Annotated in this window: 50 protein-coding genes (1 of these 50 running past the window's edge); 28 read left to right on the top strand and 22 right to left on the bottom strand. The window is 73.1% G+C overall.

Annotated elements, in window-relative coordinates; genetic code table 11:
- Window positions 1-524 carry the 3' portion of a DMT family transporter gene (locus AC5L3Z_RS19375; protein ID WP_494843905.1) on the top strand. Its footprint begins 136 nt before the window's first position, so the window shows 524 of its 660 coding nt (coding positions 137-660); the start codon falls outside the window, past its left edge; the stop codon is at window positions 522-524.
- Here the strand turns inward: AC5L3Z_RS19375 and AC5L3Z_RS19370 are convergent.
- From AC5L3Z_RS19370 to AC5L3Z_RS19360, 3 genes are read right to left on the bottom strand one after another with little or no spacing between them, the layout of a single operon-like run.
- Window positions 473-1,372, bottom strand: a complete 900-nt coding sequence (locus AC5L3Z_RS19370; protein ID WP_494843903.1) for an SDR family oxidoreductase — start codon at window positions 1,370-1,372, stop codon at window positions 473-475. The two genes, AC5L3Z_RS19375 and AC5L3Z_RS19370, sit on opposite strands and share 52 nt — an antisense overlap.
- Before the next feature lie 40 nt (window positions 1,373-1,412).
- A complete protein-coding gene (locus tag AC5L3Z_RS19365; protein WP_494843902.1) occupies window positions 1,413-1,991 on the bottom strand; it encodes a hemerythrin domain-containing protein in 579 nt (192 codons plus the stop codon).
- A complete protein-coding gene (locus AC5L3Z_RS19360) occupies window positions 1,984-3,198 on the bottom strand; it encodes a hypothetical protein (protein WP_494843900.1) in 1,215 nt (404 codons plus the stop codon). Before AC5L3Z_RS19360 ends, AC5L3Z_RS19365 begins: the two co-directional genes overlap by 8 nt.
- Before the next feature lie 510 nt (window positions 3,199-3,708).
- Here AC5L3Z_RS19360 and hflX point away from each other — a divergent pair.
- The 3 genes from hflX (at window position 3,709) to AC5L3Z_RS19345 (ending at window position 6,435) form a co-directional block, all read left to right on the top strand.
- Window positions 3,709-4,860, top strand: a complete 1,152-nt coding sequence (hflX, locus tag AC5L3Z_RS19355) for a GTPase HflX (protein ID WP_494843898.1) — start codon at window positions 3,709-3,711, stop codon at window positions 4,858-4,860.
- 67 nt (window positions 4,861-4,927) lie between these two features.
- Window positions 4,928-5,383: a DUF4383 domain-containing protein gene (locus tag AC5L3Z_RS19350; RefSeq protein WP_494843896.1), complete on the top strand. Its 456-nt coding sequence runs from the start codon at window positions 4,928-4,930 to the stop codon at window positions 5,381-5,383.
- A 170-nt stretch (window positions 5,384-5,553) separates the two neighbouring features.
- The gene (locus AC5L3Z_RS19345; protein ID WP_494843894.1) at window positions 5,554-6,435 is read left to right on the top strand and encodes a bile acid:sodium symporter family protein; all 882 of its coding nucleotides are present in this window, start codon (window positions 5,554-5,556) and stop codon (window positions 6,433-6,435) included.
- 18 nt (window positions 6,436-6,453) lie between these two features.
- Here the strand turns inward: AC5L3Z_RS19345 and AC5L3Z_RS19340 are convergent, their stop codons facing one another.
- Complete coding sequence (locus AC5L3Z_RS19340) at window positions 6,454-7,416, bottom strand: AraC family transcriptional regulator (protein ID WP_494843893.1); 963 nt, start codon at window positions 7,414-7,416, stop codon at window positions 6,454-6,456.
- 330 nt (window positions 7,417-7,746) lie between these two features.
- On the opposite strand from AC5L3Z_RS19340, the gene AC5L3Z_RS19335 reads away from it, so the two are divergent.
- The 3 genes from AC5L3Z_RS19335 (at window position 7,747) to AC5L3Z_RS19325 (ending at window position 10,688) form a co-directional block, all read left to right on the top strand.
- Window positions 7,747-9,270, top strand: coding sequence for a flavin-containing monooxygenase (locus AC5L3Z_RS19335; RefSeq protein WP_494843891.1), 1,524 nt, complete (start codon window positions 7,747-7,749; stop codon window positions 9,268-9,270).
- Between the two features lie 225 nt (window positions 9,271-9,495).
- Complete coding sequence (locus tag AC5L3Z_RS19330) at window positions 9,496-10,029, top strand: RNA polymerase sigma factor (RefSeq protein WP_494843889.1); 534 nt, start codon at window positions 9,496-9,498, stop codon at window positions 10,027-10,029.
- Complete coding sequence (locus AC5L3Z_RS19325) at window positions 10,026-10,688, top strand: hypothetical protein (RefSeq protein WP_494843888.1); 663 nt, start codon at window positions 10,026-10,028, stop codon at window positions 10,686-10,688. The genes AC5L3Z_RS19330 and AC5L3Z_RS19325 overlap by 4 nt, the downstream gene beginning before the upstream one ends.
- 25 nt (window positions 10,689-10,713) lie before the next feature.
- Here the strand turns inward: AC5L3Z_RS19325 and AC5L3Z_RS19320 are convergent, their stop codons facing one another.
- Window positions 10,714-11,553 (bottom strand): endonuclease/exonuclease/phosphatase family protein, encoded by an 840-nt coding sequence (locus tag AC5L3Z_RS19320; RefSeq protein ID WP_494843886.1) that lies wholly within the window; start codon window positions 11,551-11,553, stop codon window positions 10,714-10,716.
- A 198-nt stretch (window positions 11,554-11,751) separates the two neighbouring features.
- Here AC5L3Z_RS19320 and AC5L3Z_RS19315 point away from each other — a divergent pair, with 198 nt between their 5' ends.
- Complete coding sequence (locus tag AC5L3Z_RS19315; RefSeq protein WP_494843884.1) at window positions 11,752-13,050, top strand: polysaccharide pyruvyl transferase family protein; 1,299 nt, start codon at window positions 11,752-11,754, stop codon at window positions 13,048-13,050.
- Window positions 13,051-13,073: 23 nt separating this feature from the next.
- Here AC5L3Z_RS19315 and AC5L3Z_RS19310 read toward each other — a convergent pair whose 3' ends face one another.
- On the bottom strand, window positions 13,074-13,898 hold the full coding sequence (locus AC5L3Z_RS19310; RefSeq protein WP_494843883.1) for a helix-turn-helix domain-containing protein: 825 nt from the start codon (window positions 13,896-13,898) through the stop codon (window positions 13,074-13,076).
- 516 nt (window positions 13,899-14,414) lie between these two features.
- Between AC5L3Z_RS19310 and AC5L3Z_RS19305 the strand changes: the two genes are divergently transcribed.
- The 5 genes from AC5L3Z_RS19305 to AC5L3Z_RS19285 all read left to right on the top strand — a co-directional run bounded on the left by AC5L3Z_RS19305 (window position 14,415) and on the right by AC5L3Z_RS19285 (window position 21,268).
- Entirely contained in the window at window positions 14,415-15,749 is a 1,335-nt protein-coding gene (locus tag AC5L3Z_RS19305; RefSeq protein WP_494843882.1) for a right-handed parallel beta-helix repeat-containing protein, read from the top strand.
- Between the two features lie 160 nt (window positions 15,750-15,909).
- The gene (locus tag AC5L3Z_RS19300) at window positions 15,910-17,187 is read left to right on the top strand and encodes an ABC transporter substrate-binding protein (protein WP_494843881.1); all 1,278 of its coding nucleotides are present in this window, start codon (window positions 15,910-15,912) and stop codon (window positions 17,185-17,187) included.
- Window positions 17,188-17,233: 46 nt separating this feature from the next.
- On the top strand, window positions 17,234-18,229 hold the full coding sequence (locus AC5L3Z_RS19295; protein WP_494843879.1) for a carbohydrate ABC transporter permease: 996 nt from the start codon (window positions 17,234-17,236) through the stop codon (window positions 18,227-18,229).
- Entirely contained in the window at window positions 18,226-19,104 is an 879-nt protein-coding gene (locus AC5L3Z_RS19290) for a carbohydrate ABC transporter permease (RefSeq protein WP_494843878.1), read from the top strand. Before AC5L3Z_RS19295 ends, AC5L3Z_RS19290 begins: the two co-directional genes overlap by 4 nt.
- Window positions 19,105-19,135: 31 nt before the next feature.
- Window positions 19,136-21,268, top strand: coding sequence for an alpha-galactosidase (locus AC5L3Z_RS19285; RefSeq protein WP_494843877.1), 2,133 nt, complete (start codon window positions 19,136-19,138; stop codon window positions 21,266-21,268).
- 77 nt (window positions 21,269-21,345) lie between these two features.
- Here AC5L3Z_RS19285 and AC5L3Z_RS19280 read toward each other — a convergent pair whose 3' ends face one another.
- From AC5L3Z_RS19280 to AC5L3Z_RS19270, 3 genes are all read right to left on the bottom strand, one after another.
- On the bottom strand, window positions 21,346-21,978 hold the full coding sequence (locus tag AC5L3Z_RS19280; RefSeq protein ID WP_494844166.1) for a hypothetical protein: 633 nt from the start codon (window positions 21,976-21,978) through the stop codon (window positions 21,346-21,348).
- A gap of 144 nt (window positions 21,979-22,122) precedes the next feature.
- Window positions 22,123-22,602: an SRPBCC family protein gene (locus AC5L3Z_RS19275; protein ID WP_494843876.1), complete on the bottom strand. Its 480-nt coding sequence runs from the start codon at window positions 22,600-22,602 to the stop codon at window positions 22,123-22,125.
- Complete coding sequence (locus tag AC5L3Z_RS19270) at window positions 22,599-22,961, bottom strand: metalloregulator ArsR/SmtB family transcription factor (protein WP_494843875.1); 363 nt, start codon at window positions 22,959-22,961, stop codon at window positions 22,599-22,601. The genes AC5L3Z_RS19275 and AC5L3Z_RS19270 overlap by 4 nt, the downstream gene beginning before the upstream one ends.
- Window positions 22,962-23,128: 167 nt before the next feature.
- Between AC5L3Z_RS19270 and AC5L3Z_RS19265 the strand changes: the two genes are divergently transcribed.
- The 3 genes from AC5L3Z_RS19265 (at window position 23,129) to AC5L3Z_RS19255 (ending at window position 29,079) form a co-directional block, all read left to right on the top strand.
- Window positions 23,129-24,415, top strand: coding sequence for an ROK family transcriptional regulator (locus AC5L3Z_RS19265; protein WP_494843873.1), 1,287 nt, complete (start codon window positions 23,129-23,131; stop codon window positions 24,413-24,415).
- A 148-nt stretch (window positions 24,416-24,563) separates the two neighbouring features.
- A complete protein-coding gene (locus AC5L3Z_RS19260; RefSeq protein WP_494843872.1) occupies window positions 24,564-27,368 on the top strand; it encodes a carbohydrate-binding protein in 2,805 nt (934 codons plus the stop codon).
- 10 nt (window positions 27,369-27,378) lie between these two features.
- Window positions 27,379-29,079 carry a ThuA domain-containing protein gene (locus AC5L3Z_RS19255; protein WP_494843870.1) on the top strand — a complete coding sequence of 567 codons (1,701 nt, stop codon included), beginning with the start codon at window positions 27,379-27,381 and terminating at the stop codon, window positions 29,077-29,079.
- Window positions 29,080-29,117: 38 nt separating this feature from the next.
- On the opposite strand, the gene AC5L3Z_RS19250 is transcribed toward AC5L3Z_RS19255, so the two are convergent.
- Window positions 29,118-29,744, bottom strand: a complete 627-nt coding sequence (locus tag AC5L3Z_RS19250; RefSeq protein ID WP_494843869.1) for a hypothetical protein — start codon at window positions 29,742-29,744, stop codon at window positions 29,118-29,120.
- Between the two features lie 261 nt (window positions 29,745-30,005).
- Between AC5L3Z_RS19250 and AC5L3Z_RS19245 the strand changes: the two genes are divergently transcribed.
- Together AC5L3Z_RS19245 and AC5L3Z_RS19240 are read left to right on the top strand one after the other, a co-directional pair.
- Window positions 30,006-30,761 (top strand): YqjF family protein, encoded by a 756-nt coding sequence (locus tag AC5L3Z_RS19245; protein WP_494843867.1) that lies wholly within the window; start codon window positions 30,006-30,008, stop codon window positions 30,759-30,761.
- A 58-nt stretch (window positions 30,762-30,819) separates the two neighbouring features.
- The gene (locus tag AC5L3Z_RS19240) at window positions 30,820-31,506 is read left to right on the top strand and encodes a M23 family metallopeptidase (RefSeq protein ID WP_494843865.1); all 687 of its coding nucleotides are present in this window, start codon (window positions 30,820-30,822) and stop codon (window positions 31,504-31,506) included.
- A gap of 370 nt (window positions 31,507-31,876) precedes the next feature.
- Here AC5L3Z_RS19240 and AC5L3Z_RS19235 read toward each other — a convergent pair whose 3' ends face one another.
- Genes AC5L3Z_RS19235 through AC5L3Z_RS19220 form a run of 4 tightly spaced genes read right to left on the bottom strand, consistent with a single transcriptional unit; the run spans window position 31,877 to window position 35,143 of the window.
- Window positions 31,877-32,503, bottom strand: a complete 627-nt coding sequence (locus AC5L3Z_RS19235) for a response regulator transcription factor (RefSeq protein ID WP_494843863.1) — start codon at window positions 32,501-32,503, stop codon at window positions 31,877-31,879.
- The gene (locus AC5L3Z_RS19230; RefSeq protein ID WP_494843861.1) at window positions 32,500-33,756 is read right to left on the bottom strand and encodes a sensor histidine kinase; all 1,257 of its coding nucleotides are present in this window, start codon (window positions 33,754-33,756) and stop codon (window positions 32,500-32,502) included. Before AC5L3Z_RS19230 ends, AC5L3Z_RS19235 begins: the two co-directional genes overlap by 4 nt.
- Before the next feature lie 5 nt (window positions 33,757-33,761).
- Complete coding sequence (locus AC5L3Z_RS19225) at window positions 33,762-34,217, bottom strand: ABA4-like family protein (RefSeq protein WP_494843859.1); 456 nt, start codon at window positions 34,215-34,217, stop codon at window positions 33,762-33,764.
- Entirely contained in the window at window positions 34,214-35,143 is a 930-nt protein-coding gene (locus tag AC5L3Z_RS19220; protein ID WP_494843857.1) for a hypothetical protein, read from the bottom strand. Before AC5L3Z_RS19220 ends, AC5L3Z_RS19225 begins: the two co-directional genes overlap by 4 nt.
- A 264-nt stretch (window positions 35,144-35,407) precedes the next feature.
- On the opposite strand from AC5L3Z_RS19220, the gene AC5L3Z_RS19215 reads away from it, so the two are divergent.
- The 5 genes from AC5L3Z_RS19215 (at window position 35,408) to AC5L3Z_RS19195 (ending at window position 42,834) form a co-directional block, all read left to right on the top strand.
- Window positions 35,408-36,979 carry a pyridoxal phosphate-dependent decarboxylase family protein gene (locus AC5L3Z_RS19215; RefSeq protein ID WP_494844164.1) on the top strand — a complete coding sequence of 524 codons (1,572 nt, stop codon included), beginning with the start codon at window positions 35,408-35,410 and terminating at the stop codon, window positions 36,977-36,979.
- Between the two features lie 22 nt (window positions 36,980-37,001).
- Window positions 37,002-38,294 (top strand): lysine N(6)-hydroxylase/L-ornithine N(5)-oxygenase family protein, encoded by a 1,293-nt coding sequence (locus tag AC5L3Z_RS19210; RefSeq protein WP_494843855.1) that lies wholly within the window; start codon window positions 37,002-37,004, stop codon window positions 38,292-38,294.
- Window positions 38,291-38,866, top strand: coding sequence for a GNAT family N-acetyltransferase (locus AC5L3Z_RS19205; protein WP_494843854.1), 576 nt, complete (start codon window positions 38,291-38,293; stop codon window positions 38,864-38,866). Before AC5L3Z_RS19210 ends, AC5L3Z_RS19205 begins: the two co-directional genes overlap by 4 nt.
- Window positions 38,863-40,677: an IucA/IucC family protein gene (locus AC5L3Z_RS19200; RefSeq protein WP_494843853.1), complete on the top strand. Its 1,815-nt coding sequence runs from the start codon at window positions 38,863-38,865 to the stop codon at window positions 40,675-40,677. The genes AC5L3Z_RS19205 and AC5L3Z_RS19200 overlap by 4 nt, the downstream gene beginning before the upstream one ends.
- Before the next feature lie 126 nt (window positions 40,678-40,803).
- Window positions 40,804-42,834: a heavy metal translocating P-type ATPase gene (locus AC5L3Z_RS19195; protein ID WP_494843852.1), complete on the top strand. Its 2,031-nt coding sequence runs from the start codon at window positions 40,804-40,806 to the stop codon at window positions 42,832-42,834.
- An 11-nt stretch (window positions 42,835-42,845) separates the two neighbouring features.
- Here AC5L3Z_RS19195 and AC5L3Z_RS19190 read toward each other — a convergent pair whose 3' ends face one another.
- Window positions 42,846-43,526 (bottom strand): response regulator, encoded by a 681-nt coding sequence (locus AC5L3Z_RS19190; protein ID WP_494843850.1) that lies wholly within the window; start codon window positions 43,524-43,526, stop codon window positions 42,846-42,848.
- A complete protein-coding gene (locus tag AC5L3Z_RS19185) occupies window positions 43,523-45,112 on the bottom strand; it encodes an ATP-binding protein (RefSeq protein ID WP_494843849.1) in 1,590 nt (529 codons plus the stop codon). The genes AC5L3Z_RS19190 and AC5L3Z_RS19185 overlap by 4 nt, the downstream gene beginning before the upstream one ends.
- A gap of 100 nt (window positions 45,113-45,212) precedes the next feature.
- On the opposite strand from AC5L3Z_RS19185, the gene AC5L3Z_RS19180 reads away from it, so the two are divergent.
- Window positions 45,213-46,613, top strand: coding sequence for a cation:dicarboxylate symporter family transporter (locus tag AC5L3Z_RS19180; protein WP_494843848.1), 1,401 nt, complete (start codon window positions 45,213-45,215; stop codon window positions 46,611-46,613).
- A gap of 84 nt (window positions 46,614-46,697) precedes the next feature.
- Here the strand turns inward: AC5L3Z_RS19180 and AC5L3Z_RS19175 are convergent, their stop codons facing one another.
- A complete protein-coding gene (locus tag AC5L3Z_RS19175) occupies window positions 46,698-47,189 on the bottom strand; it encodes a hypothetical protein (RefSeq protein WP_494843847.1) in 492 nt (163 codons plus the stop codon).
- Entirely contained in the window at window positions 47,182-48,516 is a 1,335-nt protein-coding gene (locus AC5L3Z_RS19170) for a molybdopterin-dependent oxidoreductase (RefSeq protein ID WP_494843845.1), read from the bottom strand. Before AC5L3Z_RS19170 ends, AC5L3Z_RS19175 begins: the two co-directional genes overlap by 8 nt.
- A 206-nt stretch (window positions 48,517-48,722) precedes the next feature.
- Here AC5L3Z_RS19170 and AC5L3Z_RS19165 point away from each other — a divergent pair, with 206 nt between their 5' ends.
- Window positions 48,723-49,784, top strand: coding sequence for an NAD-dependent epimerase/dehydratase family protein (locus tag AC5L3Z_RS19165; RefSeq protein ID WP_494843844.1), 1,062 nt, complete (start codon window positions 48,723-48,725; stop codon window positions 49,782-49,784).
- Window positions 49,785-50,190: 406 nt separating this feature from the next.
- Here AC5L3Z_RS19165 and AC5L3Z_RS19160 read toward each other — a convergent pair whose 3' ends face one another.
- Entirely contained in the window at window positions 50,191-51,615 is a 1,425-nt protein-coding gene (locus AC5L3Z_RS19160; RefSeq protein ID WP_494843842.1) for a hypothetical protein, read from the bottom strand.
- Between the two features lie 145 nt (window positions 51,616-51,760).
- Between AC5L3Z_RS19160 and AC5L3Z_RS19155 the strand changes: the two genes are divergently transcribed.
- Genes AC5L3Z_RS19155 through AC5L3Z_RS19145 form a run of 3 tightly spaced genes read left to right on the top strand, consistent with a single transcriptional unit; the run spans window position 51,761 to window position 53,738 of the window.
- Entirely contained in the window at window positions 51,761-52,435 is a 675-nt protein-coding gene (locus tag AC5L3Z_RS19155; RefSeq protein WP_494843841.1) for a glycosyltransferase family 2 protein, read from the top strand.
- Window positions 52,432-53,112: a TIGR04282 family arsenosugar biosynthesis glycosyltransferase gene (locus AC5L3Z_RS19150; protein WP_494843839.1), complete on the top strand. Its 681-nt coding sequence runs from the start codon at window positions 52,432-52,434 to the stop codon at window positions 53,110-53,112. Before AC5L3Z_RS19155 ends, AC5L3Z_RS19150 begins: the two co-directional genes overlap by 4 nt.
- Window positions 53,109-53,738, top strand: coding sequence for a methyltransferase domain-containing protein (locus tag AC5L3Z_RS19145; protein ID WP_494843837.1), 630 nt, complete (start codon window positions 53,109-53,111; stop codon window positions 53,736-53,738). Before AC5L3Z_RS19150 ends, AC5L3Z_RS19145 begins: the two co-directional genes overlap by 4 nt.
- Here AC5L3Z_RS19145 and AC5L3Z_RS19140 read toward each other — a convergent pair.
- The 3 genes from AC5L3Z_RS19140 to AC5L3Z_RS19130 all read right to left on the bottom strand — a co-directional run bounded on the left by AC5L3Z_RS19140 (window position 53,728) and on the right by AC5L3Z_RS19130 (window position 56,124).
- Window positions 53,728-54,780, bottom strand: a complete 1,053-nt coding sequence (locus AC5L3Z_RS19140; protein ID WP_494843835.1) for a sensor histidine kinase — start codon at window positions 54,778-54,780, stop codon at window positions 53,728-53,730. The two genes, AC5L3Z_RS19145 and AC5L3Z_RS19140, sit on opposite strands and share 11 nt — an antisense overlap.
- Window positions 54,773-55,468, bottom strand: a complete 696-nt coding sequence (locus AC5L3Z_RS19135) for a response regulator transcription factor (protein ID WP_494843833.1) — start codon at window positions 55,466-55,468, stop codon at window positions 54,773-54,775. Before AC5L3Z_RS19135 ends, AC5L3Z_RS19140 begins: the two co-directional genes overlap by 8 nt.
- A 113-nt stretch (window positions 55,469-55,581) precedes the next feature.
- A complete protein-coding gene (locus tag AC5L3Z_RS19130) occupies window positions 55,582-56,124 on the bottom strand; it encodes a sigma-70 family RNA polymerase sigma factor (RefSeq protein ID WP_494844163.1) in 543 nt (180 codons plus the stop codon).
- Between the last annotated feature and the right edge of the window lie 19 nt (window positions 56,125-56,143).

The raw sequence follows: 56,143 nt of genomic DNA, 5'->3' as shown, positions 1-56,143 counted from the left end.
ACCTCTTCCTGCTCGCGGCGGTCGTGCTCTGCGGCCTGGGGTACGCCGAGGGCGGCGCGCTCGCCCGCGAGCTGGGCGGCGCCCGCACCATCTGCTGGGCGCTGCTGCTCTCGCTGCCGGTGACCCTGCCCACCACGGTCGTCGCCGCCGCGGCCGACCCGCCGCGCGCCGACGCCGCCGCCTGGTCGGCGTTCGGCTACCTCACCGTGGTCTCCATGTTCCTGGGCTTCTTCGCCTGGTACGCGGGCCTGGCCCGGGGCGGCATCGCGCGGATCGGTCAGGTCCAGCTCGCACAGCCGGTGCTCACCCTCGGCTGGGCGGCGCTGCTGCTCGGCGAGACCGTCACCCCCGCCTCGGTCGCGGCGGCGCTGGTGGTGCTGGGTTGCGTCGTACTGATCCAACGCACCCGCAACGGCCCGACGGGTCGCCCACGGCACCGCGTGGGCGACCCGTCGGATCCGGCGGACGAGGGTCAGGCCAGCGGCTTGCCGCCGGTGACGCCGAGCACCTCCCCGGTGATGTAGCTGGACTCCTGCGAGGCGAAGAAGACGAACGCCGGCGCGACCTCGGCCGGCTGCCCGGCGCGACCCAGCGGCACGTCCTTGCCGAACGACTCGACCTTCTCCTCCGCCATGGTGGCCGGGATCAGCGGGGTCCAGATCGGTCCGGGGGCGACGGCGTTGACCCGGATGCCCTGGGCGGCCAGGCCCTCGCCGAGGCCCTTGGTGAAGGCGATGATGCCGGCCTTCGTGGTGGCGTAGTCGAGCAGGTCGGGGGAGGGCTGGTAACCCTGGATCGACGCGGTGTTGATGATCGTGGAGCCCGGCTCCATGTGCGGCACGGCCGCCTTGGAGAGCCAGAACATGGCGTACAGGTTGGTCTTGAGCACCCGGTCGAACTGCTCGGTGGTGATGTCGGTGATCCCACCCGGCTGCGACATCTGGTACGCCGCGTTGTTGACCAGGATGTCCAGACCGCCGAGTTCGCTCACCGCCCGCGAGATGATCTCGCCGCAGTGCGCCTCGTCGCGGATGTCGCCGGGGACGGTGACGGCCTTGCGGCCGGCCTTCTCGACCAGCTGCGCGGTCTGCCGCGCGTCGTCCTCCTCCTCCGGCAGGTAGGCGATGAGCACGTCGGCGCCCTCGCGGGCGAAGGCGATCGCGACCGCCCGACCGATGCCGGAGTCGCCGCCGGTGATCACCGCCCGCTTGCCGGTCAACCGACCGGTGCCCTGGTAGCTCTCCTCACCGTGGTCGGGCTCGTCGGGCATCTCGCGGGTGGTGCCGGGCGCCGACTGCTGGCCCCCGGTCTGCTCGTCCGGTCCGCGGTACTGCTCCTTGGGGTCCTGTTCCTGGTACTGGTTGCCCTTCAACGGTCTGTCCTTTCTCGGTTCTTCCGGGCGGTGGTCGGCGTCAGCCGGCGGACGGTTTGCGGACCGCGTCCCGAACGCGGTCGATGACCGCGAGGGCGGGACCGGCCGCCAGGTTGCCCTTGGCCGACTGGGCGCCCGGGTGTGGCCGGGTCGGTGCGGTCGCCTCGGCGGCACGGACGGTGGCCGCCAGGGCCCGCAGCCGGCCGGCCGGCACGTGCTGGCGCAGCTGGGGGAACTCGTAGCGCTCCTCGTAGCGGGCGTGGGTGAGCACCGCGTCGCGGAGCAGGATGATGCCGGTGTCGAAGCCGTCGGCGTCCACCCCGCCGGCGATCAGGGTCCGCAGCGTCTCCTTGGCCTGCCGCTCCTCCTCGAGCCGGTCGTCGACCAGCGCGTCGTTGCCGCCGGGCAGGGTGCGGGTGAGCGGGTGGATCACCTCCTCCTCGGCGGTCTCGTGCGCGGCGAGCAGCTTGACCAGGTCGTCGAAGGCCTCCCGGCGGGTGTCGCCGGTGCTGCCGATGACCAGCAGGAACAGCTGCTCGACCTGCGCGTGCTGGGCGAGCAGCAGGTCGACCACGTCCTCCTCGGGGCCCGGGGTGGCCGGCGCGTCGGTGTCAGGCATGACTGCCGCCCCGCGCGCGCAGCCGCTCCACCGGGTGCGGCCCCTCGGTCTCGATGCGGTACTCGTCGCCGAAGCGCTCCCGGTGCAGGTCGATGACCTGCTCGCTCGGTGGCTGCTGGCCGTCGTGCAGTTGCCGTTGCATCCACTCGAAGCGCTCGTGCGCCTCGGTGACGTAGCCCTCGCCGAGCTTCGTCACGTCGACCGTGGTGGCCAGCAGGTGGCGCAGGTAGTCCTTGTTGGGCTCGAAGGTCAGCGGCTCGGGCAGGCCGGCGCTGCCGACGACCTGCTCGGGCTCCCGACCGTCGTGGCGGCGCAGGAGGTCGGCCGCCTGCTGGAGGTGGGCCAGCTCCATCTGCAGGTGCAGCTCCCAGACCGCCTTGACCTTCGGGTCGGTCTCCTGCTGCAGGAAGGAGTAGTAGAGCCAGCACTCGTTGTACTCGTGGGTCAGCAGCCGCTCCCACCAGTTCTCGTTCGGGTCCAGCAGCGACTCGTAGTGGGTGACGTGCTCCTGCTCGATCAGGCTGATCTCCTGGTAGAGCTGGCGCGCGATCGGTTCCATGTACTGCGGACCGACGTTCATGTAGTAGAACATCACCTGCTGCTCGGCGGAGAGGATCGTCAGCGCGTTCAGCTTGGAGCGCGGGTCGACCGAGTCGCGGTCGTACGGGGTGCGGACCTCGTCGAACGGGTGCCGGTGCTCCTGCACGGTGGGCCGGCCCGGCATGACCTCGGTCAGCCCGTCGACGATCTTCTCGGCCTTGCGCCGTTCCACCATCTCGTAGAGGTTGGCGTAGCGGTACAGGTGGTCGAAGTCCTCCAGCACGCCGAACTCGTACGCCTGCTTCAGGTACGGGTCGGGCTCGTGCCGGGCCACCCAGGCGGTGAGGTCGACGGCGACCTGCTCGTAGCCCAGCGTCGTCTCCAGCACGCTCGCCACGCCGGGCAGCAGCCAGTTCACCACCCGCTGCTGCTGGCTCTCCACGTACCGCACGTACGCCAGCTGCCGGCGGACCTCCTGGTCGGGGCAGTTGCGGGCGAACTGGTGCTGGAAGTTGATCGCCTCGACCTCGATACCGTTCATCGTGATGATCCGGCACCGGGTGTACGGGTCGACCGCCTCCGGGTCGATCGGTTCGACGTTCAGCTCGCGCCAGTTGCGGATCTGGCTCTCCAGGGGGATTCCCTTGTGATCCAGTGGATTGAACATCGTCTCTCCATTCGCGTCGGGGGTGCGCAGGGGGGTTCCTACCCGCAGATCCGGCGAGGAACCGCCCAAATGGGCTGTCTTGGTGAAAAACCGCGGAGGTCGGCCGGACCTCGCCGGGCGGGACGGTCCGCCGCGTCGGAGGTGCGCGGGCGGGCGTCGGCGATCACCTCGCGGGGCGGCCGAGCGGCAACGACGCGACGGGCGCGCCGAGCCGGCCGCTCCGTCCGGGCGCGGACCGACCCGGTTGGTCGTGGGGGACCGGGAACTGTCGACATGGCGCCTTCCGCCGCGCACCGGGGGATCACCCGTCCGTCCACGCGGAAACCGCGCGGCGGGGGCTGAAGGGCGCAGTTCTCGACCCGCGGGTCTCCCTACCCCCGAAAGCCCGCCCTACACCCCGGCCGGCCCCGCCCGCGTCGCCGTCCCCTGCCCCGGGACGGCCGTCGACCGCCGGCATGGTCGGCCGGGGCAAGGGTAGGCGGACACCACCGAGACGAGGTGAGGTGGACGATGGCGGGATCGTGGTTGCTGGGCCCGGACGCCGGCACGCCGGGGGAGCGGCCGACGGCGGTGCTGGTGGCGGTACGCGGGCAGGAAGGCGGTACCGACAGCGGACCGGGCTCGGAGACCTCCCTGACGGAGCTGCGCCGGCTCGCCGACACCGACGGCCTGACCGTCGCCGACGAGCTGGTGCAGAACCGGCCCACGCCCGACCCGGCCACCTACGTCGGCTCCGGCAAGGTCGACGAGCTGGCCGCCCTCGCCGAGCGGTCGCACGCCGACCTGGTGATCGCCGACGGCGAACTGACCCCCGGCCAGGTGCACAACCTGGAGCAGCGGGTCGGTGTGCGGGTCGTCGACCGCACCGCGCTGATCCTGGACATCTTCGCCGAGCACGCCCGCACCAGCGAGGGGCGGGTGCAGGTGGAACTGGCGCAGGTCGCGTACCAACTGCCCCGGCTGCGGGGCGACGGCCGTTCGATGTCGCGGGTGGGTGGCGGCCGGATGGCCGGCGGAGCGGGAATGGGTGTCCGTGGTCCCGGTGAGATGCGCCTCGAGAGCCAGCGGCGCACGTTGCGGCAGCGGGCCACCCGACTGCGCCGCAACGCCTCGGAGCTGGCCCGGCGACGGGAGCGCACCCGCAGCCGGCGGGCCCGCAACCAGGTGCCGTCGGTCTCCATCACCGGCTACACCAACGCCGGCAAGTCCGCCCTGCTCAACCGCCTCACCGGCGCCGACGCGCAGGTGCGGGACGTCCTGTTCGCCACCCTCGACCCCACCGTGCGACGGATCAGCACCGGCGAGCTCAGCTACACCGTCACCGACACGGTGGGCTTCGTCCGGCACCTGCCGCACCAGCTCGTGGACGCGTTCCGGTCGACGCTGGAGGAGGTCACCCGCAGCGACCTGACCCTGCACGTGGTCGACGCCGCCGCGCCCGACGCCCTGGACCAGATCACCACCGTGCACGGCGTGCTGCACGAGATCGGCGCGCGGGACGTCCCCGAGCTGCTGGTCCTCAACAAGATCGACGTAGCCCCGTCGGAGTGGGTGGACGCGCTGTGCCGGGTCCACCCCGAGGCCGTCCCGGTCTCCGCGCGGACCGGCGCGGGCATCGACCACCTCCGGGTCGAACTCGCCCGGCGGCTGCGGCAGCGGTGACCGACCGTCCGGTTTCGGCCTGACTCTCCGGGGGACATCAAGCGCACGTTCTTCGATGGAGGTAGCGATGGTCAACAGGTCCCGCTCGGGCGGCACTACCACGGGCAAGCACCCCGTCCGCACCGCCGCCCAGGTGGTCGGTGCGGTCTTCGTGCTGTTCGGCGTGCTCGGGTTCATCCCCGGCATCACCACCAACTTCGACACGATGCAGTTCGCCGGGCACGAGTCCGAGGCGAAGCTGCTCGGGTTGTTCCAGGTGTCGATCCTGCACAACCTGGTCCACCTGGCGTTCGGGGTCGCCGGCCTCGCGTTGGCCCGCACGATCTCCACCGCGCGGACGTACCTGATCGGTGGCGGCGCCATCTACCTGGTGCTCTGGCTCTACGGGCTGGTCGTCGACCACGACAGCGGGGCCAACTTCGTCCCGCTCAACAACGCCGACGACTGGCTGCACCTGTTCCTCGGCCTCGGCATGATCGCCCTCGGGATCGTGCTGACCCGGCGGCCCGCCGACCGTCGCTGACCGGCCCCGGCTGCGCCGCCCGTCGCGTACGGCCGCGGGCGGCGTCGCCGGGCGAACTGCTCTGCCGGCGGCGGCCGAGCGGGCGCCACTGGCGGGCGGGACGGGTAAGGCATCTGAATCTGCCGATCAAGTGGATGTCGCCCGGTGCCCGCACCGACCAGAATCCGCGCATGGATTCCTGGCTGACCACCGTGGGACTGCCCGTCGCCCTGGCGATCGTCATGCTCGGCCTCGGGCTCGGGCTGACGACTGCCGACTTCCGACGCGTCGCCACGTACCCCCTGCTCATGCTCGTCGCCCTCGGTTGCCAGGTCGTCGTCCTGCCCGCGATCTGCTTCGGGCTGGTCCTCGCCTTCGACCTCCGGCCGGAGCTGGCCGTCGGGATGATGCTGCTCGCCGCGTCGCCGGGGGGTACCACGGCCAACCTCTACAGTCATCTCTTCGGTGGCCACGTCGCAGTCAACGTGACGCTGACCGCCGTCAACTCGGTCCTGGCGGTGGTCACCCTGCCGCTGGTCGTCAACCTGTCGACCGACTACTTCCTGCCCGACAGCGAGTCCGTCGGCCTCCAGTTCGACAAGGTGCTCCAGGTCTTCGCGATCGTCCTCGTCCCGGTCGCGGTCGGTATGGCCGTGCGGGCGCGCTTCCCCGGCCTCGCCGACCGGCTCGCGAAGCCGGTCAAGGTCCTGTCGGTGGTCGTGCTGGTCGCGGTCATCGTCGGCGCCGTCCTCAAGGAGCGCGCCAACCTCGCCGACTACTTCATCGCCGTCGGCGCCGTCGTCCTGGTCTTCAACGTCATCAGCCTGGCCATCGGGTACGGCGTGCCGAGGCTGACCGGAGTGGGACGGCCCGAGTCCATCGCGTCGGGGATGGAGATCGGCATCCACAACAGCACCCTCGCCATCGCCGTGGCGATCAGCCCGTCGCTGCTGGACAACACCCGGATCGCCATCCCGGCCGCCGTCTACGGCATCGTCATGTTCTTCACCGCGGCGGCGTTCGGTCACCTCGTCACCCGCCGGAGGGAGCCCGCCGCCGCGGTCTCGCCCTGATCGACGATCGGGCGATCGTCAGCGACGCAGGGTCGCCGACGGCGATTCGCCGAAGCGGGCCCGGTACTCGCCGGCGAAGCGGCCGAGGTGGGCGAAGCCGTGCCGCAGGGCGACGGCCGTCACCGACGCCCCCGGACCTGCGGCGCGCAGCGCCTGGTGGACCGCGTCGAGCCGGCACGCCCGCAGGTACGCCGTCGGCGTGGTCCGCAGTTCGCGGCGGAAGCAGTCCTGCAGCGTCCGTACGCTCACCCCGAGCGCCTCCGCGACGTCGCCGACGGTCAGCGCCTCGCCGTGGTGGTCCCTGATCAGCGCGCAGGCCCGCCGGACGACGCGCCCCGGACTCGGGTGGCGTGCCGGCTCGGCGAGCAGCTCGGTGTGGGTGTGGTGGTGGGCCAGCAGCAGCTTGCCGATGAGCGCCTGCTCGAAGCGGCCGGCGACCTGTGCGTGGTCGAGCAGGGACGCGGTCGCCGGCTGGGCCAGTTCGTCGGCGAGGAAGTGCAGGCCCCGCGCCCACGCCCGCGCCGCCGGGGTGCCCATGGCCATGCCGACGTCGAAGCGGACCGGTCCGTCCACCGGGCGGCCCAGCAGCCGGGTGAGCTCCCGGTGGACGGCGCGCCGGTCGGCGTAGAAGATCCGGTGCGGCGACCCCTCGGACCAGTGCATGTCCGAGACCTCGTAGGGCGACAGGACCGAGGCGACGCCGGGCGTCGAGGTCACGGTGTGGCCGGCATGCCGGACCACCGTGCCGCCGTCGAGGGGAATCTGCACCAGGTAGAAGTCCTCCAGTGCGGCGGGTTGGATCCGCACCGCCCGCCCGTAGTCGAGGTCGATGACGCCCACGCCGCCGACCCGGCGGGCCTCCATCCGCAGTCGGACGTCGCGGACGCCCGACTGGGGAGTGAGCCGGTGGGGACAGAAGACCCGACCCACCTCCGCGCGAGCGTGTTCGACGTCGTCGGTCCTGACCGTCGCGGCGTCCATCCGGCACCTCCGACCGGGCTGAGGTGGCTGCGCACCAGCGGGGACGTTCGTCGGACGACGGTCTGCCCCGGGAAGGCCCGGCGGCCGGGCGTCCTGACGCGCCAACCCTAGGACGTGGCCGGCCTCGACAGGGTGGTAGAGCCGCGGACCCGACAGGAGGCGGATGCGGTGGTCGGGCACCGGACCGCCGGCGCCGACCGGTCGCGCGGAGCGGACACCGCCCGCGTACGACGGATAGCGACCTCCGCGGGCCGCTGGTTAGCGTGCGAACGCCGCCGGCATTCCCCCGCCGCGGCCCCGTCAGCGGGTCACACTCCCTGGGAGGCTGCCATGAGGATCGCCATCGTCGGTGCCGGATTCGCCGGACTGAGCGCCGCCAAGGTGCTGCGGCAGAGTGGCTTCGACGTCACCGTGTTCGACAAGACGCCCGACGTCGGCGGGGTGTGGAGCCGTACCCGGCGGTACCCCGGCCTGCGTACGCAGAACAACAAGGGCACCTACCACCTCTCCGACCTGCCCATGCCGGCGCACTACCCCGAGTGGCCGACCGGTGAGCAGGTCCAGCGTTACCTTGAGAGCTACGTGGACACGTTCGGGCTCGACGCCGTCCTGCGCCTGTCCACCGAGGTGCTCTCCGCCGAACTCGTGGACGGCGAGACCGAGTGGTTGATCGCGTCGCGGCCGACGGGCAGTCAGGACCCGCCGACCCGCAAGCGGTACGACCACCTCGTCGTGGCCAACGGCATCTTCAGCGATCCCGTCGTCCCGCCCTTCCCCGGTCGCGCCGAATTCACCGCCGCCGGGGGTCGCGTCCTGGCCTCCGGGGAGTTCCACGACCTCGAGACGGCCCGGGGCAGGAACGTCGTCGTCGTCGGCTACGGCAAGTCGTCCTGTGACGTGGCGATCCCGCTGAGCGACGTCGCCGCCCAGACCCACCTCGTGGCGCGGGAGCTGCTCTGGAAGATGCCCAAGAAGCTCGCCGGTGCCGTCAACTACAAGTACCTGCTGCTCACCCGGATGGGCGAGGCGCTGTTCCGGTACCTCAGCCCGAAGGGCTTCGAGCGGTTCCTGCACGGTCCCGGAAACGGCCTCCGTCGCCGCATGCTCGACAGCGTCGGGTCCGTCGCGACCCGGCAGTTGAAGCTGCGCGAGCTGGGCCTCGTGCCGAACGGGACCTTCGAGGACATCGCCCGGAGCACCGTCAGCCTCGCGACGGACGGCTTCTTCGAGCGGGTCGCCGAGGGCCGGATCGTCGTCCACCGGGACCGGGTGATCAGCGAACTCCTGGTCGACGACGGACGACCGGCCGCCCGCCTCGCCGACGGCACGGTGCTCCCCGCGGACCTGGTGATCTGTGGCACCGGTTTCCGGCAGCACGTGCCGTTCTTCGACGCGGCGCTGCACGCCCGTCTGGAGGACGGCTCGGGCAACTTCATGCTCTACCGCCAGATCCTGCCGGTCGACGTCCCGCGCCTCACCTTCGCCGGCTACAACTCCTCGTTCTTCAGCCCGCTCGGCGCGGAGATGGCCGCGGTCTGGACAGCCGCCCACCTGCGGGGCGGGATCACGCTGCCGTCCCGGGAGCGGATGCGCGAGGAGGTGCGCGCGCGCCTGGAGTGGATGACGGCGCGGACCAAGGGACACCACGCCCGGGGCACGAACATCATCCCGTTCTCGATGCACAACATCGACGAGGTGCTCGACGAACTCGGGCTCAACCTCGGCCGCCTGGCCCGTGCCCGACAGTGGCTGGCGCCGGTCGACCCGCGCTCCTACCGGAGGGTGACCTCCCGCATGATCCAGCGCACGACAGCGGCGACCGGGGACCGGTCGTCGGTGCGGGAAGGCGTCTGAGCTCCTGGCCGCCCGATCAGCAGGTCGGGGTGGTGGCCCTTGCACCGGGCGCTCCCTCTGAACGTCGACCCACCGGTCCGGCTCCGGGTGTTCCGGAGCCGGACCGGACCCGGCGCGGTGGCTGTGCCGACGGACCCGTTGGGCGGACCGTGACGGTGTGCCGTGAACCTCCACGCCGCCGGGCGCGACTGTCCTGGTGTGGCAGACCGGCGGACGGGAGACGGTGTGGAGCGGACCAGGCGCGACGCCCTGCTGGTCGTACGCGCGCAACTCGGTGACCGGCGGTCGCTGGCCGAGTTGGTCGGGCACTGGCACGAGCCGCTGTGGTGGTACGTCCGCCGGATGCTCGACGGGCCGGCGACCGCCGACGACGTGAGCCAGGAGGCGTGGGCGGCGGCACTTCGGGCGCTGCCCGACCTGCGGCAGCCGGAGCGGTTCGCGCCGTGGCTGTTCACCATCGCCCGTCGCGCGGTGATGAACCAGCTCCGGGACCGGTATCGGCAGGCCGACCTGGTGGCGGGGGACGAGGCCGTCGAGGACGACGTCGCCGGGGTGCTGGACCGCCGGCAGGTCGTCGACGGGCTGACCACGCTGGCGCCCCGGGACCGGGACGCGCTGGTCCTCTTCTACCTGCACGACTTCACCCTGCAGGAGTGCGCGCAGGTGTTGCAGGTCCCGCCCGGAACGGTCAAGTCCCGGCTGCACCGCGCCCGCCGGCTGTTGCACGACCACCTTGTCGAGAAGGGCTACCGCGCATGACCGACGGACCGGGCTACCCGCCCCAGCACCTCGTGCGTGACCTGTCGCTGCCCCGGCGCGTGGGCCACCTGGTGGCCGGTTTCGGCGGCCTCGCCATGGCCGTGCTCATCGCCGTGCTGTGGGCGACCGAACCGGGCACTCCGCCGGCCCGGACCCGGCTCGCCTTCGCCGCGATGATCGTCGTCGGCCTGGCCGGGGCCGGCCTCGCCGGCTGGGCGCTGGCCCGCCGTCCGCTGTTCGCCGCCGACCGGGTCATCGCCGCCGGTCTCGCCCTGACCGCCAGCACCGTGGTCACCGTCGTCACCGTGGTGATCACCGTGGCCCAGGGCAGCACCCGGGGGCTGCTGGCCGCCGTCGCCCTGGGGTTGGCTCTCATCGGCGCCGCGGGCGTGGCACTGGCCCGCGCCCGCGCCCACCGCGGCGAGTTGCTGGCCCGCCGGCGCGAACTCGAACACCGGCCGGACCCGGCGTTGCGCCCTCGCGCGGAGGGCCGGGAGGCGCACCCGACGCCAGGGAAGGCGGCGGGCGGCCGTCGCCCGCTGCCGGTCGGCCCGTTGGCGCTCGCCCTGCGTCACCTCTCCGCAGGGGGGCGGGTCTCGGTCCTCGCCACGGTCCTCGCGGCGGGCCTGATCGCCGGCGCTGTCCTGCTGCTGCGCTGAGCCGGACCGTCCGCGGCCCGAGGTGTCAGGCGGTCGGCGGATGGGCGATCGTCAAGGTGACCAGGAAACTCGGGTGGTCGGTCGTCCCGCCCATGCCGATCGACCGGCGGGACCGGACGACGACGTCGGCCGTCGCCACCACCTGCTGCACGGCGCCGTCGTCGACCCGCAGAAAGCCCGACGGTACGCAGGACCGCACGTCGGGTGAGCCGCCGTGTCGCAGGTTGAGGTCGCCGCCCAGCACGGTGGGCTGCCGGGGGGCGTTCAGCCGCAGGGCCGGGACGACCGTACCGAGCAGGTGGACGCACTGGGCGAGCGCGACGGCCGGGCTGGTGTTCGCCAGGTGCGTGGTGCAGGCGCGGACGACCGTGGCGTCGACGCAGAGCCAGGCCCGCTCCTCGGGGTCGGCCAGGTCCTGCGTGGGGTGGATGCCGCCGTGCACCGCGTGCCCACGGTAGGGCGCCGGGATGTGCACCACCAGTCCGACACCGAACGGCTGGCCGTTGCGGCACCGGAGGGCGCCGCCGGTGCGGCGGTCGCCGACAGCCTCGAAGGCCCCGACGACGGTCCCGTCACGGTGGACGTCCGCCATCGTCCGCTCCAGCGTGGACACGTCGTCCCGGCAGACCTCGTTGAGGGTGACCAGGTCCGGCGCCTCGGCCCGGATCACGCGGGCCGCCTCGGGCACCGAGCGGCCCGTGTAGCAGCCGGCCAGGCCGCTGTTGCACAGGTTCATCTGGAGCACCCGCAACGGCGTGGACCCGGTCGTCCCGGCGACCGAGGACCCGGCCGGCACCGCGGCGACGCAGACCAGGCAGAGCACGGCCGCCAGGCGTCGGAGATCGCGGTACCAAGGACCAGCCATGCACCCGCCCCGGAGATCGGCTGGTGGAAAGTGTAGGCGGAGGTCGATGGAAAAGTCACGTCGCGGCCATGCCTCTCACGCATTCCTCGTGCTGTTCGTGGCGCCCCGATCGGCCTTCGCATTCATATCGAAAAGAACATGGCAAAACCCGATGCGGCATTATTGACGCCCCACGGAGTGGCGACAGTTAATGGGTGCATGTTGAGCAGACGCGCCTTTCTGGAAGCGGCAACGGCGACCGGACTCGTGACCCAACTGGGCTCGGGTACGGCCGGCGGCGACGGCGCCACCTCCGCCGGGCCGGCCGGGGCCGGGGATCGGGGGCCGCGCATCCTGCTCCGGTCCTCCTGGCAGACGGTCAACATCGGCGACGTGGCACATACCCCGGGCGTCCTGGCCCTGATCGAGAAGCACATCCCCGACGCCGAGGTGCAGCTGTGGCCCAGCAGCCTCGCCGACGGGGTGGCGGCGATGCTGCGCGAACGGTTCCCGAAGGTCACGGTGATCGACAGGTCCGCCGCCGGGATCGAGGCGGCGTTCGCCCACAATGACTTCCTCCTGCACGGATCCGGGCCCTACCTGGTGGCGGCCGACGACGTGGCGAGGTGGCGCGCGCGGACGGGAAAGCCCTACGGCGTCTACGGGATCACGCTCAGCGACCCGGACCGGAGGACCCTGGATCTCCTCAACGGCGCGAAGTTCGTCTTCTTCCGTGACACGGTGTCGATGGAGAACGCGCTCGCCGGGGGTCTGACGCAGCCGGAGCCGGTCGTGCGGTTCGGCCCGGACGGCGCGTTCGCCACCGACCTCGCCGATGACGCCGCGGCTGACGCCTTCCTGCGGGCGAACGGCCTGGAGGTGGGCAGGTTCCTCTGCTGCATCCCGCGCTACCGGGTCACCCCGTACTGGGAGATCTACGACCGGGTGCCGACGGAGGTCGAGAAGGCGAGCGACGCCTACAACCAGCGGATGAAGGAGCACGACCACGCCCCGCTCCGGGCCGCGATCACCGCCGTCGTGCGGCAGACGGACCAGAAGGTCCTCATCTGCCCGGAGGACCGCAGTCAGGTGCGGCTGGGCCGGGAGATGCTGTTCGACAAGCTGCCGGAGGACGTCCGACGGCGGGTGGTCTGGCGGGACACCTTCTGGTCGCTCGACGAGGCGCGCAGCACCTACCTGCGTTCGGCCGGGGTGTTCGGCCACGAGATGCATTCGCCGATCATGTGCGTCGGCGGCGGGATCCCGGCGGTGGTGTGCCGCTGGAGGCAGCAGACGACCAAGGGCTTCATGTGGCGCGACATCGGCCTGGGGGAGTGGCTGTTCGACATGGACGACGAGGCGTCGATCGCCGGCATCGTCCCGGCCGTTCTCGCCATCGCGACCGATCCCGGCGCCGCGAGGGCGAAGACCGCCGCCGCCCTCGACCGGGTGCGGCAGCGGCAGCGCGCCACCATGGCGAAGGTGGCCAGGGAGGCCCGGCGCGGGGTGGGTACCTGACACGCGGCGGGGGATCGGCCCGGTCAGCCGGGCGGGAGGCGGTAGGTGCGACGGTAGGCCGCCGGCGACTGCCCGCACGCGGCGGTGAAGCTGGCGTAGAGGCGGCTGACCGAGCCGAAGCCCGCCGCGTGGGCCACCTCCGTGACGGTCGCGTCGGTGGTGAGCAGCAGTCGCTCGGCCTCGGCCACCCGACACTGCTCCAGGTAGCGGCCGATGGTCAGGCCGGTCACCCGGCGGAAGATGGTCATCGCGTAGCGCGGGTGGAGATGGACCGTGTCGGCGACGTCGGCCACGCTGATCCGCTCGGCGAAATGCCGGGCGGCGTAGCGGGCCATCGTGGTGACCTGGCCGACCGCGCCGTCCTCCTGCCGTTGGGTGACCGGCGGCGGATCGGTCTCCCGGGCGTGCAGGAGTCGGCGGACGTACGCCTGGGTCTCCAGCAGGGCGATGGCGCGCAACTCGGCGTCCCCGCCGGCCAGCTCGGTCGACCACTGTCGGAACCGCCCGGTCGAGGAATCCTGCGGCACCACCACCGGCCAGCCGCGGAGCGAGCGGTCGAGCCCCGCCCGGTCCAGGCCCCAGGAGAGCACGGTGTCCATCGGCAGGTTGAGCCACCAGACGTGCGCATCGGGTGTCGCGGTGAGGACCTGGTGCGGAATGGCCGCCCAGAACAGCGCCGTCGTACCCGCCCGCAGTTCGACGTAGCGCCCGCCGAACAGGTACGCCAGACCGCCCTCCTCGACGATGTTGATCTCGATGTCCTGGTGCCGGTGGGCCCGGCTCATGACCCCCGGCGTGCCCTGCCAGCAGGAGAGGCCGAGGTCGTGCTCCAACAGCGAAGTGGTCATCTGAGCATCCGGGAAAGAGTGATGATCTGCGGCGAAGGTTTACCTGCCGTCTCAGCATACGCTCCCGATACGAAACAAGATTGAGTCATGGACGATGGAGGGTCGATGTCGAAAATTCAGACCGACGGCGATGTCCGACGCCTCGACGAAACGGGTCGCACGGCCCGGTCCGACAGAATTTCCGCGCGGCCCGCGCCGGCCGGGGAGGTCGCCGTGTACTGGTCCGGATAGTGGATGACGCACCCCGGAGATGATGACGCCGGCATCGCTGCGACGATTCTTCACGACGGTCGCCGGTCGATCTGTCGCGCCATTCGGCACAGTCGTCCGACGCAATTTCAAGAGATACATAGACGTTAATATGTGGTAACGTCCTCGAAACATGTTGCGGAGCGCTTGATGAGCACCCGGACAACACTCGATCGCGGTTTCCGAATCAGGCAGCTCCGTGGCGACGCACCGACCGCGCACCATCTCGACGATGTCCCGGGCGCGGTCCGTCTCGAGGAGGAAGCCATGCGACGAACCCAGGTGTACGGCACCGCGTCAGTGCTGGCGGTGCTGATCACCCTGCCGGGCGGCGCGGCCCACGGCGTCGGCCCCCGGCAGTCGACGACGTTCTACGTGAGCGCGTACGGCTCGGACACCAACAGCGGGCGTTCCGTCACGTCGCCGTTCCGGACCATCCAGCGAGCGGCGAACCTGACCAACCCCGGCGACACGGTGAACATCATGAACGGCACCTACGGCGACACGTCGATCGAGGGCGTCGTCCAGATCACCCGTTCCGGCGCACCAGGAAGGAGCATCACATACCAGGCGCTGCCCGGTCACCGACCGGTGCTCAAGCCGGTGACGGGATGGAACGGAATCGTGCTCATCGGGGCGTCGCACATCACCATTCAGGGTCTGGAAATCAAGGGTGACAGCGACAACATCACCCTGGCGGAGGCCAAGAAGGGCGCCAGCGCCGAGCGGCCGAGATTCAACACCAACTGCATCAACACCCGCGAGGACCGCGTCACCGGCGCGCTCTCGCACCACCTGGTCATCCGCAACAACCATCTGCACAAATGCCCGGGCGCCGGCATCGGCGTCCTCTATGCCGACCATGTTCTCATCGAGAACAACCGGATCCACTCCACCTCGTGGTACACCGTCTTCGCCACCAGTGGCATCTCGGTCTACGAGCCGATCGACGTCGCTCCGCCCGCGCCCGGGCAGGAATACAAGGTCGTCATCAGGAACAACATCTCCTACGACAACGAGAACAAGGTCGAGTGGATCGCCTGCGGCTGCATTTCCGACGGCAACGGCATCATCGTCGACGACACCAAGCACGAGCAGAGCGGCAAACGGCCGTACACAGGGCGGATCCTGGTCGCCAACAACATCGTCTTCAACAACGGTGGGTCCGGAATCCACTCCTATCTCAGCAGGGACGTCGACATCGTCCACAACACCGCCTACCTCAACTCCCGGAGCCCGGCACTGAGCAACCCGAACATCGGCGCCTGGGACAGCACCAATGTGAACATCCTCAACAACATCTCCTACGCCCGGCCGGGCAAGGCCACCAATTTCACCTACCGGAACGTCAACGTCCGGCACGACTACAACATCTACTACGGCGGGCTGCCGCCGCAGGTCCGAGGGCCCCGGGACCTGATCGTCGATCCGCAGTTCGTCAGCCCGAGCACCGATCCGGCGAGGGCCAACTTCTGGCTCCGGCCGACGTCGCCGGCGATCGACAGCGGCGTCACCTTCCGGGCCGTGCAGCGCGACTACTTCGGCACCCGGCGGCCGTACGGGGCCGCGCACGACCGGGGCGCCCTCGAACACGTCAGGTGACCGAGGCCGCCCGGCACCGGTCGATGGTGTCCGCGGTCGGCCGCGGACACCATCGACAGCCGGTTGCGAACCACAGCGAGACATCGATGTCCACGGTCCGTTCGTGCTCCGCCGCCCTCGGCGGGGCAGCCACGAACGGTCACCATCTGGAGGCGAGAAGATGTTCACACTCCGATCCCGATCCGTTCGCGCGCTGGCCGCCGGTGTGGCCGCAGCCCTGGTGCTGACCGCGTGCGCCGGCACCGACGACGGTGACGGCGGTTCACCGGAGGGCACCGTGACGCTGCGGGTGAACTACTGGGGCGACTTCGGCCTCGACGAGTTGGTTCCGCGATACACCGCGGCCCATCCGCACATCAGGATCCAGCTCAACGCCGGTGACTACAGCCAGCAGCACGAGGACCTGCAGAAGTTCCTCGTCGCCGGCTCGGGCGCTCCGGACATCGCGGCCATCGACGAGAGCCAGGCCGTGCAGTTCCGCAACCAGGCATCGAAGTTTGTCAACCTCCTCGACAAGGGCGCCGGCGCGTACGAGGACGACTACCTGCCGTGGAACTGGCAGCTGCTCCGCTCGCCCGAGGGACGGCAGGTCGGCCTCGGCACCGACGTCGGCGGACAGGCCATCTGCTACCGCACGGACCTGTTCGAGGCGGCCGGACTGCCGACCGACCGGGACAAGGTCTCCGCCCTCTGGCCGACCTGGGACGCGTTCCTGGCCGCCGGCAAGCGGTACGAGCAGGGCTCGGGCGGGAAGAAGTTCGTCGACGGCGCCGGCCTCTTCCTGGAGATGGTCATCCGGCAGCAGCCGGTCGGCTACTTCGGCCCGGACGAGAAGCTGGCCATGGACGGCGGTCCCCGGGTCGGTTGGGAGCTCGCCACCGCCCTGGTCTCCGAGGGGCTGTCGGCCAACCTGCAACCCTTCACCCCGGAATGGAACGCCGCGATGAAGAACGGCGGATTCGCCGCGCTGACCTGCCCGGCCTGGATGCAGGGCTACATCCAGGGCCAGGCGCCGAACACCAAGGGCAGGTGGGACATCGCCTATCCGCCGGGGGGCGGGGGAAATCTGGGCGGTTCGTTCTGGAGCATTCCCGCCCAGGGCCGGCACACCGACGAGGCGTACAAGTTCGTCGAGTGGCTGATCCAACCGGAACAGCAGATCGCCATCTTCAAGAAGGTGGGCAACCTGCCCTCCCAGCCGGCGCTCTACGACGACCCGGCCATCCGCGACTTCCGGAACCCCTTCTTCAACGACGCGCCGGTGGGGAGGATCTTCCCGGACACCGCCCGGAAGGTGACCCCGCAGTACCAGGGGCGACTCACCGACCAGGTCCGCACCGCGGTGTCGAACGTGCTGGACCAGGTCCAGCAGGGCAAGATCAGCGGCCCCGCGGCCTGGGAGAAGGCCAGGTCCGAAGCGGAACGGGCCGCCCGCTGAGGCACCGGCCGTCTCCCGCCACGTCGATCCCGTTCGAGGAGTCCGCATGCCCGCCACCCCCATGACGGCAGTCCGACGGTCCGCGACGCACCGCGCTCCACCGCCGGCGCCCCCCGGTCGGCCCGGGTGGCGGGTACGGCTCAGCCGTTGGGACATCAGATACACCCCGTACCTGCTCATCGCGCCGTTCTTCGTGCTCTTCGGAGTCTTCGGGCTCTTCCCGCTGCTCTACAACGCGATCGTCTCGCTGCGGACCTGGCGGCTCGACGACCCCACCCGCGACGGTTGGACCGGCCTGGACAACTACCGGGCGGTGCTGGCCGACGACCGGTTCTGGAACGCGATGGGCAACACCATCGGGATCTTCGTGCTCTCGTCCGGGCCGCAACTGGTTCTGGCCCTGCTGCTGGCGGCGCTGCTCAACCGCCGGCTGCGGATGCGTACCGGCCTGCGCATGGGGGTGCTGCTGCCGTACGTCACCCCGATCACCGCCTCGACCCTGGTCTTCGGGGCGTTGTTCGCCCAGCAGTTCGGTCTGGTCAACAACGGGCTCGCCGGCGTCGGGTTGGCGCAGGTCGACTTCCGGGCCGAGAAGTGGTCCTCCTGGCTGGCGGTCGCCACCATGGTCAACTGGCGGTACATCGGCTACAACGCGTTGATCTACCTGGCGGCGATGCAGGCCGTGCCGAAGAGCCTCTACGAAGCGGCCGCGCTCGACGGCGCGAGCCAGTGGCAGCAGCTGTGGCGGATCACGGTGCCGATGATCCGGCCCGCCGTCATCTTCACCATCATCCTGTCCACCATCGGCGGCATGCAGCTGTTCACCGAACCGCTGCTGTTCGACACCAAGCCCCGGGAGGCCACCGGCGGCTCGGACGGCCAGTTCCAGACCATCGCGATGCTCATCTACCGCACCGGGTGGAAGGAACTCGATCTGGGTCGCGCCGCCGCGATGTCGTGGGTCCTCTTCCTCGTCATCGTCGGCCTGGCCGTCGTCAACAGCGTACTGACCAACCGTCTCAGCGGAGGAGGACGCCGATGAGCTCGATCCGATCCGCCACCCGGCGCCGGTCGCCCGGCCTCGCGTCGTCGGACAATCCGGCGGGAGCCCTCACCTACACCCTGCTCGTATTCTCGCTGCTGCTGTCCGCCTTCCCGCTCTACTGGATGTTCGTGGTCGGGTCGAGCAGCGAGGAGCAGGTCTTCCAGATCCCACCGTCGGTGGTGCCGCGGGACAACCTCGCCGACAACGCCCGCGCGGTCATCGCCGCCGACAACGTCTTCTTCATCGCGGCGCTGCTCAACAGCCTGATCGTGGCGCTCGTCGTCACCGCCTCCGTGTTGTTCTTCTGTTCCCTGGCCGGGTTCGCCTTCGCCAAGCTCCGCTTTCGGGGACGCAACATCCTCATGCTGTTCCTCGTCCTGACGATGACCGTCCCCAACCAGCTCGGCGTCGTGGCCCTGTACATCCTGATGGGCAAGCTCGGACTCAACGGCACCCTGCCCGCCGTCATCATCCCCGGGCTGGTGACCGCGTTCGGCGTCTTCTACATGCGTCAGTTCATCCTCGGCGCGGTGCCGGACGAGCTGATCGAGTGCGCCCGGATCGACGGCGCGTCCACCCTGCGCATCTTCGCCGGCGTCGTGGTACCCGCGCTGCGGCCCGCGCTGGGTGTGCTCGGCCTGTTCACCTTCACCGCCACCTGGAACGACTTCCAGTGGCCGCTGATCACGCTGAGCGGCTCCGCGTACCCGACCGTGCAGGTGGCCCTCTCCAACCTCGCCTCGGGTCAGTTCATCGTCTACTCCCGCCTGCTCGCCGGCGCACTGCTGGCGACCCTTCCGCTGATCATCGTCTTCGTCGTCGCCGGCAAGCAGATCGTCGCCGGCATCATGGAAGGAGCGGTCAAGTCGTGACCCGGACCCCCGACGTGGCGAGGAGCGCGGCGTGACGCGGCAGTGGCGGCTCCAGACCGCGCACACCACCTACGCCGTCAGCCTCGCCCTCGACGACAGCGTGCTGGTCTCCGACTACTGGGGACCGAGCGCGGACGGACCGGTCGGCCCGTGGAGCCCGGAGGTGCTGCCCCCCTTCGAGACGGTGGCCGACGTCGCGCCGGTCGAGTACGCCACCGACGGCACCCGGCACGTCCACCAGTGCGAGATGCACCTCGTCCGGGGCGACGGCTGGTTCGGCGCCGGGTGGGCGCACGTCGCCGACGAGCTGCGTCGGGAGGGCGACCGGGTCGAACTGGTGGTCACCTTCGACGACCACGCCGGAGCCCTGCGGCTGGTCCAGCACATCCGCGCCTCCGCCGACCACGACGTGGTGGAACGCTGGATCGAGATCACCAATCGCGGCACCACCACCGTCCACCTGGACCGGGTGTTCAGCGGCGGCTGGACGGTGCCGGGCAGCGGCGGCGTCCGGGTGCGCTACCTCGCCGGGGCGTGGGGACAGGAGTTCCGCGAGCACCAGCTGGACCTGACGCTGGGCAGCTTCGCCATCGGCAGCAGACAGGGCGTCACCGGTCACCTGTTCGCCCCGGCGGTGACCGTCACGCCGATCGCGGCCGACGCCCCCGGCGCCTGGGGGGTGCAGCTCGCCTGGACCGGATCCTGGCGGGCCCTCGTCGAGGCGGTCCCGCACGGCGACCGGGCGAGGATCTCCATGGGCGTGGACGACGACACCGTCACCGTGGTCCTCGACCCCGGCCGGACCTTCGTCACCCCCGCCACCCTCGGCGTGTACAGCGCCGACGGCGTCGACGGGGTCGCTCGGGCCTGGCACCGATACCAGCGCCACACGCTCGCCCGGTCCACCGCCCCGTACCACCATCCGGTGGTCTACAACTCGTGGTTCGCCACCGAGTTCGACGTCGACGTCACCCAGCAGCTGGCCCTGGCCGACATCGCCGCCGAGGTCGGCGCCGAGGTCTTCGTGCTCGACGACGGCTGGTTCGCCGGGCGCAAGGACGACACCGGTGGGCTCGGCGACTGGCGGGTCGACGACGAGAAGTTCCCCCACGGCCTGGAGGAACTCGCCGCCGGCGTGATCGCCCGTGGCATGCGCTTCGGGTTGTGGATCGAGCCGGAGATGGTCAACCCGGACAGCGACCTGTTCCGCCGGCACCCCGACTGGATCTACCGCGCCCCCGACCGCCGGCCGGTCCTCTCCCGCCACCAGTTCGTGCTCGACCTCGGTCTACCGGAGGTACGCGACTGGCTGGCGGGCATGCTGCGGGACCTGCTGTCGCGCTACCCGATCACCTACCTGAAGTGGGACATGAACCGGCCGATCACCGACGGGGGACGGCCGGGGGACCCGCGCGGCGGCGAGTGGCCGCTGCAGCACGCGGCCGGCTTCCACCAGCTGCTCCGCCTGCTCCGCGAGGAGTTCCCCCAGGTCACCGTCGAGGTGTGCGCGGGTGGGGGCGGTCGCGTCGACGCGGCGGTGCTCGGCCTGTCGGACCTGGTCTGGCCCACCGACGAGGTGGGCGCGCGCGACCTGCTGGAGATCCAGCACGGCTTCCTGCGGGCGTTCCCGCCGCACATCATGAACTCGCTGGTCACCGGTCTGCCCGGGATGCGCCATCCGGCGCCGGTGTCGTTCGGCTACGGCTTCGTGGTGGGGATGTCCGGCGTGCTCGGTGTCGGTGCCGACCTGCTGTCCTGGGACGCCGAGCAGCGCCGGCAGGCCGCCACCTTCGTCGCCCTGTACCGGGAACTGCGCCCGCTGCTCCAGTTCGGCGAGCTGACCGTGCACGGCACCCCGGCGGACCACCCGTACGCCCGGGAGTACTCCGGCGGCCCGGACGCCGACGGCCGGGTCTGCCTGCTGGTGTGGGACACGGCGGGCCGACGTCCCGCCGATCCGGGCCAGGTGGGCGGCAACCAGATCCACCAGAGGTGGCGGGTCCATCCCAAGCGGCTCGATCCGGGCCGCAGCTACGTGGTGCGCGGCACCGGGCTGACGGCGCCGGGGTCGGTGCTGGCCGCCCGAGGGGTCGAGATCAGCTGGTCGTACGCGCCCGACGCCGACGTGCTCGTCTTCGATCCCGTTCCGGACGGGGCCGGCTGACCACCGGCGGGCCGTCGCGGGGCGGCTCGCGGGTTCCCACGCGAGGTTCTCCGCTCGGAAACCCCTGTCCAGCGCCGCTAGCGGAGAGGCTGTACGTCCAACGGCGCCGTGATCGCGAAGTTCTTGTCGATCGCTTCAACCAGAGCGGTCCCTCGCTGCCGCAGCCCGACTCGCGCGGCCCATCCGGTGAGGGCATCGAGGAATCCGACCAGGTCCCGCTGCGCGCCGCTCAGCAGCCCGGGTAGCGCACGGTGTGGGAGGTCGACGTGGACTCCGGCCCACCGGCCGCGACACCGGTTCGGGCCGCCGTCCTGCCACACCCGCAGACCGTCGCTGACGACCTCGACCTCCGGACCCGGGTCATGTCCCAGCCACGGCGAGTCGCCGATCAACACCTGGGTCCAGTCGCGCCAGTCCTCCAGACCGGCACAGCAGCCCGGCGTCACCACCGTCCCGGTGGTGCTGTCGCGAAGCTGCAGGCCGCCGGCAGCAATGAGAAACTCCTCAGCCAGCAGCGCGTTCACGGCCTCGTCGCGGCCGCCGGGAGGCTGAACCTCGATCCGACCAGCGAGCGCGGCCACGAACAGTCCGACCCGGTCATCGGCACAACCGGCGTCGAGCACCAACCACGAACCGGGCGCCATCGCTTCCACCGGCCACGGCGGTGGCGGCGTGCCGGCAACCGCGGGAACCTCGATGACCGCTTCCATCGTGATCACCACGGTATTCAACCCGATCCTGCGGGCACGGGTCACGCTCTTGTGGAGCGCCCCAATGACGTCTATGTGGCTGTGCGTCGAGCGACTGGCGTCGACCTGTTACCCGAGGTTTCGAGCGTCATGTGGCCTGCGTCCCTATCGCTGGGTCTCGAAGTGCTCCTTCATCGCCGGGTAGTAGTCGTCGAAGTCCGGCATCGGCTGTCCGGCGCGCGAGGCTACCAGCGCGTCGAGGTAGTACTCCCAGCCCGGTCCGATCTCGCCGACGCCCTCCGTACCGGTCAGGTGCTGCGTGAACCGAAGCTCGGTCAGGCCCGCGCGCTCGACCAGCACCAGGTCCAGGTGCCAACCGCCCTGCTCGTCCACGGCGGAGACCGCCAGCCGGCGCGGCGGCTCGCACGCGTCGATGGTCATGTCCATCCAGGGCTTGCCCTCCTCGTGCGCCATCTGCACCTTGATCGTGCGTCCCGGCGCCGCGTCGCCCTGCCACGGGCCGAACCAGCGTGCCGTGCGCGCCGGATCGGTGAGGCTCGCCCAGACGTCTCCCACGGGAGCGCGGAACGTGCGGGTCAGCACGAGATCGTCGCCGAACAGCCGGCCGGTGGGTGTCGGGCTCACGCGGTCTCCTTCTGGGATGGTTGCCACCCGGCGGCGGTGTGCCGCTCGCGGCGGGCGCGGTAGACCTCGGTCTCCAGCGCGTCGAGGCGGTGCTGCCAGCCCGACGGGCGCATCAGCCGTCCCAGCCACCCGGCCAGCTCATCGAGCGGCGCGGCGACCAGTGTGTAGACACGCCGGCGTCCGTCGGCCGTGTCGCGTACCAGGCCGGCCTCGCGCAGCACGCGCAGGTGACGGCTGACGGCCGGTCGGCTGATCGCGAACCGGTCGGCGATCTGGCCGGCCGAGAGTGGCTCGTCGCGCAGCATCAGCAGGATCTCCCGCCGCACCGGATCGGCGATCGCGCCCGCCACCTCGTCCACGCTCGAAGCGTAACCATGAGGTTACGTTTCTGGCAACGTGGTGTCCTGACGTTCGACGAGTCGATCAACAGCGCCGATCGACGCACCGCCCACTGCGCAGGACGCCTATTGCCATCGATGCATCGCCATGCTTGATTAGTCTGGCCACCAGACGAAATGGGGCGGAGATGACCGGCCGGGAGCGTACCGCGGCGCCACCGGTCACCACCGCGCCCACCGACCAGCTGTCGTTGCGGCGGGCCAACCTCAGCCGCGTCCTGGTCCACCTGCGCGAACACGGCCCCCGGTCGCGGGCGACCATCGCCACCGGCACCGGCCTGCACAAGGCCACCGTCTCCAGCCTCGTCGACGAGCTGCTGACCCGTCGCCTGGTACGGGAGGTCGGCCTGCAACGCTCGGGCACCGCCGGGCGGCCGGGGCGCGTCCTCGCCCTCGACGGCGCCACGGTGGGCGCGCTCGGCGTGGAGATCAACGTCGACTACCTGGGCGTGCACGGCATCGACCTGGCCGGTCGGCCGGTCATCGAGCGGCGGACGGCCATCGACGCAGCCGGCAGCGGCCCGGACGGGGCGGTCGACCAGCTCGTCGAGGTGATCCGCGACGCGCTGCGCGACCTGCGGCGACGGGACGCGCCGGCGGCCGGCGTGGTCGTCGCGGTGCCCGGCCTGATCGACGTCGAGCGCGGCCTGGTCGTCCTCGCCCCGAACCTGGGCTGGCGGCAGCTGCCGCTGGCCGAACGGCTCCGCGCCGCGCTGCCGCCGGACCTCCCGGTGGGGGTCGACAACGACGCCAACCTCGCCGCGCTCGCCGAGTACACCTACGGCGTCGCCGCCGGCACCGACCACCTGGTCTACCTCACCGGTGAGGTCGGCGTCGGCGGCGGCATGATCATCGGGGGACGGCTGCTGCGCGGCGCCGAGGGCTTCTCCGGCGAGGTGGGCCACCTCCCGGTCGACCCGGCCGGACGCCGGTGCGGCTGCGGCCGGACCGGATGCTGGGAGACAAAGGTCGGGCTGGCGGAACTGGTCCGCCTGATCACCCCCGACCAGCCGCACGCCGACCGGGTCCGCGACCCCGAGGAACGGCTGCGCGAGATCGGCCGGTGGCTGGCGGCCGGCGAGCCGGCCGCCGAGGCCGCCGTCGCGCAGGTGGGGCGCTGGCTCGGCCTGGGCGGGGCGATCCTGGTCAACCTGGTGAACCCGCGGGTGATCGTGCTCGGCGGCTACTTCGCCACCCTCGCGGACCGGCTGCTCCCCACCGCGCAGCGGGAACTGGACCGCCTCGCCGTCGCCGGGCCCGCCGCCCGGTGCCGTTTCGTCGCCTCGAACCTCGGCTTCACGGCCGCCGCGCGTGGCGCGGCGGGCGTGGTCGTCGACCGGGTCCTCGCCGACCCGACCACCGTCGGCACCTCACCGGCGGCCGCCCCGCGCGGCCCGTCGGCGCGCACCGGATAGCTCCCGCCCGCCCGCTGGCGGCCTCGGCACCCGCCAGCCCGACACCGCCCCGCACCACCGCCCCACCACCAACGCCCCACCACCGGCATCCAGCGCGGCGGCGCGCGCTCTGCCTGGCTGACCCCCAGCTCAGGAGAGGAAGACGCCCATGTCCCCGTACCCACGGAGGCGCTGGTCGCGGCTGCTGCACGCCGCCCTGCTCAGCGTCACCGGCAGCGTGGTCGCCGTCACCGGCGCCACCACCCCCGCCACCGCCCACACCACCATCGACCCGGCCGACTACCAGCAGGTGACCCTGGCGATCGGCTCGGCCGAACTGGGCCAGGCGATGTCGTTGGCCGTGCTGCCGAACCGGTCGGTGCTGCACACCGCCCGCGACGGCACGGTGCGGCTGACCGACGCCGCCGGCAACACCAGCGTCGCCGGCAAGCTGACCGTCTACACCCACGACGAGGAGGGTCTCCAAGGGGTCGCGGTCGACCCCAACTTCGCCAGCAACCGCCACGTCTACCTCTACTACTCGCCGAAGCTGAGCACCCCGGCGGGAGACGCCCCGAAGACCGGCACCGCCACCGACTGGATCGCCTGGAAGGGCGAGCTGTGGCTGTCCCGCTTCGTGCTCACCACCGCCGGCACGCTGGACCTCGCCTCGGAGAAGGTGGTGCTGAAGGTGCCGTCCGACCGGGGCCTCTGCTGCCACGTCGGCGGGGACATCGACTTCGACGCCGCCGGCAACCTCTACCTGACCACCGGCGACGACACCAACCCCTTCGAGTCCGCCGGCTCGTCACCGATCGACGAGCGGACCGAGCGCAACCCGCAGTTCGACGCCCAACGCAGCTCGGCCAACACCAACGACCTGCGGGGCAAGCTGCTGCGGATCAAGGTGAACGCGGACGGCTCGTACTCCATCCCGTCGGGAAACCTCTTCCCCGTCGGCACCGCGAAGACCCGGCCGGAGATCTACGCGATGGGCTTCCGCAACCCCTTCCGGATGAGCGTTGACCGGGCCACCGGCGTGGTCTACCTCGGTGACTACGGGCCGGACGGCGGCGCGATCACCGGCCGGGGCCCGGCCGGGCAGGTGGAGTTCGACCGCATCCCGGGGCCCGGCAACTACGGCTGGCCGTACTGCACCGGCACCAACACCCCGGAGGAGACCTACCACGAGTGGGACTTCGCCACCGGCACCGGCGGCGCGAAGTACGCCTGCGCGGCCGGCCCGACCAACAACTCGTTCCGCAACACCGGCCTCACCACGCTGCCGCCGGCCAAGGCGTCCTGGATCCGGTACGGCGGCTCGGCCGGCTCACCCCCGGAGTTCGGCAGCGGCTCCGAGTCCCCGATGGGTGGACCGGTCTACCGCTACGACGCGGCCCTGAACTCGTCGGTCAAGTTCCCGGCCGACCTCGACGGCCACTACTTCGCCGGCGAGTACGGCCGCAAGTGGATCAAGGCGATCGACGTCAACGCCGACGGCTCGCCGGGCTCCATCGCCTCCTTCCCGTGGCAGGGCACCCAGGTGATGGACATGGCGTTCGGGCCGGACGGGGCGCTGTACGTGCTCGACTACGGCACCTCCTCGACAAACGTCGCCCTCTACCGGGTCGAGTACAAGCCCGGCCCCAAGGCGCCCGTGGCCAAGGCCTCGGCGAACCGGACCTCCGGGGCGGCGCCCCTGACCGTGACGTTCTCCTCCGCCGGCAGCTCCGACCCCGAGGGCGGCACGCTCAGCCACCGGTGGACCTTCGGCGACGGCGGCACCTCCACCGCGGCTAACCCGTCGCACACCTACACCACCAACGGCCAGTACACCGCCACCCTGACCGTGACGGACCCGACCGGGCTCACCGCCACCGCCAGCGTGCCGATCACCGTCGGCAACACCGCACCCGTGGTGACCCTCGTCAGCCCGGCCGCCGGCCAGCTCTTCGCCTTCGGCGACACGGTGCCGTTCACCGTCACCGTGACCGACGCCGAGGACGGCACGGTCGACTGCGCCAAGGTCACCGTCACCTACCTGATCGGCCACGACAGCCACGACCACGCGCTCACCTCGAAGACCGGCTGCACCGGGTCGATCACCGTGCCGGTCGACGGCGAGCACGACGCCTCGGCCAACCTCTACGGCGTCTTCGACGCCGAGTACACCGACGCCGGTGGGCTGACCACCCACGCGCGGGCGGTGCTGCAACCCCGGCACCGGCAGGCCGAGCACCACTTCGGGCAGGTCGGCATCCAGGTCGTCGACCACGTCAACGCCGAGGGCGGCAAGACCGTCGGGTTCGTCAACAACGGTGACTGGATCTCCTTCCAGCCGTACCGGCTCAGCGGAGCCGCCACCTTCACCGCGCGGGTCTCCTCCGCCGGAGCCGGCGGCGTTATCCAGGTGCGCGCCGGCTCGTCCACCGGCACCCTGCTCGGGTCGGTCACCGTGCCGGTGACCGGAAGCTGGGAGAGCTTCACCACCGTGAGTACGGCGCTGGCCGCGGCTCCCAGCGGCTCCGGCCCGCTCTTCCTCGTCTTCACCGGCGGCACCGGCAACCTCTTCGACCTCGACGCGTTCACCTTCACCCCGCCCGTCGAGGCCGAGTCGTACAGCTCCCAGTCCGGGGTGCAGGTGGCCAGCCACCCCAACGCCAACGCCGGTCGGACCGTCGGCTACGTCAACAACGGCGACTGGACCGGGTACGCCACGGTCCCCACCGCCGGCCGGACCAAGTTCGCGGCCCGGATCTCCTCGGCCGCGACGGGCGGCACGATCCAGGTGCGCGCCGGCTCGTCCACCGGCGCCCTGCTCGGCACGGTCACCGTGCCGTCCACCGGTGGATGGGACACCTTCCAGACCGTCTCCACCACCCTCACGGCCGCCGGCTCCGGCCCGTTGTTCCTGGTCTACACCGGCGCCGGCACCGGGTTCCTGTTCGACGTCGATTCGTTCACGCTGTCCTGAAGGGACCGTCATGATCTTCTCCAGAGCAGGCCGCGTGATCGCGGCCCTGACCGCCGCGCTGCTGGCCGGCAGCCTCGCCCCGGCACCGCCGGCGCTGGCCGCCGACCCGGCCTACCAGGTGCTGGTCTTCTCCAAGACCGCCGGTTTCCGGCACGACTCGATCGCCGTCGGCACCCAGGCCGTACGGGAGCTGGGCGCGGCGAACAACTTCACCGTCACCGCCACCGAGGACGCCGCCGCGTTCACCGCCACGAACCTCGCCCGGTTCCGCGCGGTGGTCTTCCTCAACACCACCGGCGACGTCCTCGACGCCACCCAGCAGAGCGCGTTCGAGGCGTACGTCAACGGCGGCGGCGGCTTCGTCGGCGTGCACTCGGCCGCCGACACCGAGTACAACTGGCCGTGGTACGGCCAGCTCGTCGGAGCCTGGTTCGCCTCCCACCCCGCCATCCAGCAGGCCACCGTACGGGTCGAGAACCGCGCCCACCCGGCCACCGCACACCTGCCGCGCAGCTGGACCCGCACCGACGAGTGGTACAACTACCGCACCAACCCCCGGTCCTCGGCACGGGTGCTGGCCAGCCTCGACGAGGCCAGCTACTCCGGCGGGACCATGGGCGACCACCCCATCGCCTGGTGCCACCCGCAGTCCGCCGGCCGGGCGTTCTACACCGGCGGCGGTCACACCCAGGCGTCGTACTCCGACGCGGCGTTCCGGGCGCACCTGCTGGGCGGTATCCGGTACGCGGCCGGCTGGGCGAAGGCCGACTGCCGCGCGGAGACCGGCTACACCACCCTCTACGACGGCTCCACCACCGGCTGGTCCCAGGCCGGACCGGGCGGGTTCACCAACACCGACGCCACGCTCAGCTCGTTCGGGGGCCTGGGCACCTTCTGGTACTCGGCGAAGGAGTTCCGGTCGTACTCGTTGAAGCTGGACTGGCGGCTCGCCGGAGACGACAACTCCGGTGTGCTGATCGGCTATCCGCCCTCCTCGTCACCCTGGTCCGGCACCCGGGACGGCTACGAGATCCAGCTCGACGCGACCGACGTGCCGGAGCGCACCACGGGCGCCGTCTACGCGGTCAAGGCACCCGACGTGGCCGCCCGCGACGCCGCCGTCAATCCGCCCGGCGCCTGGAACACCTACGAGCTGCTGGTGCAGGGCGAGCGGGTGCAGGTGTTCCTCAACGGGGTACGGGTCAACGACTTCACCAACACCGATCCGACCCGCAGCCTTCAACAGGGCCACATCGGCATCCAGAACCACGGCACCGGCGACGACGTCTCGTTCCGCAACATACGCATCAAGGAGCTGACCGCGTCCCCGGTGACCGTGGAAGGGGAGTCCTACACGTCCTCGGCCGGCGTGCAGATCGCCAACCACGCCCCGGCCAGTGGCGGCCGGACCCTCGGCTACGTCAACAACGGCGACTGGGCCGGGTACGCCCAGGTGAGCACGGCCGGCCGGACGGGCTTCTCCGCGCGGATCTCGTCCGGCGGCGCCGGGGGCGCCATCCAGATCCGGTCCGGCTCGTCGACCGGGCCGCTGCTCGGGTCGGTGACCGTACCGAACACCGGGGGCTGGGAGAGCTTCCAGACGGTCAACACGACGCTCACCGGCACCGGCACGGGACCGCTGCACCTGGTCTTCACCGGTGGCGCCGGCTCCCTCTTCGACGTCGACACGCTCACCGTGAGCGGCGGCTGAGACCGGGCGGGCCGGCGGCCGTCCCGGTCGCCGGCCCGTCACCCGCGTGGTCCCCGGGGAAGCCAGCCCAGGAAGCGGTGTCGCAGCTGTCGTCGGTCGACGGCCGGCAGGTCGAACAGCGCGGCGCTGAAGCACGAGCCGAGATACATGGCGAGAGCGGGGCGGGATCCGCCGAACTCGGCCAGGAGGTGACGCTGCTTCGTCGCGCACGGCCACTCCCCGGCGCAGCCGCTGCACGTCCAGGTGGGTGGCATCGGCAGGTGGGCCGTGGGCCCGCCCGGCCCGTCGGGGAGGGCCGAGGTCGCCGGTGGGGCGTCGGAGACCTCCGGCGGGGGCAGGTGGCAGTTCGCCGCGGCGAAGGTGGCGCCGGCCCGCACGAGCGCCGCCGGGCCCGGCTGCTGGGCGAGGAGCGCGGTGAGGGTGTGGTGCGCGAGGACGTCCAGCCCCGCGCGGTCGATGCGCAGTTTCCTGCACAGGGAGACGAGCACCAGCGGCCCCGGCCAGGTCTCCTCGGCCAGTACGCAGCCGATGAGGTCGTTGAGGAGAGCGCCGACGGCGTCGGCGTGTTCGGTGAGGCCCGGCGGGGCGTCCGGGTCCCGCCGGAGGTTGGTGACCGCTTGCCGGACCGTCCTGCGGACGAGCCAGGTGCCGCTTTCTGCGTCCACTGCGTCTTCCTTGTCAGTTACGTCGAGATGTCGGCCGCACTGGGAAACGGGGGAGGAGCGGAGGGGCGAGGGGCCGCGGACGCTACGCCGCTGCTGTCGGAGTGAGTTCGAAGCGTAGAGACCGGGCGGCCCGTGCACCGCCTTTCGACGCAATCCCTGACCGAACAGTCAGTGAGCCGATGGCACTGTCGGACGCCATCGTCGCCGCGCGGGCGGACCCGGATGACCGGCCCGTCCGCCGACACCGGGCAGGATGAGCACGTGGACATCGATCCGGTCGAGGCCGCACCCGGGCAGGCGTTCCCGCGCGCGGTCCTGCGGCAACGCTGGGAGGACCTCACCTTCCTGCACTGGGCGGTCGCGCCGGAGCTGGTCGCGCCCCTGCTGCCCGCCGGCACCCGACCGGACACCCTCGACGGGCTCAGTCACGTCGGCCTGATCGGCTTCCGCATGGTCGGGCTGGGCCTCGGCCGCGGCCCGGGGGTGCCCTACCTCGGCAGCTTCTGGGAGACCAACGTCCGGCTCTACTCGGTCGACGGCGCCGGCCGGCGCGCGGTGGTGTTCCGCTCGCTGGACGCGTCCCGGCTGGTCCCGGTGCTGGTCGCCCGGGTGACGCTGCGGCTGCCGTACCTGTGGTCGGCGATGCGGCTGGACCGCGACGGTGACCGCCTCACCTACCGGTGCCGGCGTCGCTGGCCCGGCCCGGCCGGTACCGCGAGCCGGATGGAGGTCCGGGTGGGTGGGCCGATCGCCGAGCCGACCCCGCTGGAGCACTTCGTCACCGCCCGGTGGGGCCTGCACACCCGGGCGTACGGGCGCACGCTGCACCTGCCGAACTGGCATCCCCGCTGGCCGCTGCACCGGGCCGAGCTGCTGCACCTGGACGACGAACTGGTCACGGCGGCCGGGCTGCCGGCGCCGACCGGACCGCCGGTCAGCGTGCTCTACTCGCCCGGCGTCCCGGTCCGGTTCGGTCCACCGGTCACCGTGGGCCCGGGCCGGCGGGGTCGAAGGTGACCCCGGCCGAGGGCACCGGGTGGCCTCCGACGACGGCGGCGCCTTGCCGGCATGTGCCATGCTCGGTCCGGTGACCACCGGCTCGCCCGCCAGAACACGCACCCACCGGCGCGGCCGCAGCCGCCCGGTCCGTACCCTCCTCGTGGTCGGCGCGGTCGCGGCCGTCCTCGCCGTCGCGCTGGTCGTCGTGCCGCTCCTGCGGCCACCGGGTCCGCGCCCGCTCTTCCAACTCCCCGTGCCCTGCGGGGAGACCTGGCGGCTGAGCACCTACCCCGGCCACGACGACTACGACGTCGACCTCTTCCCCACCACGGGTGAGGCGTGGGGACGGCCGGTGCTCGCGTCCTACGCCGGCACGGTCACGGTCGCGGGGATCAACGGATCCCTGGGCGGCCGCACCCCGGACGACCCGGACGGCCCGCGTGGCCGCGGCGGCGGTTACTGGGTGAAGATCGACCACGGCGGCAGGTGGGAGACGCAGTACCTGCACCTGCTCGAACCGCCGCTGGTCCGGGTCGGTCAGCGGGTCGCCCAGGGCGACCAGCTCGGCCGGGTCGGCAGCACCGGCAACTCCGGCGCACCGCACCTGCACTACGAGCAGCGCCGCGGCTGGGAGAAGGTCGAGACCTGGTTCGACGGCTCACCGTCGGGCATCACCGTCGACGACACCGAACAGACGGTCGAGCGTAAGAGCAACAACTGCGCCCCGCGCGGCGGCACACCGGCGCCGGGAGCGCGTCGATGACCTGCCGGTGATACCGACATCGGCCCGTCGCCCGGCAGGGGCGGGATCACCGCCCTCGCGCCGTCGGTCGGCCCGACCACGACGCGCCGGCGGCGGACCGCCGCCGCGACGTCGGCCGGAGCGGGGTAGCCCGCCGCGTCGTGCGGCACCGCGCCGGAGAAGGTCGCCCGCAGGATCGAGGCGGCCGGCCGGGACCTGGAAGCGGTGTACATCGGCGCGATGTTCCCGTTCGCCCCCCCGGGGCGCCTTCGCGGCGCTGCCCGACGACCTGATCGGCGCCCAGGATCGGGCGCGGCGGCTGGCCGCGACGAAGGCCGAGGACCGCGAGGCCCGCACCGTGGCCGGCTGACCCGACGGAGACCGGCGCCGCTCAGGCACCCCGGGCGAACAGGGCCAGGCGTACCCGGTTGGGGCTGTTGGTCTTGGTCATCAGGCTGGTGATGTGGGTCTTGACCGTGGTGACGCCGATGTGGAGCCGGTCGGCGATCTCCGTGTTGGACAGGCCCTCGGCGACCAGGTTCAGCACGTCCTGTTCGCGGGCGGTCAGTCCCGGGGCCGGTCGCGGCGCCTCGAGGCGGGCGTGCACCGCGCGCTGGACCAGCCGCCGCAGCACCTCCTGACTGAACGGGCTGTCGCCGGCGGCGGCCCGGCGGATGCCGTCGAGCAGGTCGGCGGGGGGCGCGTCCTTGAGCAGGAAACCGCAGGCGCCGGCGGTCAGCGCCGGATAGAGGTGGTCGTCGTCGCCGAACGTGGTCAGCACCAGGACGCGGGTGGCGGGCCGGTCGGCGAGGATGCGGCTGGTCGCGGTGATCCCGTCGACGCCGGGCATCCGCAGGTCCATGACGACGACGTCCGGGACGAGCCGCGCGGCGAGGCTGATCGCTCCGCGCCCGTTGTCGGCCTCGCCGACGACCTCGAGGTCGGGCTGGGCGTCGCAGAGCATCCGCAGGCCCGCCCGGATGAGGTGCTGGTCGTCGACCAGCAGGACGCGGATCATCGCAGCTCCGGCGGGTGCGGTGCGGCCGTGGCCGCGGCAGGGCGGGGTGCCGGCGGGACGGCCGCCGCCGGCGCCGGGTCGGACCCGCGAACCGACGGCAGGACGGTGCGGACCCGCCAACCCGCGCCGGCCGGGCCGGCCTCCAGTCGGCCGCCGAGCACCTCGACGCGCTCGCGCATGCCGGTGAGGCCGTGACCGCCGCCGGGCGGTACCGCCACCGGCACCGAGCCGCGCCCGTCGTCCGAGACCTCCCAGTGGACGTCCCCGTCCACCACGGCGACCGTCAGGCGGGCTCGCGCGGACGTACCCGCGTGCTTGGCCACGTTGGTCAGCGCCTCCTGGGTCAGGCGCAGCACCGCCAGCCCCCGGACCGCGTCGAGCGCACCGACCGCCGGGGCGATGTCGGCCTCCACCGTGACGCCGGCCTGACGGGCCCGGTCGACCGTCGCGCCGAGCGCCGCCGGCAGCGCCGCCGGCTCGATCGCGGTCAACGCCGCGTCGCCGCGTACCCCGTCGGGGTCGCGCAGGACCGCGACCAGCCGCCGCAGGTCCGCCAGGGCCGCGGTCCCGGTGCCGTGCACGTCGTCGAAGACCTCGCCCACCCGCGGGTCGAGGTCGGTCAGCACGTGCCGGGCCACGCCGACCCGCAGCACCATCGACGCCACGTGGTGCGCGACCACGTCGTGCAGCTCGCGGGCGATGGCGCTGCGCTCGTCGGCGCGCGCGGCACGGCTCTCCGACTCGCGCCGCCGCTGCTCCGCCGCGGCCCGCTGCTCGGCCTGCCGGCCGAGTTCCCGGGTGGTCCGGATGACCATGCCGAGCAGCAGCGGCAGGCCGACCTCCACGGTCAGCCCGAACACGCCGGAGGCGAACCGTCGGAACGGATCGCCGATCGAGTCGGCGAGGTCGACCGTGGCCAGCAGCCCGGCGGCCAGCCAGATGGTCGCTGGCCGGTGCGCCCACATGGTCAGCTCCAGCAACGCCCAGCTGGCGCCCACCTGGTTGATCGTGGTGTCGTCGATCAGGGCGATCGCGACCGCCAGCAGCGCGGCCTGCGCCACCAGGTTGACCAGCGGCCGGCGGTGCAGGACCAGGGCGGCGGCGAACGCGACCGTCGCGAGGACCCACTGGGTCGTCGTCGCCCCGCGTCCCTCGTGGACGGTGAAGACCAGGTAGCCGACGCCGCTGAGGTCGAGCAGCAGCATCCGCACGAACGTGTCGCGCGCATCGAACAGCCGCCCTGTCCACCCCACGCCGGTCAGCCTAGGCGCTGCGGCTCGCCGGCAGCAGCCACCGCCGGGCGGACCCACCAGCTTCGGACTCCGAGGTAGGCGGCCAGGCCGAGCGGCCCGAGCAGGATCGTCAGCACCAGCACCGGGGCCATGACCAGCGCCGGCACCCCCCGTTCCCGGCTGTCGAGCCATGCCCACCGACCGGCGAACAGGTCGAACGCGAGCATGTGCGCCCAGGCCGCCGCCGCGCCGTCCGCGGTGCCAAGCAGGTCGCGCACGCCCACCAGGGTCGGCGCCGTGACGACCGGCAGCACCTCGTCGAACGCCGGAAGCACCAGCAGCGCGTAGATCGCCAGGACCGGCAGCACGATCAGCGGGGAGGAGACGATCCGGGCGGTCCAGGACCAGCGCGGGAGCAGGATCATCAGCGCCCAGAACGGTGCCGCCAGCGTGAAGGTCAGCGAGAACAGCGCGGCGGTCATGCGGCCAGCGCCAGTTCCGGCGCGCGCCGCCGGGCCAGCACCGCGCCGGCGGCGGTCGCGGTCGCGAGCGCCAGGGCCGCCCCGGCGGCCAGCGTGACCGCGTCCGGGCGCAGCAGCGGCTGCCCGCGCAGGGCCTGCCAGGTCAACAGCACCGTGAGTACGCCGTAGGCGCCGCCCGCGACGACCAGCAGCCGCACCCGGGTGCGCTCGTCCAGCCGGGTGCCGAGGAACCGGCTCAACAGGATCGCCAGGATCGGCAGCGCCTGCAGCGCGTGCAGTCCCACGAAGTGCCCGATCCGCAGGTCCCCGCCGGTGGTGCTCCAGCCGACCAGCGGCAGCCCGGGACCGCCGTCCGCTACGCCCACGCTGTGCGCCCCGCTGATCCCGTCGATCCCGGGCCCCTGGGCGGGCAGCACCATCGGCACCGCCGCCAGCATGCCCAGCAGGGACAGGCCGAGCCCCCAGCCGACCGCGCGGGCGGCGACCCGATCGGGGATCCGCCGTTGCAGCACCACGATCCCGATGACGAAGTGCGCGAAGAGCAGCACCATGATCGACGCACCCATCGCGGCGAACAAGGCGGTGTTCAGCGGGGTCGTGTCGTTGAAGTGGCTGGTCGTACCGCGGATCACCTGCCCGACGATCAACGCCATCTCCAGCACCGCCATCGCCACGATGACCGTCGCCGCCCACTCCGCGATCCGGCTGCGCCGGGGCAGCAGGGAGAGCATCCAGGCGAGGGTGGCGCCGTACAGCACGAAGGAGACGGAGAACTTCAACGGCTTGAGCCAGATCGGCGCGCCGGTGAGGACGCGCGGGTCGGCGGCGAGGCCGACCGCGCAGACGACGGCGAGCCCCGCCATCGCCGCGACGAGGAGCATCAGGGGGCGGTGCCAGTGTGCCGCCCGGTGCAGTGCGGTAGTCATACCTGTAGATGCTGCTGAGCCGCCCGGCGGATCGCGCCCGACCGGGGGCCGCGGTCGCGGCCGGTGGTCGGAGCGCCGTCTCCTACCGAGGGAGGAGACGGACGGCGGTGCCCGCAGCGTGGCCCGGGCCGACTCCCGGCCGGATTTCCGCCATCGGTGCGGCGAATGCGCCCTCTCCTTTAGGTTAGGCTATCCTAACTCAACTCGATCATCCGAGCCGAGGACGCCGTCCACTGTGCTCTCTTTCGACCGATGAGGACCGCCATGAGCCTGCCCGGCAGCACCGTCGAGACACCTCCGACCCGGGTGGCACCCGGCTCACCCGCCCGCGCCCACCTGCTCACCGCCGGCTCGGTCGAGCGGTACCGGCGGGTGCTCGCCGACGGGATCGAGCGGGTGGCGACCCGGGTGGCCGGCGCGGAGCGGCCGTTCACCGGCGTCACCCCGGACGAGCTGGCCCCGCGGATCGCCGGGATCGACCTCGACGAGCCACTGGGCGGCACCGAGGCCGCCCTCGACGAACTCCAGGACGTCTACCTGCGCGACGCCGTCTACTTCCACCACCCCCGCTACCTGGCGCACCTGAACTGTCCGGTGGTGATCCCCGCCCTGCTCGGCGAGGCGGTGCTCAGCGCCGTCAACTCCTCACTGGACACCTGGGACCAGAGCGCCGGCGCCACCCTGATCGAGCGGCGGCTGGTCGACTGGACGGCCGAGCGGATCGGCCTCGGACCCGACGCGGACGGGATCTTCACCAGCGGCGGGACCCAGTCCAACCTCCAGGCGATGCTGCTGGCCCGGGAGGAGGCCTGTGCCCGGGCCGCCGGCGCCCCGGGCGCCCGCCCCCCTCGCCCGCAGCTGCTCTCCCGGCTGCGGATCCTCACCTCGGCGGCCGGGCACTTCAGCGTCCAGAAGGCGGCGAAACTGCTCGGCCTCGGCGCGGACGCGGTCGTCACCGTGGCCACCGACGCCGACCGGCGGATGGACGTCACCGAGCTGAGGCGGGAGATCGACCGGTGCCGGCGCGACGGCCTGGTGGTGATGGCCGTGGTCGCCACCGCCGGCACCACCGACTTCGGCACCATCGACCCGCTGCCGCCGATCGCCGAGCGCTGCGCCGCCGCCGGCGTGTGGCTGCACGTCGACGCGGCGTACGGCTGCGGGTTGCTGGTGTCGCCGACCCGGCGGCACCTGCTCGACGGCATCGAGCGGGCCGACTCGGTGACCGTCGACTACCACAAGTCCTTCTTCCAGCCGGTCAGCTCCAGCGCCCTGCTGGTCCGCGACCGGCGGGTGCTGCGGCACGCCACCTGGCACGCCGACTACCTCAACCCGGCCCGGGCGGTGACCCAGCGGATCCCCAACCAGGTCGACAAGAGCATCCAGACCACCCGGCGCTTCGACGCCCTGAAGCTCTGGCTCACCCTGCGGATCATGGGGCCGGACGCGGTCGGCGCGCTCTTCGACGAGGTCCTGGACCGGGCGGCCGACGTCTGGCGGCTGCTCACCGAGGACCCCCGCTTCGAGGTGGTGACCCGGTCACCGCTGAGCACGGTGGTCTTCCGCTACCTGCCGGCCGGGCCGGGACGGCTCCTCGCCGACGAGGGGCTCCTCGCCGACGAGGCCAACCTGTACGCCCGGGAGGCGCTGGCCGCCTCCGGCGCCGCCCTGGTCGCCGGGACCCGGGTGGACGGCGCCCACCACCTGAAGCTGACCCTGCTCAACCCCGAGACCACGCTCGACGACGTGGCCCACGTCCTCGACCTGATCGCCGGGCACGCCAGCCGGTACGTGCGGACCCGGACCGCCGCCGAGCTGTCCTGCCCGGTCGCCTGAGCACCCCACCATGGAGAACCCCGTGTCGACGCACGACTTCATCGCGATCGGGCTGGGCCCGTACAACCTCGGGCTGGCCTGCCTGACCGCGCCGATCGACGACCTCGACGGCCTCTTCCTGGAGGCCCGGGCCGAGTTCGACTGGCACCCCGGCATGCTGCTGGAGTCGACCCGGCTGCAGACACCGTTCATCGCCGACCTGGTCAGCCTCGCCGACCCCACCTCCCCGTACTCCTTCCTGAGCTACCTGAAGGAGACCGGACGGCTCTACCCGTTCTACATCCGGGAGAGCTTCTTCCCGCTGCGCGGCGAGTACAACGACTACTGTCGGTGGGCCGCCGCGAAGCTGCCCTCCGTGCGCTTCGGCCACCAGGTCACCGCCGTCGTGCACGACCCGGTCGACGACCGGTACGTCGTGCACGCCACGGTCGCCGGGGAACCGGTCACCCACCGGGCCCGGCACCTGGTGCTCGGCACCGGCACCCCGCCGCACGTGCCCGACGCGTGCCGGGGGCTCGGCGGCGACGTGCTGCACAACTCGCGGTACCGGGAGCACCGGGCCGCGCTGCGCGCGAAGCGGAGCATCACCGTGGTCGGCAGCGGGCAGAGCGCGGCGGAGATCTACCACGACCTGCTCGCCGACATCGACGCCCACGGCTACCAGCTGAACTGGGTCACCCGCTCACCGCGCTTCTTCCCCCTCGAATACACCAAGCTGACCCTGGAGATGACCTCGCCGGACTACGTGGACTACTTCCACGCCCTGCCGGAGGCGACCCGCTACGAGCTGGAGTCCGCGCAGAAGCCGCTGTTCAAGGGGATCAACGCCGACCTGATCAACGACATCTACGACCTGCTCTACGCCCGCAGCGTGCACGGCCCGGTGCCGACCCGGCTGCTGACCGGCACGGCGCTGACCAGCGCCGCCCACGACGCGGCGCGCGGGACGTACACGCTGGGGCTGCGCCACGTCGAGCAGGGCCGCGACTTCACCCTGGAGACCGAGGGACTCGTCCTGGCCACCGGCTACCGCTACCGGGTGCCCGAGTTCCTCACCCCGGTACGGGACCGGATCCGCTGGGACTCGCACGGCCGGTTCGACGTGGCCCGCAACTACAGCATCGATCACACCGGGCGGGGCATCTTCCTCCAGAACGCCGGCACCCACACGCACAGCATCACCTCACCCGACCTGGGCATGGGCCCGTACCGCAACTCGTGGATCATCCGCGAGCTGCTCGGCCGGGAGCACTACCCGATCGAGAGGAGCATCACCTTCCAGGAGTTCGGCGCGCCGGTGGGAGCCACCTCGTGACCGCCGTCGTCCACCGCCGGGTCGACGACCGGCTCGGCGAGTTCGCGCTGCGTACCCTCGACCCGGACGCCGACGCCGCGCTGCTGCACGGCTGGGTGACCCACCCCAAGGCCGCGTTCTGGCTGATGGGCGACGCCGACGTGGCCCGGGTCGCCGAGGAGTACCGGCGGATCGCCGCCCACCCGCACCACGACGCCTTCGTCGGGCTCTGGCGCGGCCGGCCGGCCTTCCTCGCCGAGCGCTACGATCCCGCGCACGTCGAGCTGGTCGGACTCCACGACGCCCGCCCCGGGGACGTGGGCATGCACTTCCTCTGCGCGCCCAGCGACACCCCGGCGCGCGGCTTCACCCGGGCCGTGATCACCACCGTCGTGGGGTGGCTCTTCGCCGACCCGGCGACCCGTCGCGTGGTGGTCGAGCCGGACGTCCGCAACACCGCCGTGCACCGGCTCAACGCCGCCGTCGGCTTCACCGTCGTCGGCACCGTCGCCAAGCCCGAGAAGGACGCGCTGCTCAGCGTCTGCACCCGGGAGAAGTTCCACGCCGCCACCCGAGGAGACGTACCCGCGTGAACCCGCTCGACCACCTGACGCCGGAGACCTGGGCCCGGGCCAACCGGCTGCTGGTCCGCAAGGCCCTCGCCGAGTTCGCCCACGAGCGGCTGCTCACCCCCGAACCGCTGGACCCGGAGCCGTCCGGCCCGCCGCCGGAGCAGCGCCGCTACCAGGTACGCAGCGACGACAGCACGGTCGCGTACCGGTTCGCCGCCCGGCTGCTGGCCCTGGAGCACTGGTGGATCGACGCCGACAGCATCACCCGCCACCGGGGCGAGACCGAGCTGCCGTTGGACGCCCTCGACCTCTGCGTCGAGCTGCGCGGCGCGCTGGGCCTCGGCGACCGGGTCCTCCCCGTCTACCTGGAGGAGATCAGCTCCACCCTGGCCAGCACCGCGTACAAGCTGACCCGGCCGGCGGTGGCCGCCGCCGACCTGGCCCACGCCGACTTCCAGACCATCGAGACCCGGCTGACCGAGGGCCACCCCGGCTTCGTCGCCAACAACGGCCGGATCGGCTTCGGCCTGCACGACTACCACCGGTACGCCCCGGAGGCCGCCCACCCGGTACGCCTCGTCTGGCTGGCCGCCCACCGCGACCACACCACCTTCACCTGCTCGCCGGAGCTCGACCACGACAGTCTGATCCGCGGCGAACTCGGCGCCGACACCCTCGCCGGCTTCACCGACACCCTCAGCGGGCTCGGCCTCGACCCCGCCGACTACTTCTTCCTCCCGGTGCACCCGTGGCAGTGGGAGAACAAGCTCGCCGTCACCTTCGCCGCCGAGGTGGCGCAGCGCCGGCTGGTCTGCCTCGGTCCCGGCCCGGACGAGCACCTCGCCCAGCAGTCCATCCGCACCTTCTTCAACCTGACCGACCCGACCCGGCACTACGTCAAGACCGCGCTCTCCGTGCTGAACATGGGCTTCATGCGCGGGCTCTCCGCCGCGTACATGGAGGCCACCCCGGCGATCAACGACTGGCTCGCCGCGCTGATCGCCGGCGACGAGGTGCTCCGGGAGACCGGGTTGACGATCATCCGGGAGCGGGCCGCCATCGGCTACCGGCACCGGCAGTACGAGGCGGCGACCGACCGGTACTCCCCGTACCGGAAGATGCTGGCCGCGTTGTGGCGGGAGAGCCCGGTCCCCGGCCTGGCGCCGGGCCGGCGGCTGGCCAGCATGGCCGCCCTGCTGCACACGGACGCCGACGGCCGGTCGCTGGCCGCCGCGCTGATCGCCCGGTCGGGGCTGACCCCCGAGGCGTGGCTGCGCCGCTACCTCGACGCCTACCTCACCCCGCTGCTGCACAGCTTCTACGCCCACGACCTGGCCTTCATGCCGCACGGCGAGAACGTCATCCTGGTCCTCGACGGTGCGACGGTGGAGCGGGCGATCTTCAAGGACATCGCCGAGGAGATCGTGGTGATGGACCCGGAGGCCGACCTGCCCCCGCCGGTGCGACGGATCCGGGCCGACGTCCCCGAGGAGATGAGGCTGCTGTCGATCTTCACCGACGTCCTCGACGGCTTCCTGCGTCACCTCGGCGCCATCCTGGTCACCGAGGGCGTCCTGGACGAGGAGGCCTTCTGGCGGACGGTCGCCGGGTGCGCGGCCGACTACGCCGACCGGGTGCCGCACCTGGCCGACCGGCTGCGCCGGTACGACCTCTTCGCCCCGGAGTTCGCGCTCTCCTGCCTCAACCGGCTCCAGCTGCGGGACAACCAGCAGATGGTCGACCTCGCCGACCCGGCCGGCGCCCTGCAACTCGTCGGCACCCTGGTCAACCCCCTCGCCCGCTTCGCCCCGGGGGGCCCGAGCCGGCCCTGAGCACCGCCGCCGGGGTCGTCCGCGCCGATTCCGCCGTGCCGGCCGGCGGGGCGCAGCATCATGAGCGGGCGGGTGTGCGATCCCTCACCCCTCGGGGGGCGGACGGTGGCGGCGGAGGTGGACGGCATGAGACACGAACCCGCCGCCGGGCACGACAAGCACGCCGGTCACGACCCCGAGCAGTTCCGCCGCAAGTTCTGGCTGAGCCTGGCCCTCACCCTGCCCATCATCGTGACCAGTCACATGGTGATGGACTGGTTCGGCTACACCCTCGACTTCCCGGGGATCGACCTGGTCGGCCCGGTCCTCGGCTCGGTCGTCTTCTGCTACGGCGGTTGGCCGTTCCTGGTCGGCGGCGTCCGCGAGGTGCGCGACGGCGCCCCGGGCATGATGCTGCTGGTCTCGATGGCCATCACCGTGGCCTGGCTCGCCTCGCTGGCGACCAGCGTCGGCGCCTTCGACCTGGACTTCTGGTGGGAGCTGGCCGCCCTGGTGACCATCATGCTGCTGGGCCACTGGCAGGAGATGAAGGCGATCGGCCAGGCCCACGGCGCGCTCGCCGCGCTGGCCGCCCTGCTGCCCGACGACGCCGAACGGGTCGCCGGGGACGGCGGCGTGCACCGGGTGCCGGTCGCCGAGCTGCGGGTCGACGACGTGGTGCTGGTCCGCTCCGGTGGCCGGGTGCCGGCCGACGGCGTGATCGTCGACGGCGGCGCCGAACTGGACGAGTCGATGATCACGGGGGAGTCCCGCCCGGTGCCGCGGGCCGTCGGGGACCGGGTGGTGGCCGGCACCGTGGCCACCGACTCCTCGCTGCGGGTACGCGTCGACGCCGTCGGCGAGGACACCGCCCTGGCCGGTATCGGGAGGCTCGTCGCCCAGGCGCAGGCCTCCAGCGGACGCGCCCAGGTGCTCGCCGACCGGTTCGCCGCGACTCTCTTCTACGTCGCCGCGGCCGCCGCGCTGGTCACCTTCGGGCTGTGGTGGGCGCTGGGCGACCCGGACCAGTCCGTGGTCCGCACCGTGACGGTGCTGGTGATCGCCTGCCCGCACGCCCTCGGGCTGGCCATCCCGCTGGTGATCGCGCTCTCCACCGCGCTGTCGGCGCGGGCCGGCATCCTGGTCAAGGACCGGCTCGCCCTGGAGCGGATGCGCACCGTGGACGCGGTGCTCTTCGACAAGACCGGCACCCTGACCCTGGGCCGGCACACCGTCACCGGGACCGCCGCGGCCCCGGGCGTCAGCGAGGAGGAGGTGCTGCGCGTCGCCGGCGCCGTCGAGGCCGACAGCGAACACCCCCTCGCCAAGGCCCTGACGACGGTCGCGCACGACCGGGGACTGCGGGCGGTCGCCCAGGACTTCCGGTCCCTGACCGGCCGGGGCGTGCAGGCCGTCGTCGACGGCACCACCTGGGCGGTGGGCGGCCCCGCCCTGCTGCGGGAACTGGACGCCACCGTCGGCGACGAACTGGCCGGCGTCACCCGGGACTGGTCGGCCCGGGGCGCGGTGGTGCTGCACCTGGTCCGCCGGCCGGAGACCGGACGGGCCACCGCGGTCGGCGCCTTCGCGCTGGAGGACGAGGTACGTCCCGAGGCCCGCGCGGCCATCGCCGAGCTGCGCGCGCAGGGCGTCCGGACGATCGCCATGATCACCGGGGACGCCCGGCCGGTCGCCGAGGCGGTCGCCGCCGACCTGGGCTTCCGCCCCGGCGTCGACGAGGTCTTCGCCGAGGTCCTCCCCGCCGACAAGGACCGGGTGGTCGCCGACCTGCGGGCCCGGGGGCTGACCGTGGCGATGGTCGGCGACGGGGTCAACGACGCGCCCGCCCTGGCCCGCGCCGACGTCGGTCTGGCCATCGGCGCCGGCACCGACGTGGCGATCGAGTCGGCCGGGGTCGTCCTGGCCTCCTCCGACCCGCGCGGGGTCACCGCGGTGATCCGGCTGTCCCGGGCGTCGTACCGGAAGATGGTGCAGAACCTGGCCTGGGCGGCCGGGTACAACGTGGTGGCGATCCCGCTCGCGGCCGGCGCGCTGGCCTGGGCCGGGATCACCCTCTCCCCGGCCGTCGGGGCGGTGCTGATGTCCGCCTCCACCCTCGTGGTGGCGCTCAACGCGCAACTGCTGCGCCGGATCCGACTCACCCCCGGCCAGCACTGAGGCCACGCCGGTCAGACCGGCCGGTACTCGACCTCCGGGCGTCCCGGCGTCCCGTAGCGGGGGCTCCGGACCACCCGGCCGGTGTCGGCCAGGTGCTCCAGATAGCGCCGGGCGGTGACCCGGGACATGCCGGTCCGCTCGGCCACCTCCGACGCCGACTGCCCGGGACGGCTGCGCAGCGCCGCCAGCACCGCGTCGAGGGTCGGCGCGACGAGCCCCTTGGGCAGGGTGCCCGGCGCGGTCCCGCGCAGCGTGGCGAGCATCCGGTCCACCTCGTGCTGCGCCGCCACCGCGCCGCCGCCCGACGCCTGCGCCCGGTACGCGGCGTACCGTTCCAGCTTGTCGCGGAAGGCGGCGAAGGTGAACGGCTTGAGCAGGTAGTGGGTCACCCCGAGGGCGACCGCCGCGCGGACCATGCTCAGGTCCCGGGCCGAGGTGACCGCGAGGACGTCGGCGGAGCTGCCCGCGGCCCGCATCGCCCGGCACACCTCCAGCCCGTGCAGGTCCGGCAGGTTGAAGTCGAGCAGCACCAGGTCCACCTGGTCGCCGGAGCGCAGCACGCTCATCGCCGCGCTGGCGGTCGGCACCACCGCCACCACCCGGAACCCGGGGATCCGCTCGGTGTACACCCGGTGCGCCTGCGCGATCAGCTCCTCGTCCTCCACGATGAGCACCCGGATCTCCTCGCTCACGCCGGCGTCTCCAGCCGCACCGGCAGCCGGATGAGGAAGACGGTGCCGCCCTCCGGCGCGCCGACCACCTCGTACCGGCCGCCGTGGCGGGCGACGACCTGCCCGACCAGGGCCAGCCCCAGCCCTCGGCCGGCGCGCTTGGTCGACCAGCCGCGGCGGAACGCGTCGGCGACCTGGTCCGGGGGCAGTCCGGGACCGTTGTCGGTCACCTCCACCACGACCTCCCCGTCGGTGGCGACCACGCGGACGCGTACCCGTCGGGGTGGTTCCGCCGTGGCGACCGCCTCCAGGGCGTTGTCGACCAGGTTGCCCACGACGGTGAGCAGGTCGGCGGTGGGCAGCGCGCCCACGTCGAGCCGGGACTGCGGATCGACGCTCAGCTCGACGCCCCGCTCCGCCGCCTGGGCGGACTTGCCGAGCAGCAGCGCGGCGAGCGCCGGCTCGGCGATCGCCCCGACCACCTGGTCGGTGAGCTGCTGGGCCAGGGCCAGCTCCTCGGTGGCCAGCCGGACGGCCTCGTCGGTCCGCCCCAGCTCGACCAGGGTGAGCACGGTGTGCAGCCGGTTGGCGGCCTCGTGCGCCTGGGCGCGCAGCGCCTCGGTGAGCCCGCGCACCGAGTCCAGCTCGCTGCTGAGCGCGCGCAGCTCGGTGTGGTCGCGCAGGGTCAGCACACTGCCCTGGGCGTGGCCGTCGAGCGCGGTCGGACGCTGGTTGGCGACCAGCGCCCGGTCGCCGGTGAGGATCAGCTCGTCGTGCGCCGCCCGGCCGGAGGTGACCAGCTCGACCAGCGCCGGGGGCAGGCCCAGGCCGGTGAGCGGCCGGTCGACCACCGCCGCGTCCGGGTCGATCCCCAGCAGGCGGCGTCCCTCGTCGTTGACCAGTGCGATCCGCCCACCGGCGTCGACGACCACCAGTCCCTCGCCGACCGAGTGCAGGACCGCGTCGTAGTACTCGTACATCCGGGTCATCTGGGCCGGGCCGAGGCCGTGGGTCTGCCGCCGCAGTCGCCGGCTCAGCAGCCAGGAGCTCAGCCCCGCCAGGGCCAGCACCGCCGCCGTGACGGCGAGCAGGGCGGGTGCCCGGCCCAGCAGCCGCTGGTTGATCGACTCGGTGGTGATGCCGACCGAGACCAGCCCGGCCACCGTGCCGTCCGCGCCGCGTACCGGCACCACGGCGCGCACCGACTCGCCGAGGGTGCCGGTGTTGACCACCGTGTACGGGCGGCCGGCCAGGGCCGGGCCGATGTCGCCGATGAACGGCTGGCCGATCCGGGCCGGGTCGGGGTGGGAGTACCGGGTCCGGTCCGGGGCCATCACCACCACGAAGTCCGTGCCCGTCCCGGTCCGCACCGATTCGGCGTACGGCTGGAGCGTGGCCGCCGGGTCGGGGGCGCGCAGCGCGGCGATCACCTCGGGCGACCGGGCGACCGTCTCGGCCACCGCGAGCACCTCGTCCGTGGCGGCCTCCCGGGCGTCGGCGCGGGCGAGGAGGGCGGCGCCGACCGCGCCGGCGGCGACGAGCAGGGTGACGACCAGCGCCTGCAGGGCGAAGAGCTGTGCCGCGATGCTCCACTTCCGTGCGGTCATGTCCCCTCTGATCAGGTCGTCGTCACGTCGACACTTCACTGCGGTGAACAGAATGAACGCAAGGCTGCTTCCGGCTGAGACCCGGGCCACAGTCTCACCCATGCAGACCTCCACCACCACACCTGCCGTGCGGCCCCGCCGGGACCGCACCCACTACCTGTATCTCGCGGTGATCGTCGCGGTCCTCGCCGGCATCGTGGTCGGCTTCGCCGTCCCGGAGCTGGCCAAGGAGCTCAAGCCCCTCGGCACCGGGTTCGTCGCGCTGATCAAGATGATGATCAGCCCGATCATCTTCTGCACCATCGTGCTCGGCGTCGGCTCGGTACGGCAGGCGGCCAAGGTCGGCAAGGTCGGCGGCCTGGCGCTCGGCTACTTCCTGGTCATGTCCACGGTCGCGCTCGCGATCGGGCTGGTCGTCGGCAACCTGATCCACCCCGGGGCCGGCCTGCGGCTCGACGCGGAGCTGGCCGGCGCGGGGCAGGAGGCGGCCGGCGGGTCGAGCGAGGGGACGGTGGACTTCCTCCTCGGTGTCATCCCGACGTCGCTGCTCTCCTCGCTCACCGGCGGGGAGGTGCTCCAGACGCTGCTGGTCGCCCTGCTGGTCGGCTTCGCGGTGCAGGGCATGGGCAGCCGGGGCGAGCCGGTGCTGCGCGCGCTCGGCGTGATCCAGCGGCTGGTCTTCAAGATCCTCGCCATGATCATGTGGCTGGCCCCGATCGGGGCGTTCGGCGCGATCGCCGCCGTGGTGGGCGCGACCGGCCTGGACGCGCTCAAGAGCCTCGCCCAGATCATGTTCGGCTTCTACGCGACCTGCCTGGTCTTCGTCGTGGTGGTGCTCGGTCTCCTGCTCCGGCTGGTCGCCAAGATCTCGATCTTCTCGCTGCTGCGCTATCTGGGCCGGGAGTTCCTGTTGATCGTCTCCACCTCGTCGTCGGAGTCGGCGCTGCCCCGGCTGATCGCGAAGATGGAGCACGTCGGGGTGAGCCGGCCGGTCGTCGGCATCACCGTGCCCACCGGGTACTCCTTCAACCTGGACGGCACCGCGATCTACCTGACCATGGCCTCGCTCTTCATCGCCTCCGCGATGGGTGACCCGCTCTCCGTGGCCGAGCAGGTGTCGCTGCTGGTCTTCATGATCATCGCGTCGAAGGGCGCCGCCGGCATCACCGGCGCCGGCCTGGCCACCCTCGCCGGTGGTCTCCAGTCGCACCGGCCCGACCTGGTCGACGGGGTCGGGCTGATCGTCGGCATCGACCGGTTCATGTCCGAGGCCCGGGCGCTGACCAACTTCGCCGGCAACGCGGTGGCCACCGTCCTGGTCGGCACCTGGACCGGTGAGTTCGACCGGGAGCAGGCGCGGGCGGTGCTGGCCGGCGAGCGTCCCTTCGACGAGACCACGATGGTCGACGACGACCACGGCGCGGACGACGCCCCGACCGCCGACGACGCCGCCAACGTCGACGACCGGCCGGGCGCCGAGCCGGCGCGGGTGGGTTCCTGACCGCCTGATCCACGGGATGCGGCAGGTCGGGGTGTCCGGGCGGGTGGACGCCTGCGACCTGCCGCATCCCGTGGTGACCGGCCCTCAACCGCGGCGGCGGGTGGGGGCGCCGCCGCGTCGCAGCCGGCGCAGGCCGTAGAGGAGCGCGCTGGCGGCGAAGAGCACCCCGGTCACCGCGAGCCAGCGCCCGAGCAGCGGCCGGGGCGCCAGGCCGGTCGCCGCCTCGTACGTGTCGTCGCCCAGGCCCAGCACGCCGGGGAGGTGGACCAGCAGGAGCAGCCCGGCGGCGAGCGCGGGGACCCGGACGTGGTTCAGCGCCGACGCCACCGGCGGGCGGCCCGCGGCGGTCCGGTCCCGGCCGGCCAGGGCGGCGCGCAGCCCCCGGTCGACGGCGGCGTACGCCGGGAAGAGGACGAGGTCGTGGGCGATCACCGCGCCGAGGAACCAGAGCAGCATCGCGACGGCCGTCGGTTCGCCGGCCAGCCGCAGCACGATCCACCCGGTCACCGTGAAGCAGCCGAGCAGGAGCAGCAGGTGCCAGGGGGTGGCGCCGTAGCGGCGGCGGAGTTCACCCACCGGACCGCTCCTCGAAGACGATCTCCCGGACCCACTTGGTGCAGTGCACGCCGGGCAGCGCCGGGACGATGATCCGGGCCGGCCAGCCGTGGTCGGGGGAGAGGTCGACGCCGTTGACCCGCAGGGTGAGCAGCGAGTCGCCGTCGCGCACCTGGTTGGCCTGCAGGACCGCCTGGTTGAACTGGCCGGCCCGCTCCAGCGACCGCACCCGTGCCGACGCCGCGTCGGGGGTCCCCACCAGGGCGGCGAGGTCCCGCAGCCGGACCCCGGTCCAGGTCTGCGACGTGGACCAGCCCTCCACGCAGGCGATCGGCAGCCGGGCGGTGTGCTGGGCCAGGGCGAGCAGCGCGGCCCGGTCCAGTTCGACGGTGCGCCGCGCGCCGCGGACGGTCAGCCGCCAGTCCGGCCCGGTCTCGGCCGGCACGATGCCGGCTGCGGCGGCGGTGCGGTTGACCGGGAAGCCGTTCGGCCCGTCGCCGGGCTGCCGGCCCCGGGGCAGCAGCAGCGCCGTGCGGCGCAGCGCGTCGATGCTCTGCCCGACGGTCAGCGCCGCCAGCAGCAGCGCGCCCCCGCCGGTCAGGGCCAGCACCCCGCGCCGGCTGATGGTGGCCGGCCCGGGCCGCCGCGCCACCAGGCCGTCCGGATCCGGCGGCTCCGGACGGGTCCGCTCCAGCGGGGTACGCACGTGGCCCGGCCCCCGCAGCGCGGTGACCACCCGGGGCAGCTTGATCGAGACGTGGGTGACCAGGGCGGCGGTGAAGACCCAGGAGCCGTACCAGTGCGCGGTGTAGAAGTCGAAGCCGAACAGGTACGCGTACTGGATGTTGAGCAGGCCGGTGACGGTCTGGAAAAGGATCCCGCCGACCAGCAGCAGCAGCGACAGCCGCTCCAGCACCTGTGCGGCCGAGCGGGCCGGCGGCCAGTCGAAGAGCTTCGGCACCACCGACCAGAGCTTCGCCAGCACCACCGGGACCAGCACGATGCCGAGCGTGACGTGCAGCCCCTGGGTGAGCCGGAACAGCCAGGCCGGTCGGGTCGGCCAGTCCGGCACGGGCGGCCGCAGCCAGCCCACGTCGCGCGGGAACGCCTGGTCGAACCGGGGACCGTAGGCGATCCAGTCGAGCAGGCCGGTGACGATCACCAGGGGCAGCGTGGCGAGCAGCACCACGCCGAACACCGAGGTCAGCCACGGGCCACGGACCGGACTGTGCCAGGCGCCCGCGACCACGTCGGCGCCGGGTGGCCGGGGCCGGTCCAGTGCCCGCCACAGCCGCGCCGGGACCGGCGTCGGGTCGCCCGCCGGGGGTGGCGGGGAGTCGGCGGGCACGGAACCTCCTGTGGACGACGGCGGTCGGCGGACACCGGGCGGAACGGTCCGCGCGGCGGGGCCTTCGTGCAGGACGCTAGCCGCCGGCGCCGCCGGTCGGTCCGCTTCGCCGCATTACCGAAGGCTTACCGCCGGCCCCTTACGGAGTGCTGACGTCCGGTCCGAATCGGCCCGCGGGCGTCCCGGGTTGTCCTAGCGTGACGGGAATGCGGGTACTGCTCACCGGCGTGGCCGGTTTCATCGGATCGCAGGTCGCCGACCTGCTGGTGGCCGAGGGACACGAGGTGGTCGGCCTGGACGCGCTGCTGCCGCAGGCACACGGAGGGGAACTGCCCGGGTGGGCGCGCCGGCACGATCCGGTGATCGGCGACGTGCGGGACCCGGAGCTGCTCGACCGGCTGCTCTCCGGTGTGGACGCGGTCTGCCACCAGGCCGCCATGGTGGGCCACGGGCTGGACCCGTCGGACGCCCCCGGGTACGCCAGCCACAACGACTACGGCACGGCGGTGCTGCTCGCCGCGATGCACCGGGCCGGGGTGTCCCGCCTGGTGCTGGCCAGCTCGATGGTGGTCTACGGCGAGGGTCGCTACGAGTGCGCCCGGCACGGTGTCGTCCGACCCGCCCCCCGACGCGCCGCCGACCTGGCCGCCGGCCGGTACGACCCGACCTGCCCGGACTGCTCCGGCACGCTCACCCCCGCCCTCGTCCCGGAGGACGCCCCGCTGGAGCCGCGCAGCACGTACGCGGCGACCAAACTCGCCCAGGAGCACCTGGCCGCCGCCTGGGCCCGGCAGACCGGGGGCGGGGTGTGGGCGCTGCGCTACCACAACGTCTACGGCCCCCGGATGCCCCGCGACACCCCGTACGCCGGGGTGGCGTCGATCTTCCGCTCGGCGCTGGCCGACGGCCGGCCGCCCCGGCTGTACGAGGACGGCCGGCAGCGACGGGACTTCGTGCACGTCACCGACGTGGCCCGGGCGAACCTGCTGGCGCTGACCACGCCCGCTTCGGACGCCTTCGTGCCGGTGAACGTCTGCTCCGGTGAACCGCACACCGTCGGTGACCTGGCGGACGCGCTGGCCCGCGCGATGAACGGCCCGGAACCGGAGGTGGTGGGCGGGGCCCGGGCGGCCGACGTACGGCACGTCGTCGCCGACCCCGGCCGGGCGCGGGACCTGCTGGGCTATGCGGCGCGGGTGCGCTTCGTCGACGGGGTGACCGCCTTCGCCACCGACCCGCTGCGGGAGCCCGCCGCCCTGGCGGTCTGACCGCCGCCCCGCCGCCTGTCACCCTGCCGCCTGGCGCCTGGCCGCGTGCCGCGTGCTGCCTGGCCGCGTGCCGCCAGGTCGTCTGCCGCCCGGCCGCGGCTGCCACCCGGCCGCCGCCCCCGCCGGGTGGCGCCCCTGCCGCGTGACGCGCGGTGAGGGTGTGTGGCCTGGGCCGCGAGCGCGGGTTGGCTTGTCGACCGGGGCGGGGGCGCGGGTTTCGGCCGTGTCGGCGCCGGGCGGAGAGCGAGCGTGAGCGGCGGCCGGCCTGCAACCCGGGGGCGGTGCCGCCCGCCGGGCGGATTTCAGAACGAGAGTGATGACTGTGAGGCATATTGATACCTCAGAGTCATCACGCTCATCGCGACATCCGGGTGGACGGACGCTACGCTGCGTCATCACTTGGCGGTCAGGAGACCGTGAAGAGCAGGTGGTTGACGGCGAGGGCGGTCAGCGCCTGCCCGCCCAGCCACCAGCGTCGGGCCGGCGCGGGCAGGTGGGCGGCGGCGACCAGGAGCCAGACCACGAACGGCAGCCAGATCCGCTCCACCTCGGCCTTGCTCAGCCCGGACAGGTCGGCGGCGACCACCGCCAGCGCGGCGGCCGCCGGTAGCAGCACCACCGCCCCGAGACCCCGGACCCGTCCAGCGAGCGCCGCCGCCCGACCTGACAACGTCGCCCCGACCAGCGCACCCGAGCCCGTCGACCGCCAGGCCGCGCGGGCGGCGACAAGCGTGCGGCGCAGGGCCGGCCCGAGCACCGGACCGGCCGAGAGCAGCAGCGCGGCCAGGTTCGCCCAGACCCAGTAGCCGTACGGGCGGTCGGCCGCCCAACCCTGGTAGTAGCGCTCCACCACCCGGTCGTACCCCTCCCACCAGTGGAAGCCGGCGAGGGTGAACACGGCCGCCACGGCGGCGACCCCGGCGGCGCCGGCGAGCAGGGCGGCCGCCCTGCGGTCCCGACGCAGCGCCAGCACCGCCAGCGCCAGCGGTCCGACCAGCACGAACCCGTACGACAGGTGGAGCGCGAAGCCGAGCAGCAGCCCGCCGGCCAGGGCGACCCCCGGTCCCCGTACCGCGAGCAGCGCCAGCCCGGCGGCGACCACGCCGGTGAAGATGCCGTCGGCCGACGCGCCCACCCAGACCGCGCCGGGCAGCAGCACCAGGAACGGCAGCACGGCCCGGGCCGCGTCGGGGGCGCCCAGCGCCCGCAGCGCGACCGGGACGGACACCGCCACCGTCGCCCCCACCAGCACGCAGGTCAGCGCCGCCGCCGTGCCCCCACCGAGGCCGACCCGGTCCAGCCCCACGAAGACCAGCAGCGCGCCCGGCGGATGGCCGGCGGTGTGGGTGGACCACGAGTCGGGTTGGAAGTCGATGATCCGGTCGGCGAAGCCGGCCAACATCCGCCGGACGTCGGCCACCCGGGGCACCTCGTGCAGGTACTCCGCCTGCGTGGTGAGCCGCCGGGTCAGCCCCGCCGACCAGCCGTCCACCAGCGCCAGGGCGAGCGTCCAGGCCACCGCGGCCAGCCAGCCGGCGCCCAGCAGCGGACCCCAACGCGCCGTCCGCGCCCAGCGCCAGCCGGGGCCGAGCACGACCACGGCCACCAGCAGCGCCGCCGGGGTGCCCCAGCCGACGTGCGGCCGCCAGGTGGCGTAGACGGGAGCGGCGTCGGCGTGCAGGCCGACCCCCCGCCGGTTGAGCACCGCCCCGACCGCGACGGCCGCGGCGAGCAGCGCCGCCTCCACGCCGAGCACGACCAGGTCGCCCCGGTCCCGGACCGGGACCCGGTCCGTGGCGGGCGAGCGGGGCACGGTGGTTGCGGGTCTCATGACGACCGGACGGTACGGGTCGTGCCCGCCCCCCGTCCGGCGAACCGACGTTCTGTCATCGGACGGTAAGAAATGCCTGCTCGGTAAGGCTTCCGTAAGGCCGAACGGGGTCTGCGCCACGCCCCGCGGACCTAGCGTCGGCGGTATGCCGACACAGATCGACGTGGTGCTGCCGTGCCTGGACGAGGCCGCCGCCCTGCCCGGCGTGCTGACCGCGCTGCCGCCCGGATACCGGGCGATCGTGGTGGACAACGGGTCGCGGGACGGCTCGCCGGAGGTGGCCGCCCGGCACGGCGCCCGGGTGGTCCACGAGCCACGCCGCGGCTACGGCGCGGCCGTGCACACCGGGATCGAGGCCGCCGACGCCGAGCTGGTCTGCGTGCTCGACGCCGACGGCTCGTTCGACCCGGGGGAGCTGCCCGCCCTGCTCGCCCCGGTCGCCGACGGCAGCGCCGACCTCGCCGTCGGTCGGCGCCGGCCGGTCGGCGCGGGGGTCTGGCCGTGGCACGCCCGGGCCGGCACCGCCCTGGTCGCCGCGCTGCTGCGGCACCGGGGCGTACCGCTGCGGGACCTCAGCCCGATCCGGGTGGCGCGGCGGGAGGAACTGCTCGCCCTCGGGGTGACCGACCGGGCCTTCGGCTACCCGCTGGAGCTGCTGATCCGCGCCGCCGCCGCCGGCTGGCGGATCCACGAGCACGACGTGGCGTACGCGCCGCGCGCCGCCGGCACCCGCTCCAAGGTCTCCGGCTCGGTACGCGGCACGCTGCGCGCCACCCGCGACTTCGCCGCCGTGCTGCGCACCGTGGACGGCCGGCGATGACCGTGCTGCTGGTGGTGGCGAAGGCGCCGGCGCCCGGGGCGGTCAAGACCCGCCTCTGCCCGCCCGCCACGCCGGAGCAGGCCGCCCGGATCGCCGCCGCCGCGCTGCTCGACACCCTCGACGCGGTCCGCGCCACCCCCGGCGTGACCCCGGTGCTGGCGCTGGCCGGACTCCTCGGCGACGCCGAGGACGCCGCCGACCTGACCGCCGCCGTCGCCGGCTGGCCGGTCCTGCCGCAGCGGGGCGCCGACTTCGCCGCCCGGCTCGCCCACGCCCACGCCGACGTCGCGGCGGCCTACCCCGGCCGGCCCGTCCTCCAGATCGGGATGGACACCCCGCAGCTGACCGCGGCGCGGCTCGCCGCGGCCGTACGCCGGCTCGGGGTGGCCGACGCGGTGCTGGGCCGGGCCGCCGACGGCGGCTGGTGGGCGTTGGGCCTGCGCGATCCCCGGCACGGCGCCGCGCTGCGCGCGGTGCCCATGTCCACCGCCGACACCGGCCGGCGCACCTGGCTGGCGCTCACCGAGCGCGGCCTGCGGGTCGCGCCGCTGCCGCTGCTGCGCGACGTGGACGACTGGGCCGATGCCGGCGCGGTGGCCCGGGCCGTGCCGGGCGGCCGCTTCGCCCGGGAGGTCGCCGCGGTCCGGCGCGGTCCGGTCGTGGAGGTCCGGCGGTGACCCCCGACGCCTTCGGCACGACGCTGCGCGACCGGGATGCCGGCGCCCACTGGCTGGTGCACGCCGACGGGGCGCGCAGCCGCCTGCCGGTGGACCGGTGGCACGGGCCGGCCGAGCCGGCGGCCGAGGCGGTCGTCGCGCGGTGCGCCGGCCCGACGCTGGACCTGGGGTGTGGCCCCGGCCGGCTCACCGTGGCGCTCGCCCGCGCCGGGCTGACCACCGTGGGCGTCGATTTGTCGGCCCGTGCCGTCGACCTGACCCGGGCGCGCGGCGCGGTCGCCGTCCGGGCCGACCTGTTCGACCCGCTCCCGGCCGAGGGGCGGTGGGCGCACGTCGTGCTGCTCGACGGCAACATCGGCATCGGCGGTGACCCGGTGGCGCTGCTGCGCCGGTGCCGGACGCTGCTCCGCGCCCGGGGCACCGTCCTGGTCGAACTCGACCCGCCGGGCACCGGCGCCTGGCAGGGGCAGGCACACGTGGTCTCCGGGCGTCACCGGGGTCCCAGCTTCCGGTGGGCGCGGCTGGACACCCGGGCGGTGCACGAGCGGGCCGCACCGGCGGGACTCCTCGTCGGCGAGGTGTTCCGCTCCGGCCGGCGCTGGTTCGCCGAACTCGTCAGGCCGTAGCGGTCCGCCGCTGCGGCGCGTCGGCCAGGGGCAGCCGCACCACGAACCGGCAGCCGTCGGCGACGTTGCGTACCTCGACCCGACCGCCGTGCGCCTCGACCAGCCCCCGCACGATGGCCAGGCCGAGCCCGCCGGAGCCCTCGCCGCCGCCGTTGCCCGGCCGGGGGGTGCGGGCCGGCTCGCCGCGGAAGGCCACGTCGAACAGGCGCGGCAGGTCCGACTCGGGGATGCCGCCGCAGGTGTCGGCGACGGCCAGCCACGCCTGGTCGCCGTCGCGGCCGGCGTCGACCCGGACGGTGCCGTCCTCCGGTGTGTAGCGGACGGCGTTGAGCAGCAGGTTCCCCACCACCCGGCTCAGCTCCGGTTCGCTGGCGGTCACCGTCGGCCAGCCCGAGTCGGCGGCGACCAGGCGGATCCGGCGGGCCGCGGCCACCGGCGCGGTGCCGGCCAGGGCGTCGGAGACGACGTCGCCCAGCGGCACGGCCGACAGCGACAGCCGCAACGCTCCCGCGTTGATCCGGGACAGCTCGAACAGGTCGTCCACGAGGCGGGTCATCCGGTCGGTCTCCATTCGGATCCGGCGGTGGTACTCGCCGACCGTCTCCGGGTCGGCGACCACCCGGTCCTCCAGCGCCTCGGCCATCGCGCGCAGCCCCGCCAGCGGCGTGCGCAGGTCGTGCGACACCCAGGCGACCAGGTCCCGGCGGCCCTTCTCGATCCGGCGTTCCCGGTCCCGGGCCTGGTCGGCCCAGACCGCCGCGGCGGCGAGCCGGCGGCCGAAGAGCCAGCCGACGGCGAGGCTGACCACCGCCGCCGCGGCGACGGTGATCAGCACCACCTCCAGGTCGTGCGGGGAGAGGAACATCGCCTCGGCGACCACCGCGACGCCGGCCGCCACGGCGGTCACCGTCGTGGCCAGCAGTACGGAGATGTACACGGTGATCGACCGGCCGGGCAGCAGCCGCAGCGCCCCCGCGCCGAGCAGCCCGACGCAGCACGCGGCGGCGAGCGCCGCGCCGAAGATCAGTGCGAGGTCAGCCATCGACCGGCTCGTACCGGTAGCCCACGCCCCAGACCGTGACGATCCGGCGCGGCGCGGCCGGGTCGGTCTCGATCTTCTCCCGCAGCCGGCGCACGTGGACGGTCACCGTGGACTGGTCCCCGAAGTGCCAGCCCCAGACCCGTTCCAGCAGCTCGGCCCGGCGGAACGCCCGGGCCGGGTGGCGCATCAGGTGGGCGAGCAGGTCGAACTCGCGCAGGGTGAGGGCCAGCTCGCGCCCGTGCAGCCGGGCCACCCGGGGGCCGGTCCGCAGGGTGAGCCCACCGTCGGCGAGCACCTCGCTGTCCGCCGCGGCCGGCTCGCCGCCGGCCCGGCGCAGCACCGAGCGGACCCGCAGCACCAGCTCACGCGGGGAGAAGGGCTTGCTCAGGTAGTCGTCCGCGCCCAGTTGCAGGCCGAGGATCCGGTCGGCCTCGTCGCCGCGCGCGGTCAACATGATGATGGGTACGCCGTCCGGCCGTTCCCGCAGCCGCCGGCACACCTCCAAGCCGTCCAGCACCGGCAGCATCAGGTCGAGCACCACCAGCTGCGGCGGCGCCGCGGCGACGGCGGCGAGCGCGGCGGCCCCGTCCCCCACGTGGTCCACCAGGTAGCCGGCGTGTTCCAGATAGCGGCAGACGACGTCGCTGACCGTCCGGTCGTCGTCGACGACCAGCACCCGTTGCGCCACGCGGACCTCCCCCTCGTGCCGGTCAGCGTAGCGGCGGGTCGCCGCCGGCGGCGGCGCCGGGAAGCTTGCGATCCCCTTACGTCCCGCCCAGGGGCACCGCCCCCGAAGGGGCGTCAGCCCGCCCGGGCGGAGACCCGCTCCGCCATCGCCTCGACCAGGTCCGCCCGGGCCCGCGCCACCCGGGACCGGATGGTGCCGACCGGGCAGTCGCAGACCCGCGCGGCCTCGGCGTAGGAGAGGCCGAGCAGCTGGGTGGCGAGGAACGCCTCCCGCCGCTCGGCCGGCAGTTGCCGCAGCAGCGCGTCGAGCACGACCGTGTTCTCGAAGCGGCCGGTGGCCGGCGGGTCCCACCCGTCCAGGGGCGCGGCCACCGGCCCGGCCCGGCGCGACCGGAGGTGGTCGGCGGCGACCCGCCGGGCGATGGCGAAGAGCCAGGTCCGCGCCGAGGACCGACCGGCGAACCGGGGCAGCGCGCGGATCGCCCGCAGGTACGTCTCCTGCACCAGGTCGTCGGTCTCGGCGTCGGTCAGCAGATGCCGCAGGAACCGCCAGGTCGGCGCCTGGGTGGCCCGGACGAACGCGGCCAGCGCCAACGGGTCGCCCCGCCCGGCGGCGAGCGCCCAGGCGGTGATCTGCGCGTCGTTCCGGTCCACCACGTCCTCCTCGCCGTCCCGG

The organism is Micromonospora sp. LZ37 (assembly GCF_059359015.1).
Note: the sequence above shows the minus strand (reverse complement) of the source record. Positions and strands in the feature narration are given on the sequence as shown.

Excerpts from the sequence above, each read along its gene's own strand:
- AC5L3Z_RS19365 (WP_494843902.1), bottom strand. The coding sequence starts at position 1,991 with ATGCCTGACACCGACGCGCCGGCCACCCCGGGCCCCGAGGAGGACGTG.
- AC5L3Z_RS19360 (WP_494843900.1), bottom strand. The coding sequence starts at position 3,198 with ATGTTCAATCCACTGGATCACAAGGGAATCCCCCTGGAGAGCCAGATC.
- hflX (WP_494843898.1), top strand. The coding sequence starts at position 3,709 with ATGGCGGGATCGTGGTTGCTGGGCCCGGACGCCGGCACGCCGGGGGAG.
- AC5L3Z_RS19350 (WP_494843896.1), top strand. The coding sequence starts at position 4,928 with ATGGTCAACAGGTCCCGCTCGGGCGGCACTACCACGGGCAAGCACCCC.
- AC5L3Z_RS19345 (WP_494843894.1), top strand. The coding sequence starts at position 5,554 with ATGGATTCCTGGCTGACCACCGTGGGACTGCCCGTCGCCCTGGCGATC.
- AC5L3Z_RS19340 (WP_494843893.1), bottom strand. The coding sequence starts at position 7,416 with ATGGACGCCGCGACGGTCAGGACCGACGACGTCGAACACGCTCGCGCG.
- AC5L3Z_RS19335 (WP_494843891.1), top strand. The coding sequence starts at position 7,747 with ATGAGGATCGCCATCGTCGGTGCCGGATTCGCCGGACTGAGCGCCGCC.
- AC5L3Z_RS19325 (WP_494843888.1), top strand. The coding sequence starts at position 10,026 with ATGACCGACGGACCGGGCTACCCGCCCCAGCACCTCGTGCGTGACCTG.
- AC5L3Z_RS19320 (WP_494843886.1), bottom strand. The coding sequence starts at position 11,553 with ATGGCTGGTCCTTGGTACCGCGATCTCCGACGCCTGGCGGCCGTGCTC.
- AC5L3Z_RS19315 (WP_494843884.1), top strand. The coding sequence starts at position 11,752 with ATGTTGAGCAGACGCGCCTTTCTGGAAGCGGCAACGGCGACCGGACTC.
- AC5L3Z_RS19310 (WP_494843883.1), bottom strand. The coding sequence starts at position 13,898 with ATGACCACTTCGCTGTTGGAGCACGACCTCGGCCTCTCCTGCTGGCAG.
- AC5L3Z_RS19305 (WP_494843882.1), top strand. The coding sequence starts at position 14,415 with ATGCGACGAACCCAGGTGTACGGCACCGCGTCAGTGCTGGCGGTGCTG.
- AC5L3Z_RS19300 (WP_494843881.1), top strand. The coding sequence starts at position 15,910 with ATGTTCACACTCCGATCCCGATCCGTTCGCGCGCTGGCCGCCGGTGTG.
- AC5L3Z_RS19295 (WP_494843879.1), top strand. The coding sequence starts at position 17,234 with ATGCCCGCCACCCCCATGACGGCAGTCCGACGGTCCGCGACGCACCGC.
- AC5L3Z_RS19290 (WP_494843878.1), top strand. The coding sequence starts at position 18,226 with ATGAGCTCGATCCGATCCGCCACCCGGCGCCGGTCGCCCGGCCTCGCG.
- AC5L3Z_RS19280 (WP_494844166.1), bottom strand. The coding sequence starts at position 21,978 with ATGGAAGCGGTCATCGAGGTTCCCGCGGTTGCCGGCACGCCGCCACCG.
- AC5L3Z_RS19265 (WP_494843873.1), top strand. The coding sequence starts at position 23,129 with ATGACCGGCCGGGAGCGTACCGCGGCGCCACCGGTCACCACCGCGCCC.
- AC5L3Z_RS19260 (WP_494843872.1), top strand. The coding sequence starts at position 24,564 with ATGTCCCCGTACCCACGGAGGCGCTGGTCGCGGCTGCTGCACGCCGCC.
- AC5L3Z_RS19255 (WP_494843870.1), top strand. The coding sequence starts at position 27,379 with ATGATCTTCTCCAGAGCAGGCCGCGTGATCGCGGCCCTGACCGCCGCG.
- AC5L3Z_RS19240 (WP_494843865.1), top strand. The coding sequence starts at position 30,820 with ATGCTCGGTCCGGTGACCACCGGCTCGCCCGCCAGAACACGCACCCAC.
- AC5L3Z_RS19235 (WP_494843863.1), bottom strand. The coding sequence starts at position 32,503 with ATGATCCGCGTCCTGCTGGTCGACGACCAGCACCTCATCCGGGCGGGC.
- AC5L3Z_RS19225 (WP_494843859.1), bottom strand. The coding sequence starts at position 34,217 with ATGACCGCCGCGCTGTTCTCGCTGACCTTCACGCTGGCGGCACCGTTC.
- AC5L3Z_RS19220 (WP_494843857.1), bottom strand. The coding sequence starts at position 35,143 with ATGACTACCGCACTGCACCGGGCGGCACACTGGCACCGCCCCCTGATG.
- AC5L3Z_RS19215 (WP_494844164.1), top strand. The coding sequence starts at position 35,408 with ATGAGCCTGCCCGGCAGCACCGTCGAGACACCTCCGACCCGGGTGGCA.
- AC5L3Z_RS19195 (WP_494843852.1), top strand. The coding sequence starts at position 40,804 with ATGAGACACGAACCCGCCGCCGGGCACGACAAGCACGCCGGTCACGAC.
- AC5L3Z_RS19185 (WP_494843849.1), bottom strand. The coding sequence starts at position 45,112 with ATGACCGCACGGAAGTGGAGCATCGCGGCACAGCTCTTCGCCCTGCAG.
- AC5L3Z_RS19180 (WP_494843848.1), top strand. The coding sequence starts at position 45,213 with ATGCAGACCTCCACCACCACACCTGCCGTGCGGCCCCGCCGGGACCGC.
- AC5L3Z_RS19165 (WP_494843844.1), top strand. The coding sequence starts at position 48,723 with ATGCGGGTACTGCTCACCGGCGTGGCCGGTTTCATCGGATCGCAGGTC.
- AC5L3Z_RS19160 (WP_494843842.1), bottom strand. The coding sequence starts at position 51,615 with ATGAGACCCGCAACCACCGTGCCCCGCTCGCCCGCCACGGACCGGGTC.
- AC5L3Z_RS19155 (WP_494843841.1), top strand. The coding sequence starts at position 51,761 with ATGCCGACACAGATCGACGTGGTGCTGCCGTGCCTGGACGAGGCCGCC.
- AC5L3Z_RS19150 (WP_494843839.1), top strand. The coding sequence starts at position 52,432 with ATGACCGTGCTGCTGGTGGTGGCGAAGGCGCCGGCGCCCGGGGCGGTC.
- AC5L3Z_RS19140 (WP_494843835.1), bottom strand. The coding sequence starts at position 54,780 with ATGGCTGACCTCGCACTGATCTTCGGCGCGGCGCTCGCCGCCGCGTGC.